The 55,015-nt window shown below is 68.4% G+C and carries 58 protein-coding genes (2 of these 58 only partly in view); 33 read left to right on the top strand and 25 right to left on the bottom strand.

Annotation, left to right across the window (positions count from 1 at the left end):
- The 3 genes from lpdA to DU484_RS02000 form a co-directional block, all read left to right on the top strand.
- Positions 1-1,322: the 3' portion of a dihydrolipoyl dehydrogenase gene (lpdA, locus tag DU484_RS02010; RefSeq protein ID WP_114584526.1), read on the top strand. 103 nt of this gene lie to the left of the window's left edge; only the last 1,322 of its 1,425 coding nucleotides appear in the window; its start codon lies beyond the left edge, outside the window; it ends in the stop codon at positions 1,320-1,322.
- A 232-nt stretch (positions 1,323-1,554) separates the two neighbouring features.
- Positions 1,555-1,944, top strand: a complete 390-nt coding sequence (gene fer / locus DU484_RS02005; protein ID WP_114584525.1) for a ferredoxin Fer — start codon at positions 1,555-1,557, stop codon at positions 1,942-1,944.
- Between the two features lie 101 nt (positions 1,945-2,045).
- Entirely contained in the window at positions 2,046-3,038 is a 993-nt protein-coding gene (locus tag DU484_RS02000; RefSeq protein WP_114584524.1) for an A24 family peptidase, read from the top strand.
- Between the two features lie 6 nt (positions 3,039-3,044).
- Here the strand turns inward: DU484_RS02000 and DU484_RS01995 are convergent, their stop codons facing one another.
- Both DU484_RS01995 and DU484_RS01990 read right to left on the bottom strand, forming a co-directional pair.
- Positions 3,045-3,659, bottom strand: coding sequence for a DUF7344 domain-containing protein (locus DU484_RS01995; protein WP_449405118.1), 615 nt, complete (start codon positions 3,657-3,659; stop codon positions 3,045-3,047).
- Positions 3,660-3,710: 51 nt separating this feature from the next.
- Positions 3,711-6,290 carry a bacterio-opsin activator domain-containing protein gene (locus tag DU484_RS01990; protein ID WP_114604978.1) on the bottom strand — a complete coding sequence of 860 codons (2,580 nt, stop codon included), beginning with the start codon at positions 6,288-6,290 and terminating at the stop codon, positions 3,711-3,713.
- A gap of 113 nt (positions 6,291-6,403) precedes the next feature.
- Here DU484_RS01990 and hisI point away from each other — a divergent pair, with 113 nt between their 5' ends.
- Positions 6,404-6,769, top strand: coding sequence for a phosphoribosyl-AMP cyclohydrolase (gene hisI, locus DU484_RS01985; RefSeq protein ID WP_114584521.1), 366 nt, complete (start codon positions 6,404-6,406; stop codon positions 6,767-6,769).
- Positions 6,766-7,887, top strand: a complete 1,122-nt coding sequence (locus DU484_RS01980) for a DUF7118 family protein (RefSeq protein WP_114604977.1) — start codon at positions 6,766-6,768, stop codon at positions 7,885-7,887. Before hisI ends, DU484_RS01980 begins: the two co-directional genes overlap by 4 nt.
- On the opposite strand, the gene glmM is transcribed toward DU484_RS01980, so the two are convergent.
- A complete protein-coding gene (glmM, locus tag DU484_RS01975) occupies positions 7,884-9,245 on the bottom strand; it encodes a phosphoglucosamine mutase (RefSeq protein WP_114604976.1) in 1,362 nt (453 codons plus the stop codon). The genes DU484_RS01980 and glmM overlap by 4 nt on opposite strands.
- 179 nt (positions 9,246-9,424) lie before the next feature.
- Here glmM and hisA point away from each other — a divergent pair, with 179 nt between their 5' ends.
- The 4 genes from hisA (at position 9,425) to DU484_RS01955 (ending at position 12,075) form a co-directional block, all read left to right on the top strand.
- Positions 9,425-10,147 (top strand): 1-(5-phosphoribosyl)-5-[(5-phosphoribosylamino)methylideneamino]imidazole-4-carboxamide isomerase, encoded by a 723-nt coding sequence (gene hisA / locus DU484_RS01970; RefSeq protein WP_114604975.1) that lies wholly within the window; start codon positions 9,425-9,427, stop codon positions 10,145-10,147.
- A gap of 59 nt (positions 10,148-10,206) precedes the next feature.
- Positions 10,207-11,079 carry a serine O-acetyltransferase EpsC gene (gene epsC / locus DU484_RS01965; RefSeq protein ID WP_114604974.1) on the top strand — a complete coding sequence of 291 codons (873 nt, stop codon included), beginning with the start codon at positions 10,207-10,209 and terminating at the stop codon, positions 11,077-11,079.
- A 95-nt stretch (positions 11,080-11,174) separates the two neighbouring features.
- Positions 11,175-11,759 (top strand): imidazoleglycerol-phosphate dehydratase HisB, encoded by a 585-nt coding sequence (gene hisB, locus DU484_RS01960; RefSeq protein ID WP_114584516.1) that lies wholly within the window; start codon positions 11,175-11,177, stop codon positions 11,757-11,759.
- Between the two features lie 46 nt (positions 11,760-11,805).
- The gene (locus tag DU484_RS01955) at positions 11,806-12,075 is read left to right on the top strand and encodes a hypothetical protein (protein ID WP_187347747.1); all 270 of its coding nucleotides are present in this window, start codon (positions 11,806-11,808) and stop codon (positions 12,073-12,075) included.
- Here the strand turns inward: DU484_RS01955 and DU484_RS01950 are convergent.
- Entirely contained in the window at positions 12,072-13,043 is a 972-nt protein-coding gene (locus tag DU484_RS01950) for a C-terminal binding protein (RefSeq protein ID WP_114604972.1), read from the bottom strand. The two genes, DU484_RS01955 and DU484_RS01950, sit on opposite strands and share 4 nt — an antisense overlap.
- Positions 13,044-13,469: 426 nt before the next feature.
- Between DU484_RS01950 and DU484_RS01945 the strand changes: the two genes are divergently transcribed.
- Complete coding sequence (locus tag DU484_RS01945) at positions 13,470-14,294, top strand: hypothetical protein (RefSeq protein WP_187347746.1); 825 nt, start codon at positions 13,470-13,472, stop codon at positions 14,292-14,294.
- 173 nt (positions 14,295-14,467) lie between these two features.
- Here DU484_RS01945 and DU484_RS01940 read toward each other — a convergent pair whose 3' ends face one another.
- Complete coding sequence (locus DU484_RS01940) at positions 14,468-15,274, bottom strand: N-acyl homoserine lactonase family protein (protein ID WP_114604970.1); 807 nt, start codon at positions 15,272-15,274, stop codon at positions 14,468-14,470.
- Between the two features lie 127 nt (positions 15,275-15,401).
- On the opposite strand from DU484_RS01940, the gene DU484_RS01935 reads away from it, so the two are divergent.
- Both DU484_RS01935 and DU484_RS19370 read left to right on the top strand, forming a co-directional pair.
- Positions 15,402-16,358: a 3-hydroxyacyl-CoA dehydrogenase family protein gene (locus DU484_RS01935; protein WP_114604969.1), complete on the top strand. Its 957-nt coding sequence runs from the start codon at positions 15,402-15,404 to the stop codon at positions 16,356-16,358.
- Positions 16,359-16,403: 45 nt separating this feature from the next.
- Positions 16,404-16,571, top strand: coding sequence for a hypothetical protein (locus tag DU484_RS19370; protein ID WP_157969231.1), 168 nt, complete (start codon positions 16,404-16,406; stop codon positions 16,569-16,571).
- A gap of 16 nt (positions 16,572-16,587) precedes the next feature.
- Here DU484_RS19370 and DU484_RS01930 read toward each other — a convergent pair whose 3' ends face one another.
- On the bottom strand, positions 16,588-17,442 hold the full coding sequence (locus tag DU484_RS01930; protein WP_114584510.1) for an SDR family NAD(P)-dependent oxidoreductase: 855 nt from the start codon (positions 17,440-17,442) through the stop codon (positions 16,588-16,590).
- A 216-nt stretch (positions 17,443-17,658) separates the two neighbouring features.
- Here DU484_RS01930 and DU484_RS01925 point away from each other — a divergent pair, with 216 nt between their 5' ends.
- Together DU484_RS01925 and DU484_RS01920 are read left to right on the top strand one after the other, a co-directional pair.
- Positions 17,659-18,159, top strand: a complete 501-nt coding sequence (locus tag DU484_RS01925; protein WP_114604968.1) for an amino acid-binding protein — start codon at positions 17,659-17,661, stop codon at positions 18,157-18,159.
- A complete protein-coding gene (locus tag DU484_RS01920) occupies positions 18,159-18,773 on the top strand; it encodes an IMPACT family protein (RefSeq protein WP_114604967.1) in 615 nt (204 codons plus the stop codon). The genes DU484_RS01925 and DU484_RS01920 overlap by 1 nt, the downstream gene beginning before the upstream one ends.
- Positions 18,774-18,874: 101 nt before the next feature.
- Here the strand turns inward: DU484_RS01920 and upp are convergent, their stop codons facing one another.
- Both upp and DU484_RS19870 read right to left on the bottom strand, forming a co-directional pair.
- Entirely contained in the window at positions 18,875-19,549 is a 675-nt protein-coding gene (gene upp / locus DU484_RS01915; protein ID WP_114584507.1) for a uracil phosphoribosyltransferase, read from the bottom strand.
- Between the two features lie 76 nt (positions 19,550-19,625).
- On the bottom strand, positions 19,626-19,802 hold the full coding sequence (locus tag DU484_RS19870; protein WP_187347745.1) for a hypothetical protein: 177 nt from the start codon (positions 19,800-19,802) through the stop codon (positions 19,626-19,628).
- A gap of 79 nt (positions 19,803-19,881) precedes the next feature.
- Here DU484_RS19870 and DU484_RS20675 point away from each other — a divergent pair, with 79 nt between their 5' ends.
- Entirely contained in the window at positions 19,882-24,237 is a 4,356-nt protein-coding gene (locus DU484_RS20675; protein ID WP_394338750.1) for an LAGLIDADG family homing endonuclease, read from the top strand.
- 10 nt (positions 24,238-24,247) lie between these two features.
- Here DU484_RS20675 and DU484_RS01900 read toward each other — a convergent pair whose 3' ends face one another.
- Positions 24,248-24,967 carry a DUF429 domain-containing protein gene (locus DU484_RS01900; RefSeq protein ID WP_114604966.1) on the bottom strand — a complete coding sequence of 240 codons (720 nt, stop codon included), beginning with the start codon at positions 24,965-24,967 and terminating at the stop codon, positions 24,248-24,250.
- 144 nt (positions 24,968-25,111) lie between these two features.
- Here DU484_RS01900 and alaS point away from each other — a divergent pair, with 144 nt between their 5' ends.
- From alaS to DU484_RS01860, 8 genes are all read left to right on the top strand, one after another.
- Positions 25,112-27,880 carry an alanine--tRNA ligase gene (alaS, locus tag DU484_RS01895; RefSeq protein ID WP_114604965.1) on the top strand — a complete coding sequence of 923 codons (2,769 nt, stop codon included), beginning with the start codon at positions 25,112-25,114 and terminating at the stop codon, positions 27,878-27,880.
- Positions 27,881-27,981: 101 nt separating this feature from the next.
- Positions 27,982-28,230 (top strand): hypothetical protein, encoded by a 249-nt coding sequence (locus tag DU484_RS01890; RefSeq protein WP_114584503.1) that lies wholly within the window; start codon positions 27,982-27,984, stop codon positions 28,228-28,230.
- A 52-nt stretch (positions 28,231-28,282) separates the two neighbouring features.
- Positions 28,283-29,095 (top strand): alpha/beta fold hydrolase, encoded by an 813-nt coding sequence (locus DU484_RS01885; protein WP_114604964.1) that lies wholly within the window; start codon positions 28,283-28,285, stop codon positions 29,093-29,095.
- A 33-nt stretch (positions 29,096-29,128) separates the two neighbouring features.
- Positions 29,129-29,824 carry a type 1 glutamine amidotransferase gene (locus tag DU484_RS01880; RefSeq protein WP_114604963.1) on the top strand — a complete coding sequence of 232 codons (696 nt, stop codon included), beginning with the start codon at positions 29,129-29,131 and terminating at the stop codon, positions 29,822-29,824.
- A 42-nt stretch (positions 29,825-29,866) separates the two neighbouring features.
- Positions 29,867-30,661, top strand: coding sequence for an HVO_0234 family beta-propeller protein (locus DU484_RS01875; RefSeq protein ID WP_114604962.1), 795 nt, complete (start codon positions 29,867-29,869; stop codon positions 30,659-30,661).
- A gap of 37 nt (positions 30,662-30,698) precedes the next feature.
- Positions 30,699-31,550: a ribose-phosphate diphosphokinase gene (gene prs, locus DU484_RS01870; protein ID WP_114604961.1), complete on the top strand. Its 852-nt coding sequence runs from the start codon at positions 30,699-30,701 to the stop codon at positions 31,548-31,550.
- Entirely contained in the window at positions 31,550-32,242 is a 693-nt protein-coding gene (locus DU484_RS01865; protein ID WP_114584498.1) for a uracil-DNA glycosylase, read from the top strand. Before prs ends, DU484_RS01865 begins: the two co-directional genes overlap by 1 nt.
- Positions 32,243-32,292: 50 nt before the next feature.
- A complete protein-coding gene (locus DU484_RS01860) occupies positions 32,293-32,712 on the top strand; it encodes an HIT domain-containing protein (protein WP_114584497.1) in 420 nt (139 codons plus the stop codon).
- Between the two features lie 470 nt (positions 32,713-33,182).
- On the opposite strand, the gene DU484_RS01855 is transcribed toward DU484_RS01860, so the two are convergent.
- The 4 genes from DU484_RS01855 to DU484_RS01840 form a co-directional block, all read right to left on the bottom strand.
- Positions 33,183-33,428, bottom strand: coding sequence for a helix-turn-helix domain-containing protein (locus tag DU484_RS01855; RefSeq protein ID WP_114584496.1), 246 nt, complete (start codon positions 33,426-33,428; stop codon positions 33,183-33,185).
- A gap of 252 nt (positions 33,429-33,680) precedes the next feature.
- Positions 33,681-34,451 carry a hypothetical protein gene (locus DU484_RS01850; RefSeq protein ID WP_157969488.1) on the bottom strand — a complete coding sequence of 257 codons (771 nt, stop codon included), beginning with the start codon at positions 34,449-34,451 and terminating at the stop codon, positions 33,681-33,683.
- Positions 34,448-35,173, bottom strand: coding sequence for a cytochrome c biogenesis CcdA family protein (locus tag DU484_RS01845; RefSeq protein WP_114604959.1), 726 nt, complete (start codon positions 35,171-35,173; stop codon positions 34,448-34,450). The genes DU484_RS01850 and DU484_RS01845 overlap by 4 nt, the downstream gene beginning before the upstream one ends.
- Before the next feature lie 2 nt (positions 35,174-35,175).
- Complete coding sequence (locus tag DU484_RS01840) at positions 35,176-35,730, bottom strand: TlpA family protein disulfide reductase (protein WP_114584493.1); 555 nt, start codon at positions 35,728-35,730, stop codon at positions 35,176-35,178.
- Between the two features lie 99 nt (positions 35,731-35,829).
- Here DU484_RS01840 and DU484_RS01835 point away from each other — a divergent pair, with 99 nt between their 5' ends.
- On the top strand, positions 35,830-36,573 hold the full coding sequence (locus DU484_RS01835) for a ParA family protein (protein WP_114604958.1): 744 nt from the start codon (positions 35,830-35,832) through the stop codon (positions 36,571-36,573).
- 335 nt (positions 36,574-36,908) lie between these two features.
- On the top strand, positions 36,909-37,103 hold the full coding sequence (locus DU484_RS01830; protein ID WP_114584491.1) for a hypothetical protein: 195 nt from the start codon (positions 36,909-36,911) through the stop codon (positions 37,101-37,103).
- Between the two features lie 5 nt (positions 37,104-37,108).
- Here the strand turns inward: DU484_RS01830 and DU484_RS01825 are convergent, their stop codons facing one another.
- Both DU484_RS01825 and DU484_RS01820 read right to left on the bottom strand, forming a co-directional pair.
- Positions 37,109-37,558, bottom strand: coding sequence for a peroxiredoxin (locus DU484_RS01825; RefSeq protein WP_114584490.1), 450 nt, complete (start codon positions 37,556-37,558; stop codon positions 37,109-37,111).
- Between the two features lie 89 nt (positions 37,559-37,647).
- The gene (locus DU484_RS01820; RefSeq protein WP_114606691.1) at positions 37,648-38,571 is read right to left on the bottom strand and encodes an LLM class oxidoreductase; all 924 of its coding nucleotides are present in this window, start codon (positions 38,569-38,571) and stop codon (positions 37,648-37,650) included.
- Between the two features lie 154 nt (positions 38,572-38,725).
- Between DU484_RS01820 and DU484_RS01815 the strand changes: the two genes are divergently transcribed.
- The 5 genes from DU484_RS01815 (at position 38,726) to DU484_RS01795 (ending at position 43,036) form a co-directional block, all read left to right on the top strand.
- Positions 38,726-39,565, top strand: a complete 840-nt coding sequence (locus DU484_RS01815; protein ID WP_157969487.1) for a DsbA family protein — start codon at positions 38,726-38,728, stop codon at positions 39,563-39,565.
- Positions 39,565-40,524: a glutathione S-transferase family protein gene (locus tag DU484_RS01810; RefSeq protein WP_114604956.1), complete on the top strand. Its 960-nt coding sequence runs from the start codon at positions 39,565-39,567 to the stop codon at positions 40,522-40,524. The genes DU484_RS01815 and DU484_RS01810 overlap by 1 nt, the downstream gene beginning before the upstream one ends.
- A gap of 333 nt (positions 40,525-40,857) precedes the next feature.
- Positions 40,858-41,271, top strand: a complete 414-nt coding sequence (locus DU484_RS01805) for a DoxX family protein (RefSeq protein ID WP_114604955.1) — start codon at positions 40,858-40,860, stop codon at positions 41,269-41,271.
- Positions 41,272-41,273: 2 nt separating this feature from the next.
- The gene (locus DU484_RS01800) at positions 41,274-42,512 is read left to right on the top strand and encodes an MFS transporter (RefSeq protein WP_114604954.1); all 1,239 of its coding nucleotides are present in this window, start codon (positions 41,274-41,276) and stop codon (positions 42,510-42,512) included.
- A gap of 146 nt (positions 42,513-42,658) precedes the next feature.
- Entirely contained in the window at positions 42,659-43,036 is a 378-nt protein-coding gene (locus DU484_RS01795; protein ID WP_114584485.1) for a winged helix-turn-helix transcriptional regulator, read from the top strand.
- 22 nt (positions 43,037-43,058) lie between these two features.
- Here the strand turns inward: DU484_RS01795 and DU484_RS01790 are convergent, their stop codons facing one another.
- Both DU484_RS01790 and DU484_RS01785 read right to left on the bottom strand, forming a co-directional pair.
- Complete coding sequence (locus DU484_RS01790) at positions 43,059-44,057, bottom strand: Acg family FMN-binding oxidoreductase (RefSeq protein ID WP_114604953.1); 999 nt, start codon at positions 44,055-44,057, stop codon at positions 43,059-43,061.
- Positions 44,058-44,105: 48 nt separating this feature from the next.
- Entirely contained in the window at positions 44,106-44,621 is a 516-nt protein-coding gene (locus tag DU484_RS01785) for a DUF7858 family protein (protein WP_114604952.1), read from the bottom strand.
- A 161-nt stretch (positions 44,622-44,782) separates the two neighbouring features.
- On the opposite strand from DU484_RS01785, the gene DU484_RS01780 reads away from it, so the two are divergent.
- Entirely contained in the window at positions 44,783-45,643 is an 861-nt protein-coding gene (locus DU484_RS01780) for a transcription initiation factor IIB (RefSeq protein ID WP_114604951.1), read from the top strand.
- Positions 45,644-45,676: 33 nt separating this feature from the next.
- Here the strand turns inward: DU484_RS01780 and DU484_RS01775 are convergent, their stop codons facing one another.
- The 8 genes from DU484_RS01775 to DU484_RS01745 all read right to left on the bottom strand — a co-directional run bounded on the left by DU484_RS01775 (position 45,677) and on the right by DU484_RS01745 (position 54,036).
- Positions 45,677-46,354, bottom strand: coding sequence for a nucleotide-binding protein (locus DU484_RS01775; RefSeq protein ID WP_114604950.1), 678 nt, complete (start codon positions 46,352-46,354; stop codon positions 45,677-45,679).
- On the bottom strand, positions 46,351-47,025 hold the full coding sequence (locus tag DU484_RS01770) for a DUF7857 domain-containing protein (RefSeq protein ID WP_114604949.1): 675 nt from the start codon (positions 47,023-47,025) through the stop codon (positions 46,351-46,353). Before DU484_RS01770 ends, DU484_RS01775 begins: the two co-directional genes overlap by 4 nt.
- Positions 47,026-47,042: 17 nt before the next feature.
- The gene (locus DU484_RS01765; protein WP_114604948.1) at positions 47,043-47,873 is read right to left on the bottom strand and encodes a DUF7856 family protein; all 831 of its coding nucleotides are present in this window, start codon (positions 47,871-47,873) and stop codon (positions 47,043-47,045) included.
- A gap of 12 nt (positions 47,874-47,885) precedes the next feature.
- A complete protein-coding gene (locus tag DU484_RS01760; protein ID WP_114604947.1) occupies positions 47,886-48,224 on the bottom strand; it encodes a DUF7855 family protein in 339 nt (112 codons plus the stop codon).
- Positions 48,225-48,273: 49 nt separating this feature from the next.
- Entirely contained in the window at positions 48,274-48,555 is a 282-nt protein-coding gene (locus tag DU484_RS01755) for a DUF7854 family protein (RefSeq protein ID WP_114604946.1), read from the bottom strand.
- Entirely contained in the window at positions 48,555-53,174 is a 4,620-nt protein-coding gene (locus tag DU484_RS01750) for an LAGLIDADG family homing endonuclease (protein WP_114604945.1), read from the bottom strand. The genes DU484_RS01755 and DU484_RS01750 overlap by 1 nt, the downstream gene beginning before the upstream one ends.
- A 114-nt stretch (positions 53,175-53,288) precedes the next feature.
- Positions 53,289-53,462: a hypothetical protein gene (locus DU484_RS19865; protein WP_187347744.1), complete on the bottom strand. Its 174-nt coding sequence runs from the start codon at positions 53,460-53,462 to the stop codon at positions 53,289-53,291.
- A 67-nt stretch (positions 53,463-53,529) separates the two neighbouring features.
- Entirely contained in the window at positions 53,530-54,036 is a 507-nt protein-coding gene (locus tag DU484_RS01745; RefSeq protein WP_114604944.1) for a conditioned medium-induced protein 4, read from the bottom strand.
- Between the two features lie 94 nt (positions 54,037-54,130).
- Between DU484_RS01745 and DU484_RS01740 the strand changes: the two genes are divergently transcribed.
- Both DU484_RS01740 and DU484_RS01735 read left to right on the top strand, forming a co-directional pair.
- Entirely contained in the window at positions 54,131-54,715 is a 585-nt protein-coding gene (locus tag DU484_RS01740; RefSeq protein ID WP_114584476.1) for a biotin transporter BioY, read from the top strand.
- Positions 54,712-55,015 carry the 5' portion of an energy-coupling factor ABC transporter ATP-binding protein gene (locus DU484_RS01735; RefSeq protein ID WP_114584475.1) on the top strand. It continues 398 nt past the right edge of the window, so the window shows 304 of its 702 coding nt (coding positions 1-304); the start codon lies at positions 54,712-54,714; its stop codon lies off the right edge, out of view. Before DU484_RS01740 ends, DU484_RS01735 begins: the two co-directional genes overlap by 4 nt.

The following is a 55,015-nucleotide window of genomic DNA, read 5'->3' as shown; positions in this document are numbered from 1 at the left end:
TCACGCTGGTCGAACGCGACGCCTACGGTGGCGTCTGCCTGAACCGGGGCTGTATCCCCTCGAAGGCGTACATCACGGCGACGGGTGTCGCTCACGACGCCGCGACCGCCGAGGAGATGGGCGTCTACGCCGATCCCGCCGTCGATCTCGCCACCATGCGCGAGTGGAAAGAGGGGGTCGTCGACCGCCTCACCGGCGGCGTCGAGAAGCTCTGTAAGGCAAACGGCGTCTCCCTGATGGAGGGCACCGCGAAGTTCGTCGACGACGGGACGGTCCGGGTCGAACACGACGGGGAGGGGCAGGGCGCCGAAACCGTCAGCTTCGAGCACTGCATCGTCGCGACGGGAAGCCGCCCGATCGAACTCCCGGGCTTCGATTTCGCCGACGAGCCGATCCTCGACTCGGCGGCGCTGCTCGACCTCGACTCCGTCCCCGACCGCCTCGTCGTCGTCGGCGCGGGCTACATCGGGATGGAACTTTCCACCGTCTTCGCCGAACTCGGCAGCGACGTGACCGTCGTGGAGATGCTGGACGACGTGCTCCCGGGCTACGAGGACGACGTGGCGCGGGTGGTTCGGAAGCGCGCCGAGTCGAAAGGCGTCGACTTCCACTTCGGCGAGGGGGCGACCGGGTGGCGCGACGCCGCGGACGGGGGTATCGTCGTCACCACCGAAACCGAGGACGGCGAGGAGTCCACCTACGGCGCCGACCGGGTGCTCGTCGCGGTGGGTCGGGAACCGATCACGGACACGCTCGACGCCGAGGAGGCGGGGCTGGAGCCGACCGACGACGGCTTCTTCGAGACGGACGAGCGCTGTGCGACCGACGTGGACGGCATCTACGCCGTCGGCGACGTGGCGGGCGAGCCGATGCTCGCACACACGGCGTCGGCGGAGGGGGTCGTCGCCGCGGAGGCCATCGCGGGCGAACCGGCGGCGTTCGACACGCGGGCCATCCCCGCCGCGGTGTTCACGGATCCCGAAATCGCGACGGTGGGGCTGACCGAGAGCGAGGCGGAAGCGGAGGGATTCGACCCCGTCGTCGGCGAGATGCCCTTTAACGCCAGCGGGCGGGCGCTGACAGTGGGTGAGACGGAGGGGTTCGTCCGGATCGTCGCCAGTGCCGACGGGTTCGTCCTCGGCGCACAGATCGTCGGTCCCGAGGCGTCGGAACTGATCGCCGAACCCACGTTGGCCATCGAGATGGGGGCGACGCTGGAGGACGTGGCGGCGACGATTCACACCCACCCGACGCTGTCGGAGGCGGTGATGGAGGCCGCGGAGAACGCACTCGGGCAGGCGATCCATACCCTCAACCGGTAGTCGTTACGGGAGCGCCGGCGACGGCGGGTCGTCACGTTCGCTAAACTGATTGCGGTTACGTCGTGTCGGTCGACCGCCGCCAGCTCTCGCCGTGCTGTCACATACTACATCTGTCAAGACGGGCGTCGAGGTCGTCGTAATCCCCGAAATCGAATACGTTCGGCGGCCGTGACGGTGGCGAGGCGTTGCCGAACAGCAAAGTCTAATGGGGTGGCCGCTCAACACTCAGCCGATGCCCACGGTAGAATACCTCAATTACGAAGTACTGGACGATCACGGCTGGGAGATGGACGACGACGACCTCTTCGAGAAGGCGGCCGACGCCGGTCTCGAAGACGTGGACTACGGCTCGCTGGAGGTCAACGAGGGCGAGTACGTCCTCGAAGCGGCCGAGGCCCAGGGCTACGACTGGCCCTTCTCGTGCCGTGCCGGCGCCTGTGCGAACTGCGCGGCCATCGTCATGGAGGGCGATCTGGACATGGACATGCAGCAGATCCTCTCCGACGAGGAAGTCGAGGAGAAGGACGTCCGGCTGACCTGCATCGGCAGCCCGGCGGCCGACGAGGTGAAGCTCGTCTACAACGCGAAGCACCTCGACTACCTCCAGAACCGCGTCATCTAACGCCGGATTCCCGGCCGTTCCGATTTTTTCGCGCTCAGTGTCCCGAGCGACTGCCCCGCCGATCCGGAAACCCCAATACCCTGCCGCGTGGGTACCCGACAATGCTCGCGGCGACGACGGATCTGTTGCGGCTGATCGCGGTGCCGGCGCTCGGGTGGGCGGCGTGGCGCGACGTTCGCACCCGTCGGCTCCCGAACCGACTGTGGTACCCTCTCCTCGTCGTCGGCGTGTTCGCCCTCCTCGTCGACGCCGGCGGCCACCTCCCGATGGCGACCGTCGTCGACCGCCTCTTTTTCGTCCGCGTCGGCGTCAGCCTCCTCATCCTCGTCCCCCTCGCGTACGGTCTCTGGTGGTTCGGCGGGTTCGGCGGCGCCGACGCCAAGGCGCTGATGACACTCGCTGTCCTCTTTCCGACCTACCCCGTCTTCTATCTCGCGACCGACGCGTATCCGCTCGTCGCGACCACGCTCGGCGTCTTCTCGCTGACCATCTTGACGAACGCGGTGCTCGTCGGGGTCGCCTATCCGCTGTATCTCGGCGTCCGCAACGCTCTCCGTGGCGATCGCTCGCTCGTCATGTTCGTCGGTCGGCGGACCGACGTGGCGGCGCTCCCCCGCGAACACGGCCGCCTGTTCGAGGACGGCGAGGGCTTTACGCGGCACGGCCTCGATATCGACGCCCTGCGGATGTACCTCCGCTGGCGCGGGACGACGCTCCCGGCGCTCCGGGCCGCCCCCGAGCGACACCGCGACCCCGAGAGCGTCGACGAGACGGGTGATCCGACGGACGGCGCCGTCGACGCCGGCGACGACGGGCGGTCGACCGATCAGACGCCGGCCGACCTCGACGCCGACTTCGATGCCGACTTCGACGACCCCTGGGCCGCCGAGCGCTTCCTCGACGACATCGAGGGGAGCGCCTACGGCACGACGCCCGAGAAACTCCGCGAGGGACTGCGCGTCGTGACGACCCGCGAGACGGTGTGGCTCTCGCCGGGCGTCCCGTTCATCGTCCCCGTCTTCCTCGGCCTCGTGGTCGCCCTCACCTACGGCGACCTGCTCTTTGGCCTGTTGCGGGCGCTCGGCGTGGCGTGACGGCGGCTACGCGTCGAGTTCCAGTCGATCGAGATACGTCGGCAGCCGGTCGGACGGCTCGGCCGCTCGCCCGTCCCGGTCGTACTCGATTGCCCCGAGCGCGTCCAGTTTCGGCAGGTCGATATGGTGGAGGCTGGTCGGGAGCGTCCGCTCGTCGTCGACTACCCCCCGCAGTTCGACCGCGAGTTCCTCGACGGTGAGAGGCCCGTCGCACTCCGCGACGGCCACCAGGACGTGCCGCCGGTACGGCCGGGCGAGGAGTGCGCTGACGACGTCCCAGACGGTGTCGTCGGGGTCCCGCAGCGACGGTGTCGAGAACGGCACCGAGTCGGCGAACAGCGGGTCGTCGAGGCGAATCCCGTCCGGTCGTCGTTCGATCCAGCCGGCGGTCTCCAGCCCCGGGAGACAGCGGTGTCGGAGGTCGATTCGAATCGATTCGAGGGTCGATCCGGCCGTGTCGTCGTCGCGCGCGGCGAGTCGGTGGCAGAGTTCGTCGACGGTCACTGGCTGCGACACCGACGCCAACTCCGAGAGAACCCGTCGCTGCCGTCGGTCAGCGAGTATCGACGACCGTTCGTGCCGGCCCCTCCCCCCCGGGAGCGGTCGCGGTTCCCCGTCCATACGTATCGTCATGCCGTGAAGCCGCATAGTTTCGGCACCCAAAATATGTGATCACAGTTCGGCGAACACCACGTCGAGGAGTTTTTGCTCGGCCTTGCGGACGTGTTGGTGGAACGTCGACGCGCCGACGCCGATCGACTCGGCCACCTCCTCCCCGGAGCGATGTCGTGGCCACTCGAAGAAGCCCCCGAAGTACCCCGCTTCGAGCGCCACCCGCTGGCGCTCGGTCAGGTCCTCTGCGAGTGCGCTCAGGACGTGTCGGGACGACGGGCGCTCCCGTCCCACCTGTCGCTGGCTGACGACCTGGAGGGGCGGATACGCCTCCCGTAGTCCCTCGACGACTCCCCGGACGTCCGTCCCCGGCGGGAACTGGATGCTCGCCTCGTAGTTCCCGTCCTCGATCACCCCGCGTTTGACGCTGCCGCCGAAGTCCGCGACGATGGAGGCGACGGACGGGTCCGCGATGTGCTGTTCGAACCGCACCTCGCCGTCCCGTTCGTCGAACGTCCGCAGTTCCGTCCACCCCGACCGGTCCTCCCCGAGCGCACGCACCGTCTCCATGCCGTCGCCCATCGCCGTGCCGTACACGAGATACTCGTCGCCACCCATCGGCGTCACGCGGTCGATGCTGACCGTGTCGTCGGCCGTGTGTTCGCCGTCCAGCAGTTCGGGAATCCGAATCTCGAGTTCGACGACTTCGTCGCTCATGAGCGCCCGCTTGCGGTCGACCGCGGCGATGGCGTGTCCGATCACGTCGCCCAACTGGCCGAGCATCTCCCGCTCCTTCTCCGCGAACGCGTCGGGCCGCTTCGAACACACTCCGAGTACGTCGTACACCATGCCCTGATGGACGACCGGAATCACCGCCGCCGACCGGTAGCCGACCGCCCGGGCGTCCTCGCTCATTCGGTCGGTGCGGCCGTCCTCCCGGACGTTTCGGACGAGTTGCATCTCGCCCGTCCGGACGGCGTCCCCGATCAATCCCTCCTCGGGCACTCCCCCGTCGTCGGCGAACGGGAGGGCGTCGAGGTAGCCGTCGACGCCTGCCTCCGCCCGTGGCTCCAGCCCCGCCCCCGAATCGACCGTGGCGATCCAGGCCCCGCGGTACGAGTCCGAGTCCGCCAGCCGGTCACACACCACCTGCTCGATCTCCTCGCGGGTGGACTGTTCGACGACGGCCTCGGTGATCCCGCGAACCACGTCGTTGAGTTCGTCGAGCGCCGCCAACTGCTCGCGCTGTCGCTCCAGTTCCCGTTCGTACTGCCGGCGTTCGGAGATGTCGGTGGCCATGAGGATGGCGCCGTCGAACTCGTCGTCGCGGTAGACGGGGACCGCTCGGCCGGTGAAGTAGGCCTCCTTGCCGTAGATGGATTCGAAGGGGAACTCGAACTCGATGGTCTCGCCCTCCTGGAGACGGGAAAAGAGGTCGGCTTGCCCCGTCTCGACGATGGGTGGGAGTTTCCGGATGTCGACGCCGATGGCGTCCGAGGACTCCTCTCCGTGGGGGAGGCCGATGATCTCCTCGGCCCGCGGGTTCTCGTAGGTGATTCGGAGGTCCTCGTCGAGGCGGAACATGCCGAACGGGGCGTTCTCCACCAGTTCCTCGTTGAACTGGTTGGCCTCGCGCAGTTCCCGTTCGTACTGCCGGCGTTCGGAGATGTCGGTGGCCATGAGGATGGCGCCGTCGAACTCGTCGTCGCGGTAGACGGGGACGGCGCGACCGGTGAAGTAGGCTTCCTTGCCGTAGATGGATTCGAAAGGGAACTCGAACTCGATGGTTTCGCCGTCCTGCAGGCTAGCGAAGAGGTCGGCTTGCCCCGTCTCGACGATGGGCGGCAGTTTACTGATGTCGGCGCCGATGGCGTCGGAGGACTCCTCTCCGTCGGGGAGGCCGATGATTTCCTCGGCCCGCGGGTTCTCGTAGGTGATCCGGAGCTCCTCGTCGAGACGGAACGTGCCGAACGGGGCGTTCTCCACCAGTTCCTCGTTGAACCGGCGTGCGTCGTGGAGTCGACGCTCCTGTGCCCTACGCTCCGTAACGTCGCGCACGACACAGATGATGCCGCCGTCGTCGGCGACGGTCAGGGAGAGGTCCTGTGGGAACGTCGTGCCGTCCTTCCGTTGCCCCGTCACTTCACCGCGCCACGCGCCCTCCTCGTACAGGGCCGGGATGATCTCCGCCTCGAACCGGTCGAGTTCGGACTCGGGGTAACACAGCTCCCAGTGTTCGCCGAGAAACGCCTCGTCGTCGTCGTAGCCGTACACGTCGACGTGGCTCTCGTTGACGTAGACGTACTCGCCGTCGTCGTCGGTGATGGCGATGCCGTCGATGGCGGACTCCATCATCCGTGACCGTCGCTCCAGTTCCCGTTCGTGCACCTCGTCCTGCGACGCCTGCCCGGACGATCCGTCGTCGGGTCGGCGCCACCAGACCCGCGCGTTCGACCCCACTTCCTTCGTCTCCACCGCCCCGCGGTCCACGAGTGTCCGCAACCGCTTGTAGACCGTCCGGCGGTTCGCGTCCAGTTCGGCCGCCACTTCGGGCGTCGTGAGCGGTTCGTACCGATCCTCGCGCCGGTCGAAGACAGCCAAGGTCTCCGCGTAGATATCCCGTGACTGACTCGTGTCCATGTGCGTTCCTCGGTACCGCGACACATAGTTCCGTCGACGGAACCTCCCTGCGCCCGCGGCGCCGCCGAACCGAACGACACAAGACCTATCGGTGGAGCCACCCTGTCTCGCCTATGACCGTCGACGTGGACTTCGGTTCGGACGGCCTCGTCCCCGCCGTCGCACAGGACGCCGACTCCGGCGAGGTGTTGATGCTGGCGTACGCCTCACCCGAGGCGCTCGAACGCACCCGCGAAACGGGACGGGCGCACTACTACTCCCGGAGCCGGGACGAACTCTGGGCCAAAGGCGCCACGAGCGGTCACGTCCAGTCCGTCCGGGAGGTTCGGGTGGATTGTGACGGCGACGCCCTCCTCTATCTCGTCGACCAGGAGGGCGGCGCCTGCCACACCGGCTACCGCTCCTGTTTCTACCGGACCGTCGAGGGGGAGACGGTCGGCGAACGCGTCTTCGACCCCGACGACGTGTACGAAGAATGAGCGACGCGGGGAATCACGTCGACCGGCTCCGGTCGGCCCGGGCCGAACTGGCCGACGCTCGGGACGCCGTCGCGGACCACGGCGAGGGCCGACTGGAGACGGTCCGGGACGCCCACCGCGAGGCGACGAGCCTCCTCGACCGCTACGAGGGCAAGGCGACCGGCACCGGCGACTTCCGTGCGTTCGTCCAGTTTCAGGAGTCGTTCGTCGAACTCGTCGAGGGCCTCCCCGAGGACCTGCCGGCCCGCGAGGCGTTCGAGGAGGCGAACGACCTGCTCGACCAGCGCCGCCTCGACGAGGACGACTTCGCACGGGCGCGTGACCTCCTGGAACCGGCGGCCGACCGCGCCGCCCTGCTCGACGCGCGGGCGACCGCCAAGGAGCGCTACGAAACGGCCCGCCGCGACGCCCGGAAACGGCTTCGGGAACTCGACGACCGGGTCGACCGGCTGGAACGCCTCCAGCGGCTCGGCGAGGCCGACCTCGACGCCCCCGTCGAGCGCCTGCGCGATCCGATCGAATCCTACGACGAGTCGGTGCGGGCGGCGTGGACTGACTTCCGGCGCGAGGCGAGCGCCCGCGAGGTCCTCCGCGTCGTCGAGGCGAGCGAGGCGTACCCGCTCGCGGCCTTCCCCCAACCGCCCGACGACCTCCGGGAGTACGTCGAGACGTATCCGGCGGGCGAGGAGTCCATCCCCACGCTCCTGAAGTACGCCGACTACTCGTCCTCGAAGCTCTCGCACTACGTCGACGACCCCGGTGCGCTCCGGACGCGCGTCGCCACCCACCGCACGTATCTCGAACGGCTGGACGCCGACCCACTGACGGTGTCGTGGCCGCCGCCGTCGGCCGACCGGCTCCGGTATCGGGCGGCCGAACTCGTCTCGGTCGTCGCCCGCTTCGCGCCCGAAGAGGTGGTCGCGAAGGCGCGTCGACTCCGCCGTCTCCCCGACGAGGTGGACTACGAACGCCTGCGCGAGACGGCGCTCGCCCGCGACGAACTCGACGACGAGGAGCGCGACCGACTCGAACGCGGGGCGGTCGAGGCGGAACTGACCGCCGCCCGCGACGAACGCGAGCGGATCGAGGCGGCGCTCGCGGACACCGAGGCCGACTAGCGCGCCGATTCGAGGTGGTCACGCAGGTTCCGGGCGAGCGTCCGCGCTCGCTCGGGGTCCCGTGCCTCGGCGTAGATCCGAACCTTGGGCTCGGTGCCGCTAGGACGGACGAGGAGCCACGCGTCGCCGTAGTCGAGGCGGTAGCCGTCGGTCGTATCGAGGTCGGCGTCCGCCGCGACGGCGTACGCCTCGGCCGCGTCGAGGAGTCGGGCGCGTTCGTCGCCGTCGTCGTACGCGAGGTTCTCCCGGACGAAGTGGTAGTCGGTGTAGGGGGCGACCACCTCGCTCGCCGGCCGGTCGGCGTCGGCGAGCAGTTCGAGGAACTTCGCGCCGACGTAGGCGCCGTCGCGGGTCAGGCGGTGCTCGGGGAAGAACACCCCGCCGTTGCCCTCGCCGGCGACGGGCACCCGGTCGCCCGCGCGGCGACGCTCCCGCACCCGCGTGACGATGTACGTCGAGCCGATGGGCGTCAGATCGAGGTCAGCGTCCGCCGCGGCGACGGCGTCGACCAGCCGCTGGGAGACGTTGACCGCGGCCACGACGACGTCGCCGTCGCCGAGTTCGGCGGCCGCGAGCGCCGCGAGGGAGGTGTCGCCGTCGATCATCTCGCCGCGCTCGTCGACGAAGATGGCCCGGTCGGCGTCGCCGTCGTGGGCGATCCCCACGTCGGCGTCCGTCGAGCGGACGAGCCGTCGGAGGGCGGTCAGGTTCTCGGCGACCGGTTCGGGATCGCGACCGGGGAAGTGGCCGTCCGGGTCAGCGTTGACCGTCCGGACCGTACAGCCGAGTTCGCCGAAGAAGGCGGGCGATATCGTACAGCCGGCGCCGTGGCCCGGATCGACCGCCACGGTCAGGTCGGCGGCCGCGACGGCCTCGCGGTCGACGCCCGTTAGCAGGTCCGCGCGGTAGTCGTCGCCGACGCCGTCGATCCGGCGGGTCGTGCCCACGCCGTCCCAGTGGGCGAGTGGGGGATCGGCGTCCACCACCGCCCGTTCCACCCGTTCGTACGCGTCCACGGAGAGTTCGGTCCCGTCGGTTCCGAGGAGTTTGATGCCGTTGTACTCGGGCGGGTTGTGCGAGGCGGTGAGGACGAGGGCGGGGACGTCCTCGGTCGCGCAGTAGTACGCGACGCCGGGGGTGGGAAGGACTCCCAGTCGGTCCACGTCGGCGCCGGCGGCGGCGAGGGTACCCGCGGCGACGTCGGCGAAGGGCGCCCCCGAGAGACGGGTGTCGCGGCCAACGGCGATGCGGTCCGCGTCCCAGACGGCGGCCGCGGCCGCGGCCACCCGCCGGACGCGTTCGGGTGTGAACTCCTCGCCGACGACGCCGCGGGTACCGCTCGAACCGAACAGTTCCATCGAGAGAGGGTCGTCGGGCGGGGCACAAATCCGTTGCGTCTGCGGCGGTCCCGCGAGGGGTCCGTGGGAGCGAGTGGACGAGCGGAGTGAGTCCGGGGTGGTCCCGCGAGGGGCCCGTGAACGGCCATGGAGGTCACGGGGATCGGTCGGTCTTTACGCCACCACGCCCTCTCCCCGGTATGACGCAGTTTCCGGCCTTCGAGGTGATCCCCGCCGTCGACATGCAGGACGGCGAGGTGGTGCAACTGGTGCAAGGGGAGCGCGGCACGGAGAAACGCTACGGCGACCCCGTCGAGGCCGCCGAGCGGTGGGTCGCGGCGGGCGCCCGGACGCTCCACCTCGTCGACCTCGACGGCGCCTTCGAGGGCGAACGCGAAAACGCCGCGGCGGTCGAGGCCATCGTCGACGCGGTGGACGTGCCGGTCCAACTCGGCGGCGGCATCCGGACGGCCGAGGACGCCCTCTCCCTGCTGGACCGGGGCGTCGACCGCGTAATCCTCGGGACGGCGGCCGTCGAAAACCCCGACATCGTTCGCGAGATCAGCGACCGGCGACCGGGGAGCGTCGTCGTCAGCCTCGACGCCAAGGGCGACGAGGTGGTCGTCTCCGGGTGGACCGAGGGGACCGGACTCGACCCCGTCGAGGCCGCGGGGCGGTACGAGGACCTGGGTGCCGGCGGCATCCTGTTTACCGACGTGGACGTGGAGGGACGGCTGGCGGGCGTGCGGGCCGACCGGATCGAACGTCTCGCCGATGCGGTGGGGATTCCGGTGATCGCCAGCGGCGGCGTCGCCACGCTGGCCGACGTGCGGGCGTGCCGGGCGGCCGGCGCCGCGGCCGTCGTCGTCGGCACCGCGCTGTACGAGGGGGCCTTCACCCTCGCCGACGCGATGGACGCCTGATCCCGGCCGACGCCAACGCAGGGGAACGACTTTACTCGCCAGCGACAACAATCAGGTAAATGGACTACGATCACACCGGCGACACCCACCGGGAACTCGTCGACGCCTACCGAGCGGACGAATCGCCGTTCCCAACGGACGACTCGCGGGAGTATCCGCGCCGCGACTTCCTGCGCGACGAACCACTCCACCTCAGACGGCTCCTGTTTCCCCGCTGCTGGAACGGGACGGAACTGCTGGACGACCCCGCCGAGACTCGCGACCGTCTGAACCGGCTCGGAACGTGCATCCTGAAAGGCACCGCGGCCTATTCGGATCGTGACGCGCCCGACATGACCGGTCTCGTCGACGAGACGCTCGACCGCTTGCCTGCGATCCGGGAGACCCTCAAGCGGGACGTCGAGGCCGCGTACAAGGGCGACCCCGCCGCGAAGAGCTACTGCGAGATCATCCGGTCGTACCCCGGATTTCAGGCCATCCTGACCCACCGGGTCGCACACGCCCTCTACGAGGACGGACAGTTCCAGTACGCACGCGAACTCGCCGAGTACGCGAAAAGCGAGACGGGCATCGACATCCACCCCGGGGCGGAGATCGGCGATCACTTCTTCGTCGACCACGGGACCGGGGTCGTCATCGGCGAGACGGCCACCGTCGGCGACTGGGTCCGCATCTACCAGAACGTGACCCTCGGCGCCCTCCACTTCGAGGAGGAGGAGGGCGAGGAACACATGCTTGCGAAGGGGTACAAGCGCCACCCAGACATCGGCGACCACGTCGTCATCGGGGCGGGGAGCAACGTCCTCGGGCCGGTCGACATCGGCGATCACGTGAGCATCGGCGCGAACTCCTGGGTGACCGACGACGTTCCGCCCAACACGAGCGTCTTCATCTCCGACCACCCCGATCAGGAGCGGAAGCCGAACGGATAGCCGGCGACCGAACGCGGCGGCCGTGCCGTGTCGTCACGGCGATGTCGGGACGCCCCGCCCAAAACCGACTTACGCGCGCCCCGCGAGGGTCGCGTATGGACCGCACGGCCGCCCGCACCCGCGAAACCGCGGAGACGACCATCGATCTGACCCTCGACGTCGACGGCGAGGGCGACGCCCGCGTCGACACCGGCGTCGGCTTCTTCGATCACATGCTGGAGTCGTTCGCCAAACACGGCCTCTTCGATCTGACCGTCGACTGCGACGGCGACCTGGAGATCGACGACCACCACACCGTCGAGGACGTGGCCCTCGTCCTCGGCGCGGCGTTCGACGAGGCCCTCGGCGACAAGCGCGGCATCCGCCGCTTCGCCGACCGGCGCGTCCCCCTCGACGAGGCCGTCGCCTCGGTGGTGGTGGACGTGAGCGGCCGCCCGCTCTTCCGCTTCGACGGCACGTTCTCCGAGGAACGCGTCGGGGACTTCACGAGCGTCATGGCACGGCACTTCGCGCGCTCGCTGGCGATGCAGGCGGGGCTGACGCTTCACGTCGAAGTGAGTGGGGACAACGCCCACCACGAGGTGGAGGCGCTGTTCAAGGCACTCGCGCGCACCCTCGACGACGCCACCCGGATCGACGACCGACGCTCGGACACGCCGAGTACGAAGGGCGAACTCTAAAGTTCAACTACTGTCGTACTCCCTTTCGACGCCCGTCGTTACTTATTTGAACGCCGCCGCCGAGGAAGCGAGCATGCAGGCGTTCGACAGGCTCGACAGCGACACCTCGAAGCTCGTGGTGCTGTACCTCCAGCGCGTCGGCGACGCGACGCCGGCCAGCATCGCAGACCGGCTCCGACTGCCGCTGCTGACGACCCTCGCGACCGTCCGCTATCTGGCCGAGGAGGGGCTGGTTCGTCGACTGGACGGCTCGGACCGGGTCGTCTTGGCGGAGGCCGCGCGGGCGCGGCGTGACCGCCAGCCGCGGATCGCCTAGTCCAGTACGGCCTCGTTCACGACGTACGGCGGCACCTCGCCCGCGAGCGCCGCCGCGACGTTCCGGGCCGCCTTCTCTCGGAGTTCGACGACGCTCTCCGCGGAGTTGTAGGCGGCGTGGGGCGTGAGGATCACGTCGTCGAGGCCGAGCAGCGGCGAATCCTCGTCCGGCGGCTCCTCCGCGAGCACGTCGAGGCCGGCGCCTGCGATCTCGCCCACCCGGATCGCGTCGGCGAGCGCGTCCTCGTCGATAATGCCGCCACGGGCGGTGTTGAGCAGGAACGCCGTCTCCTTCATCCGCGCCAGTTCGTCGGCGCCGATCAGCCCCTCGGTCGCGGGCGTGAGGGGCGCGTGGATCGAGACGGCGTCGGATTCGGCGAGCAGCTCCGCGCGGTCGTCGACGAGCGTCACCGAGTCCGGCACGTCGTCCGGGTCGACGTAGGGATCGTTGGCGATCACGTCCATGCCGAGCGCCGCTGCCTTCTCGCCGACCGCGCGTGCGATGTCGCCGTAGGCGATCAGGCCGAGCGTCGACCCGTCGAGGCGACGCATCGTCCGCCCGGCGGTCACGTCCCACTCGCCCGCCCGCACCCGGTCGTTGTAGTCGACGACCTTGCGCGCCAGCGCGAGCAGGAGGGCGATGGTGTGATCCGACACCTCGGGGATGCAGTAGTCGGGCACGTTCGTCACGTAGACGCCGCGTTCGGTGGCTGCGTCGAGGTCGACGGTGTCGAAGCCGATGCCGGTGCGGGAGACGACCCGACAGTTCGGGATCGAGTCGAGGAGGTCCGCGTCCACGTCGGCGTACATCGCGATGATCCCGTCGGGATCGGCGTCGGCGAGGACGGCTTCGAGCGATTCGTCGCTCGCCTCGGCGTCGATCAACTCGGCGTCCACCTCGGCGAGAACCTCGCGCTCGATGTCGAGGTCGCCGAAAGTGTGGTCGGTGAAGACGACGGTGTGGGCCATGGTCGCGGGCACGGGCGAGTGGGTGGTAAAGGGTTCGGACGGTACCGTAGTCCCTGCAGAAACACTTAGTAGCCCCGACCTGTAGGAAAAATAACTGTTGGGGCAGGTATGATCGGGAGCTGGACCACGGACCGGTGGGCTCGCCGTCGGTTCGAAGCCGAGTTGATTTCGTTTCGAGCCGAATTCAAGACGGCCGCGAGTGAGGTCGAGAGCGACACCACCCCGGAGTGGGTTCGACGTGGTCGGAGTCTGCTCGGGAGGGCGAGTATCGCACTCGATGAGGGCGATATCGAACGGGGCTGGGCGTACCTGCATGCGGCCAAGCGACTCAAACTCCAGAGTACTGATACGAACGCTATCGAGGGGGAAGCGAACGAACTCGTCGAGGAAGCGAAGGGCTCCGGGTTGGGCTGGCGAGCGAGGGCGGTGCAGCGCCGACTCACGACTGACGACGGCTCGATACGGAACACAATCGAAATCCCCGATCTGCAGTCGGCCACCGAACTCCTCCACAAGGGGTACGAGGATGTCCATCTGAAGCGACGCCATCTGCAGACACAGATCAACTACCTGGCAATCGGTGGACTCGCCGTCGTCCTCCTCATGATCATTGTGTCGATCTTCAGTATCGGTGTCGCGGGCCTGCCCTCGCCGTTTGCCGATGTGACTGCCGCGGCCGCGGGTGACGCTGTCGACGGCGGGGGCGCTGGGAACGTGACGGCGACCCCCACAGCCACGCCGTCCCCCACGTCGACGCCGCAATCCGGGCCGACTGGCAATGCAACGGCCAATGCGACGCCGTCACCGACACCGACCGGATCGCCACCCGCAACATCGACCCCGTCACAGAACGAGACGGCTTCCGGTCCCCCGGGCGACGACTCCGGTAGCAGTCAGCGGGCTCCCGCCGGCTTCCTGCTGTATATCGTCCTGTTCGGAATGCTGGGTGCCGTGTTGTTCGGGATCCGGTCGATCAAGAATCGGTCGACCTCGACGACTACGCCCCAGTATCTCTCCGGTCGGCAGGCCGCGTTGATCCGGATGATCGTCGGCGCGATCTCCGCGCTCGCCGTCTTCTTTTTCGTGTTGTCCGGGTTCCTGGATATCTCCGTCGGCGTCGACGACAGCAGCGGCCCCCTATACATCACGCTCGCGTTCGTGGCGGGCTATTCGGAGCGGCTCGTCCACGACACCGTCGAGTTCGTTTCGAGCACGGCCGTCCCTGAGACGTCCGAGAACGGCGGGGCATGAGTAGCGGCGTCATCCCCGAGTCGGTCGTTGCCGGGTGTCCGTAGCGTGGTCGCGCACGGTCCAGATGCGGCCGAAAGATCCTCTTCCTTGAGTCGTGGGTGTGACTCGAATGCCTCGTCTGCGGCGACGCGGACGCCGCCGCCAGCCACTGGCGACGGATCCCTTCGGTTCAGTCAGGTGATACGACCTTCGAGTCGCTGGAACTGGTCCATGTCGTGGCCGCAGATAACGTGTGTCGCGTCGTACGTTCGTTCGAGTTCCTTCAGTTCGCGGACGCTCTCGAACCACGCGCGCTTATCGTCGATCAGCGCCCCGCCGATCGGATGTTCGTTCTCGTAGTTGAACTCCAAGTGGGCAGCATCGCCGGCGATGATGACCGTCCCCGGGTCGTCACAGTGGACGATCGTCGCCATCATCCCTGGTGTGTGTCCCGGACACCGCACGAACTCGATGCCCTCGAATGGCATCGTCCGGTCACGATGGATGACCCGCCAGTTGAGATCCCGATGGAAATCCTCGATCACGTACGGGTTGTGATCCTCGCCGGTTGCGCCGTTGTAGTAGGCGTATTTGAGTTCCCGTTCGTGGACGAAGATCGGGGTGTCCGTCCCCTCGAAATAGGTGAGCCCACCAGCGTGGTCGTGGTGGAGATGCGACTGGATCACGAAGTCGATATCTGCCACGTCATAGCCCAACGCCGCGAGGTCGGCGTCGAGTTCGTGGTCCGCGGCGTCGTCCTGTTCGACGAGATTGTACAGCGCGGCCGGCCAGTAGCCGTCGGCGGCGTCCGGATGGGAGCCCGTATCCCACAGAAACGTCCCCGCCGGATGCTCGATGATGGCGTTGTGAATCGAGGCATCCAACCGTTCGAGAGTCGGATTCGGATTCTCCATCGACGCCAACACCGCCCCCTCTTTCATGAAGTGTGGGTCGAGTTGCATGCGCCCCCGACTGAACAGGTCTATGGTAGCTTCTACCATGGGTTGGCGTTGCGACGGGACGAACTAAATGTTTCCTACGGAACCATTTGGCCACACAGTTCGTGTGGTGTGTTACGCATCCACAACCGTTTAGCCATCTGACACAGAAGGCCCACTCGATCCGCGCATGGAGTCGAGTTCATTCACCACGATCGCCATCGTCGGGGCGGGGACGATGGGCTATGGCATCGGGACGGTCTACGCTGCAGATGGACGGACTGTGCGACTGTACGATGCGTCGACGGAGGCACTCGAGCAAGCACGCACGAATATCGACACCGCGCTTGCGACCCTCGCCGACGCGGGGCGCCTGTCGGCCGACGACCGATCGGCCATCACCGAGCGCATTTCGTACCACGAGACGATCGAGGAGGCCGTAAGCGACGCCGATCTCGTGACCGAGGCGGTGACCGAAGACCTGGAGATCAAACACGAGGTGTTCACCCGCTTGAATCGGTACGCGCCCGCGAACGCGATTCTCGCAACGAACACCTCCGGCCTCTCCATCACGGACATCGCCAGTGTTGTCGACGATCCCGGTCGGGTCGTCGGGACCCACTGGTTCAACCCGCCACATATCGTCCCGCTCGTCGAGGTCGTGCGGGGTGATCAGACGAATGACACGACGGTCTCGCGGACGTACGACCTCCTGGAAGCCGTCGGAAAGGAACCCGTCGAGGTGAAAAAGGATATCCCTGGGTTCATCGGGAACCGCATCCAGATGGCGATGGACTTCGAGGCGTGGTCGCTCCTGCAGAAAGGCGTGGCGAGCGCCGAGGATATCGACCGCGCCGTCAGAGCCGGATTCGGATTCCGCGTGCCGGTCCTCGGCGTGTTCAAGAAATCCGATTTCACCGGCTTGGACGTGTACGAAGAGGTCATGTCCTACTTGCTCAAAGAGATCGATCGCGGCACCGAGCCGACGGAGTCACTCCGGTCACTCGTCGAAGACGGCCACTACGGCGTGAAAACCGGGCACGGCGTCTACGATTGGGAGGGCGCGGACTTCGACCAACTCGCCGACGAACGCGATCAACAACTGCTCGCGATGCTTGATGCGTACGAGGAGGCATTTGCCGAGTGAGTCCCGGTGATAGAGCCACGTTCTCGCTCACGAATCTTCACGCCGATGGCAGAACCCGAGCCAAGCCCCGTCGTCCGTCACGCCGCGGCCGTCGACTACGAGACGGTCGACCTTGCTGCTGGACTCCACAAGGGCGTCGTACTGGGCGACGACCAGGGCTCGTTCCTCTGTCTCGTGCCGAACACGGCCGACGAGATCACGGTGACCGAATGAACGGGTCGGCGAGCCCTCAGTAGGTCAGCGTCATCCCGCCGTCCCACCTGAGATCGGCGCCGTTCAGATGCTGCCCGTGGTGGGAGAGCCCGAACGTGAACAGGTTGGCCACCTCGATCGGCTCCATCATCTCCGTCGAGCGTGATTCGGCGAGCATGACGTCGCTCACGACTTCTTCCGGCGTGAGTCCCCGCTGTTCGGCGGTGTCCGGAATCTGGTCGGTGACCAGCGGTGTCTTGACGTACTCCGTGCTCACGGAGAAGGATCTGATCGCCCCGTCGCCTTCCGCCGCGATCGATTGGGTCAAGCCACGAATCCCGAATTTGGAGATGTTGTACGCGACCTTGTCCGCGGTCACATAGTGGCCGTGTGCGGAACACATGTTCCCGATACAGCCTCGCCCATCGGCCGACTCCTGCATCTCGGGGAGACACAATTTTGTGAGATAGAGCGGCGCTCTGAGCATAATCGCGTGGAGTCGATCGTAGGCGTCCATCGGGAACTCCGAAATCGGACTGATGTGCTGTGCGCCCGCGATGTTCAGCAGATATTTGATCGTCCCGAGGTCCGCCGCGTCCGCGACGATCTCCTCGATGTCCGTATCGCTGGTCAGATCACCGGGAATCGTCGTAATCCGTCCGCTGGGCGCCTGTTCCTCGCTCCGGGCTTTCGTCTCCGCCAACCCGTCCTCGTCGATGTCCGTCGCCGCGACCGTCAGGCCATTGGCCGCTAAGGCGATGGCCGTCGCTCGCCCGATCCCGCTCGCTGCACCCGTCACGACCGCGACGTTGTCACTGCAGAATGCCGGCTCATCCAGGATCAAGATGTCCTCGGCGTGAATCTCCGGCGGTTGTATTCGTTCATCTGACATGATGTGTAAACACGTTTCCCACTCTCGCAAATAAGCATACGGGCCGTGTCTGCGGACCGTCGCCGCTGGGACGGGACGTATCGAGTGCTGGCCAGGACTGACCGAGACGACGGTCACCGAATCCCGCTGCCCCGGGAGGCCGCCATCCTGTTCCGTTCGTTGCTTTCCATCGGAGCCGAGACTATATCAACCGTCCCGGTCAACTTCCGACGACGAATGTTCGACGAGATCATGGGGAAATTCGAGGGGAGTCCGAGCCAGCAGGCGGTGATCCGACTCCTGCTCGAACGGGGCTTCTCCGTCAACGACGAGGGACGGGTCGTCTCCGGCGGCATCGAGATTCCCAACACGGGCATCGCCCGCGAAATCGACGTGGACCGCCGCGTCGTCGACTCGACGACCGACGCCATCCTCGACGACCCCGAACTCCGTCGCATCTTTCAGAACATCACCGCCATCCCCAGCCTGATGGACCTCGCGCCCGTCCTCCACCTCTCCGTGCTGACGGTCTGGGTCGACGACGAGACGGAATCGGGCATCGTCGCCGACGTGACGACCGCCATCGCGGACCGGGACATCTCCATCCGGCAGGTGATCAGCGAGGACCCCGAGTTCGTCGACGACCCCAAACTGTACGTCATCACCGACGCTGCCCTCCCCGGCGACCTGCTGGTCGAGATTCGCGACCTGCCGTACGTCCGCCGGGTCGAGTTCTGATGGCCGAGACGTACCGCACCGTCGCCGGCGAGGGGGAGTGTCGGGTCGAGGTGAACGGCTCGACGTTTCTCGGCTTCGCCGGCCCGGCGCGGTCCGTCGCGGACGCGGAGGCGTTCGTCGCGTCCGTGAACGACGCGTATCCCGACGCTCGCCACGTCGTCCCCGCGTACCGCGTCCCCGAGGACGAGGGCGACGCGGACGGCCTGCTGCGGGAGTGGTGCAGCGACGACGGCGAGCCGTCCGGCTCGTCGGGCGATCCGGCGCTGAACGTCCTCGTCCAGCGTGACCTCCGGAACGTCGTCGCCGCCGTCGTGCGCTACAAGAACGGTCCGAACCTCGGCGTCGGCGGGCTGGCGCGGTCGTACTCGCGGGCCGTCGCCGACGCCGTCGACGACGCGGGCGTCGTCGAGGAACGGCCCCACGAGCGGTTCACGGCCACCGTCGACTACGACGACTCCGGTACCGTCCGCGGCATCCTCGAAAGCGTGGGCGTCGAGTTCGACGCCGCCTACGAGGCCCGGGTGACCTTCGAGGTGCGCGTCCCCGTCGCCGACGCGGACGGCCTCCGTGACCGCCTGCGGAGCGCGACCGGTGGCCGGGTCGAGTTGTCATGACTACCGAGCGCTATAGAGCGGTCCCCGGGTCGGTTTCGATGGAGATTTTTCGACGCTCGAACTGGACGTTGTCGGCCGATCTTCGACGCGAAAGGAAGGGGTTACTTCGTCCGGAAGGCGCGGTCACCCGCGTCACCCAGTCCGGGGACGATGAAGCCGTTCTCGTCGAGGTGGTCGTCGATGGCGACGGTCAGCAGGTCGGCCTCGGGGACGGCCTCGCCGACCCGGAGGAGGCCGTCGGGGGCGCTGACCGCCGAGAGGACGAAGAGGTTCTCGGGGTCGGCGTCCGCCAGCACGTAGTCGAGGACGGCACACATCGTCGACCCGGTGGCGAGCATCGGGTCGGCGACGATGACCGTGTCCGTCTCCCGAATCTCGGGGAGTTTCACGTAGTCGACGGTGATGGGGAACTCGCCGTCCTCGTTCATGCCGGCCTCCTCGTCGCGGCCGGCGCTGATGACGCCCTGTTTGGCGCGGGGGAAGGCCTTCAACAGCCCCTCGACGAACGGCGTCGCCGCGCGGAGGACGTTGATGATCACCACGTCGTCTAACCCCTTCACCCGCTCGCCGGTGGTTTCGGCCATCGGCGTCTCGATGGCGACGTACTCCGTGTCCATCGCGCCGTCGATGATCTCGTAGCCACAGATGCGGCCGAGTTTCACCAGCCCCTTCCGGAAGGCCACCTGTTCCGTCTCCACGTCGCGAATCTTCGAGAGCGTGTCCTTGGCGAGCGCGTGCGTGACGAGATACGCCTCCTCTCGATCCTCGATGGTCATACACGCTACTCCGCGAGTCGAGGCTAATAAAACGCGCTATCGTCGCGCTCGGAACGCGGTCGGTGACGCGCCCGCCTCACCGCGTCACCACGTACGTCACCGCCATCAACAGGAGCGCGAGCGAGGCGACGTTCCAGACGGTGAAGCCGACGAGGCCGACGAAGTCGAGCCCCCAGACGATGCCGACCGCGAATATCGAGGAGAGGACGAGGTTCATCACGAAGAGCACGCGCGGATCGCCCTGCGAGGCCATGTCATCCGGTGGTCCGGGCGCGTACTTAACGTTCCCCGTCTCGGGGAGTTTATGTGCGAACCGGCCCCTCCGTACTGGTATGAGCGATGCCGAGGGGGCGACGGGCCGGGAAATCTGGATCGAGAAGTACCGTCCGGAGACCCTCGACGACGTGAAGGGACAGGACGACATCGTCGACCGCCTGCGGAGCTACATCGCACAGGACGACCTTCCGCACCTCCTGTTTTCGGGTCCGGCCGGGGTTGGCAAGTGCGTAACCGGCGAGACGCCGGTCCTGACGAACCGTGGCGTCGAGCGAATCGGTGACGTCGTCGGGGAGGTGGACGGGTTCGAAGAGCCGGACGCGGGGGTGGAAGTGTTGACGTTCCGCGACGACGGGTCGTTCGAATTCACGACGCCGTCGCACGTCTTCGGAAAGACGACGGACGACCTCGTCCGTGTCACGACGCGAGACGGAAACGACCTGACCGTAACGCCGGAACACAGACTCCTGGCCGTGACTCACGACGGACTGGAGTGGGTGCGTGCCGGCAACCTCTCCGCCGGGACCCGCGTCGTCCGTCCCCGCCGAACGCCGCTGCCCGAGGGCGACGGTCACCTCGACTGGATGGACGCGATGGACGGTGACCGAACCGTCGTTCACGTCACGGAGTCGTTCGCCGCCGACCACGACATCCCGGTCGAGGAGAACTACGTCGGCAAAAAGAAGCGCGCGGTCGCCGGCTTCCGACGTGGGGAATCGGACGCCACTATCGCGGCCGCCGCCGGCACTACGACGAAGACTGTCCGATCGTACCGCCGGAATCTCGACACCGCGCTGGACGAACCGAGCACCGTCTGCTCGCTGTCGTACCTCCGCGGCCTCGACGTTTCCCGCGACGAACTACGCACGCACGTCACCGCCGTCCAGTACGTCACCCGGAACAACCAGCGTTCCGAGCCGATCACGCCGCCGTGGGAACTCACGCCTGCGCTGGCGTCTTTCGTCGGACTGGCCGTGAGCGAGGCCCAAATCGACGGCGGTCGGGTGAAGTTCTACAACACGGACGACGACCTGCTCGACCGGTTCGAGACCGTCGCCGAGTCGGTGTTCGGTCTCGAACCACGTGAGGGAGCACAGGACGACGTTCCGTACCGCGAGCTTCACACGCGGACGCTGACGCACTTCCTCGGCGCCTGTTTCGACGTCGGCGGCGGGACGGTCGGCATCGGTTCCACGCTCGTCCGCGCCGACGAGGCGAGTCGGGCGGCGTTCCTCCGTGCCGTCTTCGACGCCGAGGCCCACGTTACCGAACACGGGATTATCGAGTTGACACAGAAGGACGAACACCTCGTCACGCTCCTCTCGTACTTGCTCTCGGGATTCGGCATCCCGAGTCGACGCAAGCGCGAGCGGAAGGCGCCGACGAACGGTTCGGGGACTGCACGCGAGTATCACACGCTGTACGTCTCCAGCGCCCGCCATCTCGAACGGTTCGCGGAACACGTCGGCTTCACGCTCGACGAGAAGGCGGAACGGCTCGCCACCAACGCTGCCCGCGACCCGAATCCGAACGACGATACGGTACCGACACAGGCCGCCGTCGACACGCTCTGTGAGCAGCTCTACCTGACGAAAGGCGACTACGTCCCCGACAGTCTGAACCCCGACACCCCCGGTCGAGAGCAGTATCTCGACTGCGTCGACGAACTCGTCGACGCGGCGACGGCGCGTCTCGACGACGCACAGCGGACGCTCGAACGGATCGACGAACTCGCCGCGGACCTCGATGCAGTCGCTGCGATTCCCGCGACGTGGATCGGCACGCGCGGCGAACTGGAGCCAATCGAGACGCGACGAACCCTCGCCGCGCAGGTCGGCGTCCGATCCGACCGACTACTGGAGTACGCAGACGGTCGCCGAACGCCCAGCACCGACCGAACGGTCGAACTGCTCGATCAGCTTCACGAGGATGGCGTCGACGTCGAGCACGTTCGAGCGACGCTCCGGAACGCCATCGAGACGCTGGACGTTCCCTACGCACACGTCGCGGACGGAACGGACATGCACGGGACGGACGTACAGAGCCTCCTCGACGGTGGCAACGATCTCGGGTCGCTGACGCGGTTCCGAACCATCGCGGATCGCGTTCGGTCGATCGCGTCCGGCCTCCCGTCCGCGGCGGTCCTCGACGCACTCACGACGTTACACACGCTCACCAGCGGCGACCTCTATTTCGACGAGGTCGAATCCGTCGAGTCGGTCGACGAACCCCGGCGCGTCTACGATCTCACCGTCCCCGAGACCCGCAACTACGTCGCCGGTGGCGTGCCGTCGGTGATGCACAACACCACCTGCGCCACGGCCATCGCCCGCGAGGTGTACGGCGACGACTGGCGGGGCAACTTCCTCGAACTCAACGCCTCCGACCAGCGCGGCATCGACGTGGTGCGCGACCGGATCAAGAACTTCGCGCGGTCGAGTTTCGGCGGGTTCGACTATCGGGTGATCTTCCTCGACGAGGCGGACTCGTTGTGCGTGCCGCCCGGGACCGAAGTCGTAACCGGATATCCGTCAAGTCCGGAGGTAAAACCGATAGAGGAGGTGGCTGACGACGGTGAGCCGATCCAGTCAGTCGATTTCGAGACGAACGAGATCCAGTCCGACAAAGGGACACTCGTCGACTCCGGCGTCGCGGATTTCTTCGAAATCGAACTGGAAGATGGCCGGACGATACTGGCGAGTCTGACTCACCCCTTCTTCGTCGTCGGCGAGGACGGCCGCCTCGTCGAGAAGGAGCTTCGGGACCTGTCTCCGGGCGACGAAATCGCCGATTTCAAAGACGACATCGGCGTGTCGCAGTGTGAAATCTGTGACGCATGGACTGCGGGCCGGTTCTGCTCGGTCGACTGCAAGGACGAGGGGCACAGCCGAGACATGCGCGGCGAAAAGAATCCGATGCACGGGACGACGTGGTCGGACGAGCGCCGACGAGAGATCGTCGAGAAACTCTCGGATGGACGACTTGCGGGCGAAAACAACCCGAACTACGGCGGAGAGTTCCACGGGGTCCACGTCTGGGAGATGGACAACGAGACGGTCGAGTGGGTCCGAAAAACGATCAGTGAGATGCGCTCGGGGACTCCGTGGGAGGAGTGGGTTGTCGACGCCGACGCGGAACGGGTAAAGGAGGGCATTGGGAATTCTTCCGCGGAGTGGTGGGCGAGTCTGGACGACGACGAGAGAGCCGCGATCATTCAGAAGAGCGTCGAAAACTGTGATTACCCGGTCTGTGACATCAGCGGCGACAACAACCCGATGCGTGATCCCGAGGTCGCACAGAAGGTCTCGGACGCACTGCAGGGACACGAGCCGACTGGTGGGAACGTCAGACACAGCGACGAACTCGGACACCTCGTCCGGTCCGACTGGGAGTACGAGGTCGGAAAGGCGCTGCAGGACGCGGGCATCGACTACGAGTACGAACCGTCGTTCGAACTGTCCGAATCGGTGTACCATCCCGACTTCTTGGTCGGCGATACGATAATCGAGGTCAAAGGGGTCGCCGAACTGTGGGGACAGACGGAGAAGGTGGAGGAGTTCCTCGACATCTACGGCGACGAATACACGTTCGTCGTCGTCGGCGACGGCGATCTTCCCCATCACGAACACTACGAACGAGCGGAGTTCGAGCCTGCGGTCCTTTCGGACGGCGGGCTACGTGCGGTTCAAACTGCAGAAATCAGCCGCATCGACTACAGTCACCGTGGCGAAGCCTACAACATCAGCATGGAGGGAACGCCGAACTTCATGCTCGCCAACGGGGTTCTGACCCACAACACCTCCGACGCCCAGTCAGCCCTCCGCCGCACGATGGAGCAGTTCGCCGACAACACCCGCTTCATCCTCTCGTGTAACTACTCCAGCCGGATCATCGACCCCATCCAGTCCCGGTGTGCGGTCTTCCGGTTCTCGCCGCTCCCGGACGAGGCCATCGCGGCGCAGGCCCGGGAAATCGCGGAGGCCGAAGGCATCGAGATGACCGAAGACGGTCTCGACGCCCTCGTCTACGCCGCCGGCGGCGACATGCGGCGGGTGATCAACACGCTCCAGGCGGCGGCGACGACGGGCGACGTCGTCGACGACGAAGCGGTGTATCTGGTGACGAGTACCGCCCGGCCCGAGGAGATCGAGTCCATGGTCGAGGCCGCCATCGAGGGTGACTTCCCGCGGGCGCGCTCCACCCTGGAGACCCTCCTCGTCGACTCCGGGATGGCCGGCGGCGACGTGATCGATCAACTGCACCGGTCGGCGTGGGAGTTCGACCTCGACGACCGCCGGACCGTCCAGTTGATGGAACGGCTCGGCGAGGCCGACTACCGCATCACCGAGGGGGCGAACGAGCGGGTGCAGTTGGAGGCGATGCTGGCGGCGCTGGCGCTCGAAGACGAGTGAGCCATCACCGTCACGCCCCGTCGTCCGGGTAGACGATCACCTGCCGGTCGTCGGCGTCCCGACCTGCGGGCAGGACGCCGAACGATCCCCCTCTCGCCGTGAGCGCGAGTACGGCCGCGTCGAGGACGTCGTCGAGGCGTCCGGACTGGATGCGGTGGTGCCACTGCGGGCCGGTGCGCCGGTCCTCGACGAAGGCACGCACCGCGGCGCCGAACGCCTCGTCGACGGCGTCGAGGATCGCCAGCCGCGCGTCCAGTCCCTCGGTCTCTCGCTTCGAGCCGGGGTCGTCGGCGTCCGTCCGGGCGGCGAACGCCGCGTAACACACCTCGGGGTGGCTCTCGTAGACGTGCGCCTCGGCCGCGGGGTGGGCGTCGAGAAAGCAGTCGACCTCGCGGATTCGTGGGACGAGGCCCCAGCTCTGACTCCCGAGACGGCCGCCGTTCTCGGCTCGCGCCGCCTCGTAGCCGCCGGCGTCGACGGCCGCGCGACAGGGCACGTCGAAGACCGAACTGTGTCGCTCGCCGAGCAGGGAGGCGGCCGCCCGGTCGCAGGCGCGGGGGGCCGTCTCCGGCAGGCCGATGGGGATGTCGACGAGGACGGCGTCGGCCCCGCGGCCGTGCTCGCGCCACACGTTGAGCATGGCCGGTTCGGTCGTGATGGTCGCGTCGTCTCCCTCGTGGACGACGACGACCCAGCACCCACTCGCCCAGTCGACGCCGACGGCTGTCATGGGCAGGGGAGGGGCGTGACGGACATATATTCGCCGGGGCCGCCGTCGTCGACGATCGATGAGCGCCTCGTCGCCATCGGTCGATCACGCCCGAGTCAGCGGTCCCGGAACTGTTTTACGCGGAGACGGGCCAATGAGGTGGTAATGAGCGAACTCGAAGACGCCTATCGCCTCGATTACTTCGAGGAGGAGGGGTTCACTCGACAGGAGTGTGCCTCCTGTGGCGCACACTTCTGGTCGCGCGTCGAGCGCGACACCTGCGGCGAGCCGCCCTGTGACGACTACGCGTTCATCGGCAATCCGGGCTTCGACGAGGCGTACACGCTGGAGGAGATGCGCGAGGCGTTCCTCTCGTTTTTCGAGGACAACGGCCACGAGCGCATCGATCCCTACCCCGTCGCGGCGAACCGCTGGCGTGACGACGTCCTCCTGACGCAGGCGTCCATCTACGACTTCCAGCCGCTGGTCACGTCGGGCGAGACGCCGCCGCCCGCGAACCCCCTGACGATCAGTCAGCCCTGCATCCGGATGCAGGACATCGACAACGTGGGCAAGACCGGCCGGCACACGATGGCCTTCGAGATGATGGCCCACCACGCGTTCAACACCCGCGAGGACGCCGCCGACGACTACGCTTACGAGGGCGAGGTGTACTGGAAAGACGAGACGGTCGAGTACTGCGACCGCTTCTTCGAGCACATGGGCGTCGACCCCGCGGACGTCACCTACATCGAGGATCCGTGGGTGGGCGGGGGCAACGCCGGCCCGGCGTTCGAGGTGATCTACCGCGGCCTCGAACTCGCCACGCTCGTTTTCATGTCGATGGAGCAGGACCCCGACGGCGAGTACGAGATGAAAGACGGCAACCGCTACAGCCCGATGGACACCTACATCGTCGACACGGGCTACGGGCTGGAGCGGTGGACGTGGATGAGTCAGGGGACCCCCACCGTCTACGAGGCCATCTACCCCGAGATGATCGACTTCCTCACGGACCACGCGGGGATCGATCACTCCGCGGAGGAGGAGGAACTCATCCGCGAGGCCGCCCGCCTCTCGGGCTATCTCGACATCGACGAAGTCGAGGACCTCGCGTCGGCGCGTTCCCAGGTGGCCGAGGAACTCGGCGTCGACGCCGCGCGTCTCTCGGCCCTGCTCGAACCCCTCGAGGATATCTACGCCATCGCTGATCACTGTCGAACCCTCGCCTATATGCTCGGCGACGGCATCGTCCCCTCGAACGTCGGGACGGGCTATCTGGCGCGGATGGTGCTCCGGCGGACCAAGCGCCTCGTCGACGGGTTGGGTATCGACGCGCCGCTCGACGAACTCGTCGACATGCAGGCCGAACGGCTGGGCTACACCAACCGCGACACCATCCGCGACATGGTGCGGACCGAGGAGGGCAAGTACCGGAAGACGCTCGAACGCGGCTCCCGCAAGGTCGAGAGCATCGCGGAGGAGTACGCCGCCCGCGACGAACCCATCCCCCGCGAGACGCTGATCGAACTCTACGACTCCCACGGCATCCAGCCGGACATGGTCGCCGACATCGCGCGGGACCACGGCGCTAGGGTCGACGTGCCCGACGACTTCTACGGGCTGGTCGCGGCGCGACACGAGGGCGAAGGGGCGTCGGAGGCGGCCGCCGACCGCGACGACCGCCTCGCGGACCTGCCCGAGACCGACCGCCTGTTCTACGACGACCAGGAGCGCACGGAGTTCGAAGCGGTCGTTCTCGACGTGTTCGAGCGCGAGGACGGCTACGACGTCGTGCTCGATCAGACGATGTTCTACCCCGAAGGCGGGGGGCAACCGGCCGACACGGGCACCCTCTCGACCGACGAGACGACGGTCGAGGTGACAGACGTACAGCGCCGCGACGGCGTGGTCCTTCACCGCACGGACGGCAATCCGGGCAAAGGCGAGTTCGCCCGCGGTCGGGTCGACGCCGAGCGCCGCTACAGCCTGATGCGCCACCACACGGCGACCCACGTCATCGGCTACGCCGCGCGGCAGGTCCTCGGCGACCACGTCCGACAGGCCGGCGCCCAGAAGGGGACCGACCAGTCCCGCCTCGACGTGCGACACTTCCGGCGCATCAGCCGCGAGGAGGTGAAAGAAATCGAGCGCGTCGCCAACGAGGTGGTGACGGACAACCGCCCGGTCACCCAGGAGTGGCCGGATCGCCACGAGGCGGAGGCGAAACACGGCTTCGACCTGTATCAGGGGGGTGTCCCCCCCGGCCAGCAGATCCGCCTCATCCACGTCGACGACGACGTGCAGGCGTGTGCCGGCACGCACGTCTCACAGACGGGTGACATCGGCGCCATCAAGATCCTCAAAACGGAGCCGATCCAAGACGGCGTCGAGCGCATCGTCTTCGCGGCGGGCGAGGCGGCCATCGAGGCGACCCAGCGCACGGAGGACGCCCTCTACGAGGCGGCAGAGGTCCTCGACGTGTCGCCCGAGGAGGTGCCCGACACGGCCGAACGCTTCTTCGAGGAGTGGAAAGAGCGGGGCAAGCAGATCGACCGCCTGAAGGAGGAACTCGCGGAGGTGCGCGCGGCCGCGGCCGACGCCGACGAGGTCGACGTCGGCGGCGTGAGCGCCGTGATCCGGCGGATGGACGCCGACGCCGACGAACTCCGGGCCACCGCGAACGCCATCGTCGACGAGGGGGCGGTGGCCGTCCTCGGGAGTGCCCAGGGTGGGAGCGCCCAGTTCGTCGTCGGCGTCCCCGACGACGTGGACATCAACGCCGGCGACGTCGTGGGACGCCTCGCGGCACAGGTCGGCGGCGGCGGCGGCGGCCCCCCCGACTTCGCGCAGGGCGGCGGCCCCGAGGTGGACGCCCTCGACGACGCCCTCGACGACGCTCCCGACGTGCTCCGGGCGATCCGGAACGCGTAATCTCGCCCCCGCCGAGCGTCGATCCGTTCCGCCATCGCGCGACTATCAGCGCTGAATTTTCCGGACGAAGGTTCATATGCGGAACCGCGAACATCACCGGTGTGAAGTCGTCGTCCGCTTCCCGAGTGTCGATCCTGACCGTCGCCGGTCTCCTCGCTCTCGGCGTCGCGGCGCTCACGAGCGTCTCCCTCCCCGGGGGATCGCTGTTCCGCGAGCTGACGCTGCTCGACCTCCTGAGCGGGGCTTCTCCGGTAGATCTGCCGTCGCTGGCCTACGGCGGCGGCCTGCTGCTCATCGGCTTCGGGGCCGTCGTGATCGGACTGGTGCTTCTCGTCGCCCGCGTCTACTGATCCGCCGTCGCACTCCGATACGCCCTACTGTCTCGCCGTCGTACGGTCACCCATGCCCACCGCATCGAACGGGGCCGTGTCGCTGTACTACGAGACCGACGACGACGGCGTGGAACACCGTTCCACGAGCAGTCGGCCACGGGCCGACGACGGCGAGACGGTCGTCTTCCTCGGCGACGTGGGGTACGGCGCCTGGCAGTGGGGGTGGCAACACGCCGGCCTGACCGGGCCGTTCGAGACGCTGGTGACCGACCTCCGGGGCGCCGGCCGCTCCGACGCCCCGCCGGGTCCCTACGCAGTCGACGACTTCGTCGCCGACGTGCAGGCCGTCCTCGACGACCACGGCGCCCGGCGCGTCCACGTCGTCGGCGCGGGACTCGGGGGGATGGTCGCGCTCGAACTCGCCCGACTCTCGACGCGCCCCCGGTCGCTCGCCCTCCTCGGCACCGCGCCCGTCGGCGCCGACCTGACGCTCGACCCCCTGTTCGGGGCACCCGACGACCCCGACGCACTCGAATCGTCGCTCGCGGCCGCGCTCTCGCGGGACTTTCTGGACGCCCATCCCGACGCCATCGAGCAAATCGTCGAGTGGCGGGCCGCCGAGGACGCCCCCCGCGAGGCGTGGGCGGCCCAGGCCGCCGCCGTCGAGGCCTTCGACGTCACCGATCGGCTGTACGAAATCGACACCCCGGCGCTCGTCCTGCACGGCCGCGACGACGCGGTGTGGCCGGTCGAGTACGGCCGCCGCCTCGCCGAGAATCTGCCGCGCGGGGAGTTCGTCGGCCTCGACGGCGGGCACCTGATCGGGGTCGAGCGCTCCCGCGCGGTGAACGACCGACTGTTCGGCTTCTTCGAATCAGCGTAAGAGACTAACCCCTCGCTGGCCTCGATACGCCCAATGACCCTGCGGCTCGCCCTCCTCGACGCCTCGCACGGCTCCGAACACACGCGCCCGAACTTCCGCCGGGAGCTCGACGCCGCCCTCGCCGAGTTCGACGTGACGGCCGGCGAGTTGCCGTCCGACTTCGCGTTCGACGGCGTCGTCGTCACCGGGTCGAGTTCCTCGGTCTACTGGGACGAGCCGTGGATCGACGGCCTCGTGAACTGGGTGGCCGAGGCGGCCGACCGCGGGCTGCCGATCCTCGGCGTCTGTTACGGCCACCAAGTGTTGGCCGAGGCGCTCGGCGGCCGCGTCGAGGCGATGGCCGACATCGAGTTGGGATATCGACTGATCGACCGGGTCGACGACGGCGACCCCCTCCTCGATGGCCTCGACGACCCTTTCACCGCCTTCGAGACCCACTCGGACCGCGTGGTCGAGTTGCCGACCGGCGCGACGCTCCTCGCCGAGAACGACCGCGGGGTGCAGGCGTTCCGCCGCGGCGACTGCTGGGGCGTGCAGTTCCATCCCGAGTACGACGAGGAGAGCGCCGAACGCGTCACGCGAGGGAAGGACCTCCCCGCGGAGCGCATCGAGGCCGTCGTCGACGACATCGACGCCGACAACTACGCGGCGGCCTGCCGGACCAAGCGGCTGTTCGACAACTTCACCGACCACGTTCGGGCACGGCGGGCGACGTCGCCGGAGGCGTAGCCGTCCACTACCGTTTTTGCGTCCCGCCCCCGGAGTGGCCGTATGGACCACGACCTGACCATCGACGAGAAGCGCGTCTACGCCGACCGGACGGGGGCCGACGAGGTGCTGATCGCCGCCGACCAGGGCGTCGTGGCCGTGTCGCTCTCCGACGACCGAGTGGGGGAGTTCGGCCTCGACCACCGGGCGGCCGCCCGCGACGTGGCCGCCGCCGGGGACCGGCGCGCCGTCGCCACCGACGCGGACGTACTGGTCGGCGACTACGACCCGACCGACTTCGGTCCCGCCGTCGCCGTCGGCTTCGACGGCGACGCCCTCCTCGCAGCCGGCCCGGACGGTCGGATCGCCCGCCTCGGCGACGGGTGGACGACGCTCGGCGACGTGGAGGCGCCCCGCGCCGTCGACGGCGGGATGATCGCCGCCGAGAGCGGCGTCCACCAGGTCGTCGGCGACGACCTCCGGAACGTCGGCCTCGACGGCGTCCACGACGTTCACGGGCGGGGGATGCCCCTCGCGGCGACCGACGACGGCCTGTACCGACTGGGCAACGGCTGGATGGTCGAACGCGACGGTGCGTTCGGCGTCGTGAGCGCGGATTCGGCCGACGACCGGGCCCACGCCGCCGGCGAGGGAGGGCTGTTCGTCCGCGAGGCGGTCGGCGAGTGGGTGCCCGTCGACGTGCCCGTCCCCGTCGACGGCCTCGTCGACGTGGGCTACACCGACGCGGCGACGGTAGCGGTGACCGAGACGGGGACGTTACTGGCCGACGCGGGCGACGGCTGGCGGAGCCGCGAACTGGGCGTGACCGGCGTTCGACGGCTGGCGGTCCAGACGTAAGGAAACGGTTTTCGGGGCGGCCGTCGAGCCACTCCACATGATCGTACCCGGGACAGCCTCGCAAGCCCTCGGCGCGGCCCTCGCCGCCGAGACGGGCCACGAACTCGCCGCCGTGGACTACGAACGGTTCCCCGACGGCGAACGCATGGCGTCGGTGACGGTCGGTGACGACACCGACCGGGCGGTGGTCGTCGCGTCGACGACCACCGACGCGGCCCACGTCGAACTCCTGCAGTTGCAGGACGCCGTCCGCGAGGCGGGCGTCGACGAGGTGGTGACCGTCCTGCCGTACATGGGTTACGGCCGACAGGAACGCGCGTTCGAGGCGGGCCAACCCGTCTCGGCGCGGGCCGTCGCACGCGCCGTCTCGACGGGGACGGATCGGGTGATTCTGGTCGACCCACACGAGGCGTCGGTGACGGACTTCTTCGACGTGCCCTGTGACGTGGTCGGCGCCGCGGCGCGGTTGGCCGACCCCCTCCCCGCCGACCTGACCGATCCGCTCTTTCTCTCGCCCGACGCCGGCGCCATCGGCCTCGCCGAATCGGTGCGCGACGCCTACGGTCGGGGCGCCGTCGACTTCTTCGAGAAGGTCCGCCACTCCGGGACGGACGTGGAGATCACGCCCAGCGACGCCGCCGTCGAGGGCCGGGACGTGGTCGTCGTCGACGACATCGTCGCCACCGGGTCGACGATGAGCGAGTCCATCGGCGTCCTCGACGCCCGCGCGGCCGCCGACGTGTACGTCGCCTGCGTCCACCCACTCTTCGCCCGGAACGCGCGCACCAAACTCGAACGCGCGGGCGTGACCGCCATCTACGCCACCGACACCATCGAGCGCGACGTGACCGCCACCTCCGTCGCGCCCGTCGTCGCCGACGCGCTGTAATGGCCCCCGACCCGTCGCCCGTCCCGCCCGAACCCGACGACGCCCTCGTTCTCGACCCGGACTGCCGGCGCTGTCCCGCCCTCGCCGAGGCGCGCGACCGCATCGCGTGGGGCAACGGTCCGCGGGACGCCGCCGTGATGGTCGTGGGCGAGGCGCCCGCCGCCGGCGACCCCGACGACCCCGAGTGGCCCGGCGGCAACCGCTCGGGGCTGGCCTACACGTCCCGACACTCCGGCCGCCGCATCCGATCACTCCTCGCGAGCGTCGGCGTCGTCGGCCGCCGGCCGACTGCTCGCGGAACGTCGTTCCGCGCCGTCGACGACGCGTTCTACACGAACGCCGTGAAATGCTTCCCATCCGACGGCGACGGCTCGAACCGCGAACCGACGCCGACGGAGCGGTCGAACTGCCGGAATCACCTCCGCGCCGAAATCGAGACTATCGACCCCGCCGTCGTGCTCCCGACCGGCAAGCACGCGACGACGAGCCTCCTCGCCGCCGAGGATCGGACGCTCGACGGCTTTCTGGAGTCAGTTCTCGATCCGATCGACTGCCCGTCGCTCGGCGTCACCGCGATACCCCTCCTGCACCCCTCCTACGCCGACGTGTGGCGCGCGCGACTCGGCTACGACCGCGAGTCGTACCGCGAGGCGCTGGCGGCGGCGTTGCGCTCCTGCGGCGTCACGCCGTAGACTTCGCCGTCTCCGGGACGTTTTTGAGACCTGACGCCAACCTCACAGGTATGGCCGACTGCATCTTCTGTTCCATCGTCGACGGCGACATCCCCAGTTACACCGTGTACGAGGACGACGACGTGATGGCCTTCCTCGACGCCAATCCGCTGGCCCGAGGACATACGCTCGTCATCCCGAAGGCGCATCACGAACGCGTCAACGACCTGCCCGCCGACCTGTCGACGGCCGTCTTCGACGCAGTGCACGACCTCACCCCCCACATCGAGGCCGCCGTCGACGCCGAGGCGACGACCATCGCCGTCAACAACGGCGCCGCCGCCGGACAGGAAGTACCGCACGTCCACGTCCACGTCGTCCCCCGATCCGAGGCGGACGGCGGGCGCCCCATCCACGCCCTGATCGAGGACCGACCCGACGTGGCCGACGCCGAACTCGAGGACGTGGCCGCCGCCATCCGCGGCGACTGATAGGAGTATCGGAAGTCCTCTCTGGACCGTTACGATCACCCCGACGAGCGGCGCCGCTCGACCCTGCCGATCAAGTTCTTCGACGAAAACTAGATTCTCTCCGGATATATGGGGACTATCGGACAAAAATATGGTAAAATACCTTTAGGACCATTGCCTCAAAGCATATATACTACCGTCACGTCCAGTTCGATGAACGAGGTGATCGAGGTACGAGCACACCAGACGACGACCGATCAATCGGTCCCCGACCCAACACCGTCGCCACAGCCACAAGCCGGTCAGTCTCCCCGGTACGACATCCGGGACATGCTACCCTATTCATCCATGGCCGACGCCCCCGTCCAATCCCGCGGGGGCGTCAGCTGAGTTTCACGACACGCCAGTTCGGCGAGCTGTGACACGCTCCCCGATCAGGAGTACGAGTGTCGCAGAATCGTCGGCGCGAACGCGCCACGTCCGTCGTCACTTTACGACGCGCTCGGTACGTACGCCGATCCGTCGCGGGCGACGACGCCCCGCTCGGTCAGCGTCCGCAGGACCGGGAAGAGTGAGATTTTGCTGATGTCGAGGGCCGCGTTGAGTTCCTCGACCGTCGCCCCGTCCGAGGCGGCGAGGAACACGTAGACGAGTTTCGACTCGGCGGCGGTCAGCCCTTCCGGCACGTCGATGGCGATGCGGTCCGTCTCGGTCGTGTCGAACGTCGTGGCGCTCATTACGATTGGTATGTCAACCGCCGAACGGATAAATGTTTCTGCGATATGATATGTCGTGATCGATCGGGAACGACTGTCGTTGGGGCGTTCCTACGCGTGTGAAAATACCACTATAAGCGTCTAAGAGTGGCTGACAAGCGATTTTCACGATTCGACATATCGAGTTATTTCGATGATAGTTCATCAACGTTCGACTAGATATACCACAATAGTGATACTAGTTCGAGCGGACGGACGGCACGCCGTCGGCGGTCAGCCGTCCGTCGCCGTCCGAGTCGCCTCGGCCGCCGTCGGGTACCAGTCCGGTCGCTCGACGGTGGTCGTTCCCACGTCTTCGATTCGCACCGTCCGCGTGACGACGCGGTTCCCGGAGCGGTACCGGACGGTCTGATTCGTCCGCATCGTCCGCACGACGCCGCTCGTATCCACGAGAAGCGTCATGGACGCGTTCGTCGTCACGGCGGTGTCGTTCAATCGCGCCTCGATGCGGTACCGGCGGCTCCCGTCCCGCAGCACCGGCGTGACCGTCGCCTCGGTCCGCGTGTTCAGCCGGTACAGCGCCTGCCGCTGGATGGCCGCGCTCAGCTTCACCGACGAGTTGAACAGGTCGACGCGGCGGTACGTGACGTTCTCGCCCCTGTCGACGCGTCGGTAGGTGGTCGTCCCCTCGCGCCACGCCGCCCGCTCGTCCGGCCGGCGCGCGTATCGCTCCGGCGCGTCGCCGACGGTCGCCGAGGTGTCCACGACCGACCCCCGGAGCGTCCCGGTCGGATCGACGCGCCACGTCCGGTTCAGGACGACGCGGTAGTCCGCGTCGGTCGGTCGGCTGGTCGTCGTCACGTGGGCGGTGAACGACCGGGATTCGAGCGCCGTCGTGTGCGCCCGGACGAGCGCGTTCGCGTCCGTCACGGCGTCGTCGTCGAGGCCCGGGGGCGGCGCCGATTGACTCGTCGGCGCCACACAGCCCGCACCGACGAGCAGCAGGGCAACGACGACGGCGATCAGTCGACGGCGCCGCGTCACGGCCACACCTCCGGGAAACCGTAGGCGTAGTAGTAGAGCTCCGCGGCCCCCGAGAGCGCGAGCAGCCCGCCCGCGACCCGATAGATCCGCTCCGCGTGGCCGGCGAGGGCGGAGACGAGCGACGAACTCCCCACCGCCGACACGCCGGTCACGACGACCAGCACCGTGCTCATCCCGGCCGCGTAGGCGGCGGCGATGCCGACGCCGACCAGCGGGCCGGCGGTCAGCCCCCGCGCCACGACGGCGAGAAAGAGCGGCGCCGTACAGCCCGCGGCGGCGCCCGCGTACAGCACGCCGAAGATGAAGAAGCCGACGACCGACCGCCGCCGCTTCGGCAACCGGACGACCGAGCGGGAGACTTTCCACCCCGCGGCCATCGCCGTCCCTGCGACGACGAACAGGCCGCCGACGAGGACTTCGAGTATCGCGATGTCGGCCAGCGCTCGGGCGCCGAGTGCGGCCGTCGTCCCCGCGAGGCCGACGTAGACGAGCGTGATACCGAGACTCGCCACGACGCCGACGAGGCCCGCACGCGCCAGCGGTCCGCGCACGCGGTCGGTGAACGAGCGAGTCGGCGTCTCCGCCGCCGTCGCCGAGACGGTATCCCCCAGAAAGTAGGAGAGATAGCCCGGGAGCAGTGGGAACGCACACGGGGCGAAGAAAGTCGCGGTGCCCGCGGAGAAGGCGAGTGCGAGCAGGGCCGGTGGAGCGAGACCGGCCATCGTCACGCCTCCGCAACCAGCGGTTCGATCAGGGCGTCGAACTCCTCGAAGGTCCGCGCCCGAACCTTCGGGCCGTCGCCCGCTGGCGTCCCGTCCGCGTCGAACAGCAGGTTCGTCGGGTAGCGGTTGGCGTTCCACCGCTCGGTCGCCGTCAGGGCGGGGTCCATGACGACCGGCCACGTCCCCTCGTACTCCGCCCAGAACTCCTCGACGAGCGTCTCCTCTACCTCCGGCGTGATCGACACCATGTGGAGCGCGTCGGCGTCGTACTCGGCCCGGAGCCTCCGAAACTCCGACATCTCGCGCTGACACGGCCGACACCACGTCGTGAAGAAGTTCAACAGGGTGACCGTCCCCGGTGCCACGAGACGGACCCGCCCGTCCGGCAGGTCACCGGTCGTCACCGCCGAGGGGAGGGTGAGCGGGTCGTCCGCCGCCGTCGTCGGCGCGGCATCGTCCGCCGCGCTACCCGTCGACCGGCCCGCACAGCCGCCGATACCGACACTCATCGCTGTACCGATGGCTCTCAGGAAGAGCCGACGCTGTCTGGAGGGCATGCAACTCCGAGGGTTCTTCCCGCCCGCACATAAGTGCCGGTGACTCGTGTTCTCGCGTCGCCCCCGTATTTTAATCAGAGGCCGCCTCCATCCCGGTGTATGGCAGACGCCAGCGACGCCGCCGCGGCCCTCGTCGGTGCGACGGGCGGCGCGGGGACGACGCGGTTGACCGTCGAACTCGGGACGCTCCTCGCGAACGACGGGCGCGACGTCGCCGTCTTCGACGCCGCGTTCGCGACGCAGGGGCTGTCCGACTACCTTCCCGGCCGGATCGACCCCGATCTGACCGCACTGCTCACCGACGCCCGCGACGCGCCGCTCGCGGACGGACTGGTCGAGTTCCCCCTCGGCGACGTGCCGGGGCGGCTGGCGTGTTGTCCCACCGCCGCCCCCTTCGAACGCCTCGCCCGCGCGAAGTCGCCGGACGCCGCGCAGGCGCTGGAATCCCGCATCGCCGCCGCGACGGAGACGTTCGATCACGTCCTCGTCGACACGCCGCCCGTGGCGGCCAACCAGTCGGTCGCCGCGGTGACCGCCACGGCCCGAACCGTCGTCGTCGCCCCCGCGTCGACCCGCGGCCGGGACGCCGTCCAGCGCACGACCGGCCGTCTCGACGACTTAGCCGTCGGCGTCGACGCCGTCGTCACGACCCGGGGGGAACTCTCCGTCGCCGACGTGGCGGTTCCGGAGATGGACGCCGACGTGACGGCACCGACCTGCCTCTCGGACCGGTCGACCGCCACCGCCGTCGCCGCCGTCGCGGACGCCGCCTTCGACGCCGACCCGTCGACCGGCGACGGCGCCGGACTCCTCGACTCCGTCGGCGAGTTCGTCTCCCGCTGACTCCACACCCCGCGGCCGGTCGTTCGCCCACGCCCACGACGCCGTCGTCGATCCGGCGACCCGCGCCTTCCCCGGTGTGTGATTCGGTACCATCACTTGGAAAATAATTAATACGTTCCGCGCGGTCGGGTCGGCTACGATGACCCTCCACAACCACGAGTGAACACGAGCCCAGTCGCGAGGCACGACGTTCGCCCTCCGGCGGGGCTCCCCGATTCGAGACGCACGGTCCCCCGACTGTCCCTCCAACCCCGCCACACATGTCGAGACGACGATCAGATTCGCCGTTTCCCGCCCCCGAGCCGTATCGTCCCCGCCCGGCAACGCGCCGCGACGTGGTCGCCAGCATCCTGCTGACCGCCACCGTCCCGGCCGCAATCTGGGCCCTCAGCTACCCGTTCGTGGCCGCCGTCGCCGTCGCCACGCTCGTCGCCGTCGCCGTCGTGGTCGGCGCCGTCGTCGTCCGCGTCGGCGGCCCGTCGGTGACCCGCCGCGTGGCCGCCGCAGTCGGCCGACTCGGTAGGCCGTAGCCCCCCTACGCGCCGCCGAACTCGTTTCGGGCGTCGTCGAGCACTTCGCGGGCGTGGCCCGCCGGATCGGCGAGCGCCGGGTCGTAGGTAGCGACGACGTCGCCGTCCCCGAGCAGGAAGGTCACGCGACCGGTGTGACCCTCGTCGGTCGGGACGCCGAACGCCGACGCGACCGTTCCGTCCGGGTCGGCCAGTAGGTCGAACAGGACTCCCTCCGCCTCCGCGAAGTCGGCGTGGCTCTCCACGTCGTCCATCGAGACGCCGTAGACGGCGACGCCGAGTTCCTCGAACTCGGGGTAGACGTCCTGAAAGTCGTTGGCCTCGATGGTACAACCCCCGGTGAAGTCCTTCGGATAGAAGTAGACCACCGTCGGGTCCGCGAAGCCGAGGGTGATCGACTCGCCGTCCTGGTTCCGCGCCGTTACCTCCGGGGCCGGATCGCCGGGTTCGAGCATCGGCCGTCGTTGGGACGGGAGCGGGTTAACGGGTTCGGCGCGGCCTCTCGGTGTCGTCGATGCCCCCGTCGCCCGCCGCCGTGTCGCACTCAGACCGCGTCGATAACTTCCGTGGCGAACGTCGTCATCGCCCGCTTCGGCTCCTCGGCCTGCAGACTCACGACGACGTGGTCGAGGCCGTAGTCCTCCAGTCGTCGGAAGTAGTTCCGGAACCACTCGACGCCGGCGCGGTAGCCGAGATGCAGGTGTTCGGGGTCGGCCGTCGGATCGTCCGCGAGCGCGACGCGAACCGCGATCACGAACGGCTTGTCGCCGGCGTGGTCGCGCCACTCCTCGATATAGCTCCGGAGCGTGTCGTCGGGGAGGTGGTAGAACAGCCAGCCGTCGCCGTGGTCGGCGAGCCACTCCATAGACTGGCGCGCGTACCCGGTCGGGAGCAGGGGGAGCGTCTCCGTCGTCGGCTTCGGGAGCACGTCCACCTCGCCGTCGAGGTGGCCCCACGAGCCGTCGAGGGTCGGATACCGCTCCCGCCAGAGCGTCCGGAGCGCGTCGACGCCCTCGCGGACCAGCCGGCCACGCTCGTCCGGGTCCACGCCGAACGCCGGATACTCCGGATCACGGTCGCCCGAGGCGACGCCCAACACGAGGCGACCGCCCGAGAGGCGGTCGACGCTCGCCGCGGCCTTCGCGACGTGGATCGGGTGGCGCAAGGGGAGGACGACACTCGACGTGCCGAGTGCGACGTCCTCCGTCTCCGCGGCCACGTGCGAGAGCAGCGTCCACGGATCGAACGCGCCGCCGGCGTCACCGAACTTCGGCCAGTACGTCGGCACGTCCCGCGCCCAGAGCGCGTCGAAGCCGACTGCCTCCGCGTGGGCCGCGAGTCGAACCTCGGCCGTCGGGTCCGGCGTCGACTCCCGCACGCCCGTGAGCGGGAACCCGGTTCCGAACGAGAGACCGTCGGACTCGAACAGGCGTCGATACCCGGCGTTCGCGTGCGGGGGCTCGGTCATCGTCGTCCCTTGCGGGTCGGGGTACATCTGCCCTCGGATCGGCAGCGGCGCCCCGACGGAGCACGCGGTGGCGCTATCGGCCGGTTTCGCGCGCCACACCTGCTTTCCTGTGCGTTGCCTGACGCATATGTACGTCGACGGGGTCGTCGTCCCCATGGCGACAGCAGACGCGACCGTCACGGTGACGCAGTTCACGGACCCGATGTGTACGTGGTGCTGGGGGTCCGAACCGATCCTTCGACATCTCCGCACGGCGTACGGCGACCGGCTCGACGTTCGGTTCGTCATGGGTGGGCTGATCGAGGACTTCGAGACGTTCTACGACGCCGCCAACGACATCGCCGACCCCGGCGACGTGGCGCCGCACTGGCTGGAGGCGTCCGAACGGCACGGGATGCCGGTCGATACGGCCATCTTCGAGACCGACCCGGCGCAGTCGACGTACCCCGCCAGCGTGGCGTTCGCGGCCGCCCGGCAACAGGACCGCGCCCTCGGCCACCGGTATCTGCGGCGGTTGCGCGAAGCGTACGCGACTGAGGTCCGGAACGTCAACCGGCGGGACGAGCAGATTCGCCTCGCCGAGGCCGTCGGCCTCGACGTGGACGCGTTCACGACGGCCCTCTCCGACGGGAGCGCGCGCGAGGCGTTCGAGGCCGACCTGGCCCGCACCCGACGGGCCGACGTGCGCGCCTTCCCCACCTACCGGATCGCCGGACTGGAGGGCGAGCGACGGCTGGCGGGGTTTCAGCCGTTCGCGGACCTGTCGGACGCCGTCGAGACGGTGGCGCCGTCGCTCTCCCCGTCCTCGCCCCCGCCGATCCGGACGTTCGTCGACCACCACGCTCCGCTGGCGACCCAGGAAGTCGCCGAGGTGTACGGCATGGACCGCGCGGCGGCCCGGCAGGCCCTCGCCACGCTCGCCGACGACGGCGCCGTGCGCCGCGACCCGCGGGGGAACGGCGTCTTCTGGCACGCGACGGGAGGGGCGGACTGATGGGCCTCCTCCACGACGGCGAGTGGGACCCCGACGCGACGCGCGGCCAGTACGACCACGATACCTTCGACGCGGCGGTCGGTCCCGGAACCGACCACCCACCAGCGGCCGGGCGGTACCACCTCTACGTCTCCCGGGCGTGTCCGTGGGCCCACCGGGTGGCGCTCGTCCGCCGCCTGTGCGGGCTCGAAGACGCGGTGAGCGTCGACGTCGTCGATCCCGTGCGCAACGACCGGGGCTGGGAGTTCACCCCCGCCAAGGACGGCTGCACGCCGGAGTCGACCCACGGCTTCGACACGCTGTACGAGGTGTTCCGGTGGGCCGACCCCACCTACACCGGGCGGGTCACCGTCCCGATACTCTACGATACAGCGACCGACGCCGTCGTCCAGGAGGAGTCGGCCGACATCGCCCGCACCCTCGCGACGGCGTTCGACGGGTACGCCACGACCGACCGCGACCTCTACCCCGAGCGGTTGCGCGACGCCATCGACGCCGCCATCGACGACGTGCACACGTCGATCAACACGGCCGTCTACCGCGCCGGCTTCGCCGACTCGCAGGCCGACTACGACGACGCGGTGGCGGAGCTCTTCGACGCGCTGGAACGCTGGGACGACCGACTCGCGGATCGGCGGTACGCCGTCGGCGACCGCCTCACGCTCGCCGACGTCTTCCTGTTCCCGACGCTGTATCGCTTCGACGCCGTGTACCACACCCACTTCATGTGTAACCGCCGCCGCCTCGTCGACTACGACCACCTGTGGCCGTACGCCCGCGACGTGTACGCGACGCCGGGGGTGGCCGCCACCTGCGACATGGACCACGTGACGGCCCACTACTACCGGAGCCACGAGGACCTGCACCCGACCGGCATCGTTCCCGTCGGGCCGGACGCCGACTGGACGGCGTCACAGAATCGGGCGGCGCTTTCGACGGCGGCGCCCGACGCGGCGTAGGTTCGCGTTGGTTCACCGACGGTCCTCCACGACGGCCCGCCTCTCCCCGCCCGGAACGAAAGTGTTTCTCTTCCGATAGCTACTGCCCGTCGAGCGGCGCGTCCACGAACGGACCGTCACGGCCGATACGAACGCCTCGAACTCGGGTTTCTCGACGACTTCCGGTCCCGGTATAGCGCCCGTAACCTGATTTCGTATAACTTGCCTTAGACATTTTACGGATTCCACCGTCGATCCACATGCGATGTTCGATACGAACGCACTCGTGGTTCGCGGTTCGATCCAGCAACGCCTCCTGACCGACCGGCCCGACTGGCAGGGGAGGGCGCCCTGATGTTCGACTCGTCGCTCGCCGCCGTCGGCTTCCTCGCCGGCCGCGCGCTCTTTGCCCTCGTCGTCGGCTACCTCGCGCTCGGCAACCTGCTCGACCTCGAAACGTCCGTCGGCTACGCCGAGCACAAGGGGGTGCCCCTGGCGTCGGTGAGCGTCCCCCTCGGCAGCCTCGGCCTCGTCGCCGGGTCGCTCGCGGTCCTGACCGGTGTCTATCCCGGCGTCGGGGCACTCGCGGTGGCCGTCTTTCTCGTCCCCGTGACCGCCATCATGCACGACTTCTGGACGATGACGGGTGAGGACCGGCAGAACGAGCGGATTCACTTCCTGAAGAACGTCGGCCTCGTCGGCGGGGCGCTGGTCTTCCTCGCGCTCTCGACGGCGGCGTGGCCGCTGGCGGCCGGCGTCGGTCTCTGACGATGCCAGCGACCGAGACGCCGACGGCCGACGGGCGGTCGGGGACCGTTCCCTGGCGGTCGCCGACCCTCGTCGCGGTGCTCGCCGCGACGCTCGTGACGCCGATGGACGTGCCGCTGGTCAGCCCGGCGCTCCCCGCCATCGGGGCCGCCTTCGGCGTCTCCCCGCCCCGCGCCGGTCTCTTCGTCACCGGCTACGCCCTCCCCGGCGTCCTGCTGGCGCCGGTCGTCGGCATGCTCGCCGACCGCGTCGGCCGCCGTCCCGTCCTCGTCGGCTGTCTCGCCCTCTTCGGCGCCGCCGGGACGGCCGTCGCGTTCGCCGAGACGTTCGCGGTGGCGCTGGCGCTCCGCGTCCTCCAGGGCGTCGCCGCCGGGAGCGTCCTCTCGGCGCTCGCGATGACCGTCGTCGGCGACCGGTACGACGGCCGCCGGCACGACGCCGCCATGGGCGTCACCGCCGCGGCGCTCTCGGTGGCGACGGCCGTCTACCCCCTCGTCGGCGGCGCGCTCGCCGCCCGCGCCTGGAACGCCCCCTTCCTCGTCTACGCGCTCGCGCTCCCCGCCGCCGGCCTCGTGTGGGTCGGCCTCGCCGGTGTCGACGGCCACGATGCCCGCGACAGCCGCGACAGCCACGACGGCGACGCCCGCGACCCGGACCGTGGCTACCTCCGTTCGGCCCTTCGCGCCGTCCCGTTCGGTCGCGTCGCCGTGCTCTACGGCGTCATGTTCGTCTCCTTCTCGCTCCTGTTCGGCGGTATCTACACCGCTCTGCCCTTCCACCTCGCTGACGTGTACGCCCTCTCACCCACCACCGTCGGCCTCGTCACCAGCGGCGTCCTCCTGGTGACCGCCGTGGTCTCGACGCAAAACGGCCGGCTCTCCGCTCGTGCGTCGACGACGACGCTGCTCGCTCTCGGCTTCGCGCTCTTCGCGACGGGCTTTCTCGGCGTCGCCCTCGCGGAGACACTTCCCGTCCTCGTCGCTGCCCTCCTGCCGTTCGGCGTCGGCAGCGGCCTCGTCACGCCGACGCTGTTCGCGGGGCTCAGCGCCCTCGCCCCCGACCACGTACGCGCCGGCGTGATGAGCCTCCAGACGACGACCATCGGCGCGGGGCAGGCCGCCGGCCCGGCCTGCTTTACCTTCCTCGGCGGTCTCGTCGGCTACCGCCCGACATTCCTCGGCGCCGCCGGCGTCGCCGCCGTCTGTGTCGCCGCCCTCGCTGTCCTCCCGCTCGATCCCTGACATATACGAATTCTTACTGGAATGCGATCCACCGAGCGCTTAACTGGATTTCGTGCGTGGGTTTCGACAGCGATGAACCTACTCGATACCAGATACGTTCCCGCAACGACGCCGCCCCGCCGCGCCCGCTCGGGGGGTGGTGCCCGATGACGACCGACTCCCGACAGGAGTCCGTCGAGACGCACAACGCCTCGGCCTGTCCCGTCGTCAGCGCCCTCTCACAGGTCGGGACGCCGTGGCGTCTCAACGTCGTCTACGCCCTGCAGGACGGCGAACACCGCTTCAACGAACTCAAGCGCGCCACCGACGCCCGCTCGAAGACGCTCTCGGAGGCGCTCGACGAACTCGTCGACGCCGACGTGGTCGCCCGGCGAATGGAGGAAGACGCCCCGGTCGCCGTCTACTACGGTCTCACCGAGAAGGGCCGGGAGCTCACCCGGGTGCTCGACGAACTCGACGCGTGGGCGCGGCGCTGGGGGGAGGAAGTCCCCGCAGGACCGAACCCGCGGCTGCGCGACGACTGATCGGCGCGACCCGGCGCCCGCCTCACTCCCCGTCGAGCACCGACTCGACCGGCCACCGTGGGGTGTGCTCGGCCGCCTCGTCCGCGTAGCCGAGTCGAAAGAGGTGCTGTGGCGTCGCCCCGTCGAAGTCGAGTTCCGACGCGAGTCGCCTCCGAAGGGCCGGTCGCTCCAGAATCTGACTCATCGGGTGGACGGCCACGCCCGCGGCGCTGGCACGGAGGGCGACGCGCTCGAACGCCCGTCCCGTCTCGACGCGGGCGGCCGGGTCGTCGGACGCCGTCGTCAACACGCCGACGACGGGCGCGCTCTCGACGAGCGCCGAGTTCTTCGCGGCCTCCCGGTCGCCGATATCGAGGTGCGCAACGACGGCCTGCCCGACGCGGGCCAGCAACCACGAGTGGCCGAGCGCACCCAGGCCGATCCAGTGCCCGAGTTCCTCCCGGTACGCCCGATCTTTCATCTGCAGGCGGTCCGCCTCCGCCTGCAACTCGCCGACCGCGCGTTTCGCATCGCCGTTGACGAGATGGAGGGCGACGGGAGCGCCCTCGACGGCCGCCACCAAGCGGTTCCGCGTCGCCGAATCCAGTGGCGTCCCGTCGAATCGCTCGTGACTCGTGTACCGGGCGGTGAGTTCGTCGAACGGCGCCGCGGGTCGGCGCTCCGACGCACCGTCGTCCATCGTCACCGTCGCGATGCGCTCCGTCCCCCCGTCGGGATACGACACTGCCGGATCGAAGCCGAAGTGTTCGGCGGCGACGACGAGGTTCTCCACCGCACAGCCGAGACTCACGAACAGTTCGCGCCGGTCCGGGTCCGCGGCCCGAAGCCACCGCGACTCGTCGGCGGCGACGTGGACCGCGCGCCCCTCGATCCGGAACCGCCACGGCTGCGAGTTGTGGCTCGACGGCGCCAGGATCGCGTACCGCAGGAGGAACCGTAGCCGCTCGCCGAACGGCGCGTCCGCGGGGTAGTCGTCGGCGTTCACGTCCCAGACCGACCGCGTGAGCTCCGCAGCGGACATGTACGTCTCTCGTCACGAACCGACATAACTCCCGCGGGCGTTCGCCGCCTACCGCAGGTCGCCGACCGAACTCATCGTCTCCGCCAGCGCGTCCCGCTTTTCGACCGTCGCGTTCGCGTCCGGTTCGAGGACGCCCGCCACCGCGTCGGCGAGTTCGGGGACGGCGTCGTGGGTCTCGACGTACGTCGCTAGCGCCACGTCCGCCTCGTCGGCGCCGACGAGTTCGACCGCCTCGGTTCGGGAGAGGTCGCCGTCGAGCCAGTCGCGGAGGATGTCCCGGGCCGTTGGGCCGAGCGGCGACAGCCCCGCGACCCCACACCGATGCAGGAGTTTGGCGGCCGTCATCGGCGCGATGCCCGCCTCGCGTGCGCAGTCACCGACGCTCGTTCCGGCGGCGTACGCCTCCAAGACGCTCGTCGCCGCCGCCGGCGTACACGGGAGTGTGTCCTCGTGCGCGTCGAGCCGAGCGATCAGGTCGTCACCCGTCGCGTCCACCGTCGGGACACCCCGATCACGCTGGCGTTCGTGTACCTCGATCCCCGCGGCGATGTCCGACAGTCCCATCGACCGCAAGTCGCGAGCCGATCACTGTAAAAGCTAGCCCGAATCGATGGACGCCGGCACGAACGTACCGGTTACCGGTAGGCTTACGCCGATCCGAGACGCCGATTCGGCCCGGCGCCGCCCGTGTTTAAATACTCCATCGGGACCAAGTTTCGACTGTGATGAGCCAGGCACGGATGGAGTGTCCGGAGTGCAGCGGTCGACTGAACACCGAGGGAACCGAGACGGTCTGTGGCCAATGTGGCCTCGTCGTCGACGAGTACCGGATCGATCACGGTCCCGAGTGGCGGTCCTTCGCGGACGACGACACGAACCCCGAGCGGACGGGCGCGCCGCTCGTCCAGTCGCGTCACGACCGCGGCCTCTCGACCGACATCGGACGGTCGACGCGGGTGAAAGGCCGGAAGCGCCGGCGACTCTCCCGCATGCGGACCCAGCACAATCGGGCACAGATTTCCACGAAGCGCGAGCGTAACCAGGTGTACGCGTTTACCGAAATTCGGCGGCTCGTCGGCGCGCTGTCGCTCCCGACACACGTCCGGGAGTCGGCGTGTTCGCTCTTTCGCTCGGCACAGGAGGCCGACTTACTCCGCGGCCGGTCGCTGGAGGGCTTCGCCTCCGCGACGGTGTACGCCACCTGTCGGGTGTGTTCGGTCTCTCGCACCGTCGAGGAAGTCGTCGACGCCGCCAAGGCCACCGAGGACGAACACCGGGCGGCCTACCGTGCGCTGAACCGCGAACTCGACGTCGCGACCGGCCCGATCCACCCCGTCGAGTACGTCCCGCGGTACGCGAGCGAACTCGACGTGAGCGAATCCGTGCGCCGGCGGGCCGAGGAACACGCCCGTCGACTCCGCGAGTCGGGCGACGCCGCCGGCCGGAATCCGAGCGGCGTCGCCGCCGCCTGCCTCTACACCGCCGCCCGCGAGGCCGGCGCGTCGCTCACCCAACAGGCCGCCGCCGACGTGGCCGACGTGACGCCCGTCACCGTCCGCAACACCTACCGACTGCTGCAGGACTGATTCGTCCCGGTCCGTTCCGTTCGGTCCCGGTTCTCAGTGCCGCGCCCGCCGACACTCACGTATCGACGCCGCGAGCGACCGGATCGCCGCCGCCGCAACCGACTCCGGCGCCGCCCGCTCCACGGGCCGCTCCGCCTCGACCGACCGCCCCACGCGCGGGTCGGCCGGCACCGTCGCAATCGGCGCCCCGAGCACCCGCCGAAACACGTCCGTCGGCGGGTCGTCGGCGTCGGTCGTCCGGTTGAGAGCGACCCCCGCCAGCCCGGCGTCGAGTTCGCGTGCCAGTTCGCGCGTCCGCACCGCGTCCGCGAGCGCGAACCGGCGCGGCGAGACGACGAGGGCGCAGGCGTCGGCGACGGCGAGCGGGACGCCAACGTCCGCACGCAGGCCGGCCGGACAGTCGACCACCACGTCGTCACCCCACTCGCCCTCGACCCGCCGGAGGACCGCGGCGAGTTCGCGCACGTCCGCCGCGCGGGCGCCGGCGAGCGACCGCCCACACGGCAGGAGCGACACGGGACCGCCGCGAATTGCCTCGGCAACGTCGGCCTGCCCCGCGAGCACGTCGTGGAGGTCCGGCCCGCGACCGCGGGGCAGGTCCGCCATCCCCAGGTCGGCGTCGACGACGACGGCGTCGAGCGCCGCGCCGAGGTTGTACGCGACCGTCGTCTTCCCGACCCCGCCTTTCCCGCCCGCGACGGCGACGATCACGGGAGCCTCCGGAGCGCCTCGGCCGGCACGTCCACCACCGACGCCCGTTCCGCGAGCGCCGCCGCCCGCTCCGCCACCGCTTCGAGCGCGGCGGCGTCCGCCGACACCTGCTCCGCCAGTTCGGACGCGTCGTCGATTTCGCCGAGCGCCGCCGTCGCCGACTCGACCGACGCGTCCGTCAACCGCTCCCCGCGGTCGACCCGCGCTTCGACCGCCGTCAGCCACGACTCGACCGCGGGGGGAACCCCCGCTTCGGCGTCCGTCGGGACCGGCGGCTCGTCCCCCGTACCGTCGTCCTCGGCTTCCTCCACGCCCGGTATCGCGTCGCCGGGTGGCCGTGGATCGCCCAGTTCCCGGACCGCGACTGCCGTCGAGTCGGCGGCTTCCGCGTCGGCACGCCCCTCGTCGACGACCGACACCGGCGGTCGTCTCGCCGGCGCCGGGCAGGCGTAGCCGAGCGTTCGCCGCCCCGATGCCGGCACGACGCCGTCGAACCCCTCCTCGTCCCACCCGGATTCGGAGACACCGGCGCGTTTCGGCGGCAGCACGGGACCGTCGAGGCGGTTCGAGACGCGAACGCGGCGGTCGACCGGCGACGGGTTCCGCAGGTCGACCGTCACGAGCGTCACGTCGTGGCCGTCGAGCGGCGTGACCGACCAGTTGGAGTCCATGCCCGGGAGTGGCCGCGTCACCCGATATAAATCACCGGCGCCTCCAGAATCGATGCGGCCGCCTCGGCGCCGTCGATCCGGTCGAGGCCGTCGACGACGACCGGCGCGTCGAGCGGGGCGAGGCGGGCCACCGCGAGTGCGGCCGTCACCCGGTCGCCGTCGTACGTCCCCGGTGCCGCCCCCACCGTCGCCGTCCCCGGGACGGATCGGATCGCCGCCCGGAACCGATCCCACACTGCGGCCGCCAGGTCCCGCCGGATCTCGCGTTCGCGGTTCGCCACGCGGTCCTCGAGTTCGAGGCGCCGCTCGCGGCTGTCGCGTGCGTCCCGGGCCACCGCCTCCGCGCGCTCGAGCGCCTGTTCGGCCGCGATTCGCTCGGTTTCTGCCTCCGCCAACCGGCTCGTCGCCTCGTTCAACTGCGCTTCGACCGCCGTCGTGTCCGCGTCGATTTCCCGGCGGGCCTGCAGTCGCCCCCGTAGTTCGGCGACGCGCTCGCGGAGGCGTTCCTCCTTCTCGCCCGTCTCGGCGACGCGGCGCCGCGCCGCGTCCACATCGACCGACGGCGCCGACAGGTCGGCTAGTTCGGACCGGGCCTCGTCGAGCGCCGACCGCGCCGGCGACGCGTGGCCCAGCGCCCGCGCCGCCGCGGCGAGTGCTGCCCGCCGGTCGAACGTCTCCGGGGGGAGGCGCCGCACGTGTTCGTGGGCGTCTCCCGGTACGGGGCAGTCGACGTGAATCGGCGGGTCCGTAGCGCCGACCGACTCCACGGCGGTCGCCGCCGACACGTCCGTTCCCGTCAGATCGATCACCCGTCCTTCGTAGCTCCGCCCGTCGACGATCACTCGCATCCCCGGTCCCCCTTACAGGTCGGTCCCGCGCATCGAGTCCGGATCGGGGTGATCGGTTCCCGCGGCGAACTTGACGTACGGCGTGCTCGCCGCCTCCCGATCCTCGTACGCCTCGGCGGCGTCCCGCACCGCCTCCCGGACGGCGGCGAACTCGTTGAACGGTTGCGTCCGCTCGATCTGTACGTCGTCGCCGTGTTTCGCCCTGAGACGGAGCGCCAGAAACGCGCCCAACTCCGTCTCCTCGAACAGCGCCGCCCGCCCCAGCTCCCGAACGACCGCCGACTCGTGCGTTCGACGGACGTTCCGGAGCGTCGTTCGGGCGGCCCGCGAGTACGTGACGACGAGTAGCAACGTCTCGGCATGTCTGCAGTGATCACCTAACGCTGTCGGTACCGGCAGCCTACGTCACCTGCTCGATGTCGAACGTCTCCGGCGCGCCCGACGCGTGCTCGGCGATCCGGTCCCGGGCCTCGGCGCGTGACGACGCCACCACGACCACGCCCTCGACGGCCTCGTCGCCGCGGCCGACGTACGCCGCCAGCCCCGTCTCGTCGTCGAACTCGGTCGCGTACGTCCGCAGTGCCGCCAGGACGCGTTCCTCGGTCGCCGCGAGGTCGGCCTCGCCGGCCTCGAACTCCCGAAGCGCCTGCTCGACGTTTCGGATCGCGGAGATGCGGTCCATCACACCACCTTGTACTGATCCGTCTTCGGGCTGTACAGGTCGCCTTTCCGGCGCAACTGCTCGATCTGATCCATCACCTTCGACTCCTCGATGCCCTCCGCCTCGGCGCGTTCGACGATGGCCTCGAGCGGCGCCCCCGCTTCCCTCTCGTACTCGGCGTCGACCGTCTCGATCACGTCCTTGATGCTCTTGATGCGGTCGCGCTGGCTCTTCGAGGTCCCCGTCTCGATCACGTCGGCGTCGAACTCGCCGGTCTCGGGGTCGACGCCGATGTCCTGCAGGCAGGAGCGGACGATGTCGGTCGCGCGGGTGGCGTCCTCGCTCTCCACGGTATCGGAGAGGCGCACCCGGGCGCTCGCCTCGGCCAGTCGGACCAGCGCCTCCAGCTTTCGCGCCGTCACCGGCACCGGCGCGTCCTCGTCGGCCCCCTTCGCGCGCAGGTCGACGTAGAAGTCCCGAATCGCTTCCTTCGCCGCGTCGGTCATCGTCGGGAAGCAGGTGCGCTTGGCGTACGCGATGTACTTCCGCAGGAGGTCGGGGTTGATGGCGGGTTCGACCGTGTCGGTGACCGAGGCCACTTCCTCGGCGCTGTGATTCGAGTTCGCCACCTTCGTCCGCTGGGTTTCGAGTTCGCCGGCGTAGTTGGTCCGCAGGATGTGCTCCGCGAGGGCGGCGTCCTCGTCCGGGTCCGGTTGGTCCGTCACGGTGAAGATCAGGTCGAACCGAGAGATGAGCGCGGGTTCGAGGTCGATCTGTTCGCCGATTGGTTCGTACTGGTCGAACCGGCCGTACTTGGGGTTCGCGGCACCGAGCAGGGAACAGCGGGATTTGAGGGTGGCATTTATTCCAGCTTTACTTATACTAATTTCTTGCTGTTCCAATGCTTGATGCATTGCAGATCGATCTTCGGAATTATGCACCACCATCCCGTTCGCGACGAAGTTGTGGGTGCCGTCGACGGTGAGGTCGTAGACGCGTGGTGGTGCTTCCCGTTCGGTAATTTCCCCGATGATCTCCCGCAAGTCGCGTCGCACGCCCTCGATCCGATCGAGCGCGACGGTTCGTACGTCGTCGAACCGACCCGTCTCGACGACGCCCCGAGTCCAGCGTGAGAGCGTTGATGCATCGACGTCAAGGTCGTCGGCGAGCAAAGTCAACGAGATACCGTACTGCGCCGCGAGTTCTCGAATCTCGCTCCACGTTTCGGGATCGGGATCGGCGGCGAGGAGTCGCCTGGCGTGTTCGACTGCTTCGTCCTTGTCGCAGCCGAGTTCGTCGGCCAGTTCGTGTTCGAGTCGTTCGATCCGATCGTCGTCCTCGTCTCCGACAGTCGTCGCCACGTCGGCGACGCGACGCCATTTCACGTCCCCTTCGAGCAGTTCTCTGAATGGTGTGAGGTCCGTCCGTGCTACGTTCCGCAATACATCTCGAAGCGCGTCGGCGATCCTCGGCCGGAGTGACGTGTCCGTCTGCCAGTTGCTGGAAATTACTTGCTGCGTGACGCCGTCCATCCGCGACGCGAGTTCCGACTGTGAGACGTGGTATCGATCCTGCAACGCTGAGAGGGTTTCCCACTCCGGGTTCGAATCCAATTCAGCCAGATCTTCCGAGGCCATTGCTCGTCGCTGTTCGAACGCGTCGAGTATCTTCCACCCGAGTCGAAGTGAGACGTTCGCGTTGCCGTTCTCAAAGTCACAGTACGTGGGACTCTCGATACCGCATTCGCTTTGATACAGACGGAGCGTGTCGCGTAATTCGGCGAGCAGACCGCCACACGACGGAATCACGTCCAGTATCGTTCGGTTGCCCACCGCGCTCTCTCGAACGGTTTCGAGTGCCGACGCCTTCCGATCGAGGACGAAGCCGATATGACGAGCGAACGCCTCAAGCGAGTCGGCAGCGGTGATGGCAAGGACGTACACGTCGCGGCTGTCGTCGCGCTCACGTGTTTGAATTTGGCTCGACACGCCGAACTCCAACAAGAGTTGTTTCGTTCCGAGGAGCAGTTCATAGCTCGCCGAAAAGATCCGTACGTTCCCCGTCTCTGTGTCGACGTTTCCTTCGCTGTCAGCGAGTGCGCGAACGAAAGTGGCTTTGCTCCGTCTCGAAGCGCCCGAGACCCCGTCGGGGAAGGCTTTCCGGTCGTACGTCTTCAGATTCATGCCTGCATCGAGTACGGCGTCGGCGTACTCCCGTCCGCAGAGTCGAATCGTCTCGACGCCGTCGGCGCGCTGTTCGCTGGGGGCTCGAATCGGGTCCGCGTCGAACGCCTCCCCACACACGCGCTCGAAGTCGGAGAGTAGTTCCTCTTCGGCGTTCGTAAATCGGATCCCGTAACTGCCGTGGTCGCGATCGTAGAAGACGTTCCCGTCGCCGGAAAGATAGCCGAGAATCGCTCCCAACGCGGGGCTGATCGATTCCTCGTGTTCGGCGATCGGATCTTCTCCCGACTCTGGACGACTAGTCAGACTACCGCCGTCCGTCGCCGACTGTGGCACCTCCCGTGGCACGTACACCCAGTCTCCGGACGATAGATCACTGGCCGCCCGTTCCACCCGTTTCCCGTCTTCGAAGACGAAGAACGGATGATCCGCCGTCGAGGTGAGCCGTTCGCCCGTCTCCAGTCGCACTTCGGTCAGTTGCTCCGGTGCCACGTACTCGTGGATGGCTGTCACGGGCCGAGAGACGATCCGGCCGTCGTCGGTCATGGTCCACGCGTCGACGTCGACGTCCCTGATTGTCCGGCCGTTGTCGAGTTCTTCGATCGTTCCCGTGGCGGCGGCGTCGCGTGCTACTTCCTCGATACGCTGGACCGTGCCGTCGGCCAAGTGGACCAGCGTGTCGCCAGTCACACACCGCATCTTGTCGAGTTCGTCGACGGCGGCGATCCCCTGATCGGCCAGCACGAGCGCCCCGGCCTCTAGGCTCCACTGCTGGCCTTCCCCGAAGTCGTCGCGGACGGCGGCGGCCGTGAGGCCAGCCGAGGACGAGCCTTTCCCCGAGGTGTAGACCGAGCGTGGGGCGATGTTGCGGATGTACGAGAGCATCTGCGAGTTGTGCGAGACGATTCCGTTGCCGAGATACGTATGCGTGCCCGCGACTTCGAGGTCGTACACCCAGTCGTAGTCGGGGGCGACCGGTTCGATGGATTCGATGTGGTCCCAGCGGATGTCGTCGTGAATCTCCATCCCGTCGGCGGCAGTTGAACCACCATCTGGGACGGGAGAAGTCGGCGTCGTCGATTCGTTCCCCACGCCGTCGATTACGCCGCTTCGACGCGCTGCGATACGATCGCCGACTTCGAGTTTGTCGGCTCTCGTTGCGTCCATGCGCCCGTCTCCGGGAACGAACAGGGGGTGTGACGGCGTTACTTCCACCTCCCGACCGAATTTGGTGCGAATGCGGTACATCCGATCGGGTGCGTCCCGCTTCCAGACTTTTGTCGCCTGTCCACGGGTAATTTTCCCGCTGGCCGTCACCGTCCGGACGGGGAAGTCGACCGACTGATAGACCCCGTCGTCGACCGGCACAGGATTTTCCAACCGTGATTCGACCAGTTCTCCGAGTTGCCGTTCAGTTCCGTCGCCGAGAACGACGTTTGTATCGAATTTCTGGCACTTCCCAGTCCCCGGATCCCCGATCAACAGCATATGCAGGTCACCCCGAATCCGCGAGCCGTCGGGGAGCGTCTTGGTCACGCCCGCGAACAACTGCAGGATCATCGCGAGTTTCTCCTCGTCGTAGCCGTAGATGGAGGGGGCGACGGAGGCGACCATCTCCCCGTAGATGTCGGGGTGGTTCGACAGTTCGATGATCTCCCGCTTGTCCGCCTCGCTGATCTCCATGTCCTCGAACTGCTCGTCCTCGATTTCGACGCTGACGCCGTCCATGTAGAGGTCGAACAGCTGGGACTTCTCGTTGCCCTCGGTCACCTGGTCGATGTGGAGGACGCCCGTGACGGTGACGTGGTCGCCGGCGGTCACTTTGCCGGTGATGTCGTCCTCGATGTCGATGTCGATGCTCTGGGGCGTCTCGCCGCCGCGGAGTCCCTCCGGCGACTCCTGTACGCGGAGCTTCTGGGAGTCGACGAACTCGCTCTGGTCGAAGTTGACGCGGAAGGGGCCCTGTCGCTCACAGCCCTGACACTCGTGGGGTTCCTGAAAGCCCCCGTCGGACTGGGGGATGTACGTCATGGTGCCACAGCGCTGGCACTCGAAGGCCGCCTCGGTGATCTTCGGCCGCACGTCGGTCGCCTTGCGGACGATGCCCGAGACGGCGATCATCCGCCCGACGTGGTTGTCGTGGACGCGGATCGACCGGATGTCGACGTTGTCGGGGAGGTTCCGCAGGCGGACGTGGGCCTGGCCGAGCGACACGTCGGCGGGGAGATCGTACACCCGGAGGGCTTCCTCCGCGAAGTCGCCGATCTGGTCGGGCTGGGAGAGGTAGTCGTCGGCGAGGTCCTGATCGAACTGATAGAGGTCGTCGTAGTCGACGTGGAGAGAGCGTTGCTCGTTGGGGTACCGCTGGGCGAGCTGGCTGATCGCGTCGCGGTAGTAGTTCCGGTAGAACCGGACGAAGCGGTCGACCAGTTCCTGATTCGGCGACGACTGCGCCATTGAATCTCCCTTGCGCGGGATGCCCTAAGAGTCTTCGCTACCGCGACGTTCGCGGATTCCTTGCCCCGACGACAGGGGCGTATTCGGACGCTAACGGCTTGCTATGGGCCGTTCTCAGCCACCGCCGCCGGCGACCCCGCTTCCGATGGCGGTGCCGCAGTCGTTGCACGCGACGACGTAGAAGCGTTTGGACGACCGGAACAGCCCGGCCATCTTCGAGTCCATGTCGACGAACTCGACGTCCGATTCCTCGGCGATATCTGCGTCACACTCGGGACAGTGTACCATGCACCGACCGTGACGCCGCGTCCGGGTAAGTGCCTTCTCGACGCTCAAATGCGCGTTGCACACACCGTCAGAGCGACACGTTCGTCTCGATGTCCTCGGTCGCCTCCCGCAACCCGTCCTCGCGGGAGTCGCTCGCGAGACGACCGGACAGGTCGTCGTCCGTCAGGAGTTCGACGAAGGCGTCGCGGAAGCGGCCGTTGGCGCGGGTTGCTCGTCCTCGACTCGCCTCGACGGCGGGCGTGTCGCCGTCGCTCTCGCGGACGAGATGGCAGTCGAGTCGGGCCCGGACCACGGCCTTCTGGTCGACACCGAGTGCCTCGGCTAGCGCCGCGTCGTCGTCGCCGTCGTAGAACCCGCGAATCAGGCGGACGTAGGCGTCGGGGTCGAGGTCGGTTTCGAAGTCGTAGCGCTCGCGCATGGTCGCGACCAGTTCGCGCAGTCGGTCGTCGACCACCTCGGGGTCGTCGACGTCGACGAGTGACCCGCGGCGCTCGGCCTGTCGCTCCGTCACCGTTCCCTCGCCGTCCGTCGCGTCGAGGAAGATGTCGCGTAGCTCCGCGGTCTTGTCGTCCATACTACGTGTAGACAGTTCGTTCCCGGTCAAAAACCCATCGGCGGGCAGTTCGTCAACCCTGACAAATTAAGTGGTTTACCGACGAGGCGCCGGTATGGCGACTCCAACGGACTCCGTCGAACTGGTCGGCGACGAGGTGACGGGTAACGTCGCCCGCGCGGTGCTGTTCGCGGCGGCGACCAGCGCCACGGCCCCCGTGGACATGGTTCACCCTCTCGCGCCGAACGTCCCGATCACGCTCCAGACGCTCTGGGTCTACCTCGCCGGCCTCGTCCTCGGTCCCCTGTGGGCGGGCGTCGCGTTCACCCTCTACCTGCTCGCCGGCCTGATCGGCCTGCCGGTCTTCGCCGGCGGTAACGCCGGTCTCGGCGTCATCCTCGGCCCGACCGGCGGCTTTCTGATCGGCTTCCCCCTCGGGGCCATGGCCATCGGCGCGGTTGCCCACGGCACCGACGGGCTGACGGCCCCCGGCGAGATTCCGGTCCCGCGCGTCGTCGCCGCGCTGATCGCGGGATCGGCCGTCGTCTACGCCGGCGGCGCCGTCGGCTACGCCCTCGTCCAGGCCATCGGCCTCGTCGCCTCCGTCTCCGCCGTCGTCGTCCCCTTCCTGCCCGTCGCGGGGCTGAAAGTCGCCGCGACGGTGGCCATCGTCCGGAGCGAGGGTCTGGTCGCGCGATGACGATCACGGCCGCGGACTACACGTACCGCTACGGCGAGGGGGCGCCGGCCGTCGACGGCGTCTCCCTCACCGTCGCCGACGGCGAGTTCCTCGTCCTCGCCGGCCCCAACGGATCGGGGAAGACGACGCTCGTCCGCGGCTTCAACGGCCTCCTGACGCCCGACGCCGGCGACATCAGCGTGAACGGCCGCCCCGTCGCCGACGACCTCGTCGCCGCCCGCACCGCCGTCGGCATGGTGTTTCAGGACCCCCGCGACGGCTTCGTCGCGGCGACGGTCGGCGCCGACGTGGCCTTCGGCC

It is taken from the genome of Haloplanus rubicundus, assembly GCF_003342675.1.
Classification (GTDB): domain Archaea; phylum Halobacteriota; class Halobacteria; order Halobacteriales; family Haloferacaceae; genus Haloplanus; species Haloplanus rubicundus.
This window is presented reverse-complemented; position numbering and strand designations above follow the sequence as displayed.

What these genes read in the sequence shown, in the direction of transcription:
- DU484_RS01940 (WP_114604970.1), bottom strand. Translation starts at nt 15,274, where the DNA reads ATGGTAGAAGCTACCATAGACCTGTTCAGTCGGGGGCGCATGCAACTC.
- hisB (WP_114584516.1), top strand. Translation starts at nt 11,175, where the DNA reads ATGGACCGCACGGCCGCCCGCACCCGCGAAACCGCGGAGACGACCATC.
- DU484_RS01745 (WP_114604944.1), bottom strand. Translation starts at nt 54,036, where the DNA reads ATGGACGACAAGACCGCGGAGCTACGCGACATCTTCCTCGACGCGACG.
- hisA (WP_114604975.1), top strand. Translation starts at nt 9,425, where the DNA reads ATGACGCAGTTTCCGGCCTTCGAGGTGATCCCCGCCGTCGACATGCAG.
- DU484_RS01865 (WP_114584498.1), top strand. Translation starts at nt 31,550, where the DNA reads ATGGCCCCCGACCCGTCGCCCGTCCCGCCCGAACCCGACGACGCCCTC.
- DU484_RS01800 (WP_114604954.1), top strand. Translation starts at nt 41,274, where the DNA reads ATGCCAGCGACCGAGACGCCGACGGCCGACGGGCGGTCGGGGACCGTT.
- DU484_RS01875 (WP_114604962.1), top strand. Translation starts at nt 29,867, where the DNA reads ATGGACCACGACCTGACCATCGACGAGAAGCGCGTCTACGCCGACCGG.
- DU484_RS01860 (WP_114584497.1), top strand. Translation starts at nt 32,293, where the DNA reads ATGGCCGACTGCATCTTCTGTTCCATCGTCGACGGCGACATCCCCAGT.
- DU484_RS20675 (WP_394338750.1), top strand. Translation starts at nt 19,882, where the DNA reads ATGAGCGATGCCGAGGGGGCGACGGGCCGGGAAATCTGGATCGAGAAG.
- DU484_RS19370 (WP_157969231.1), top strand. Translation starts at nt 16,404, where the DNA reads ATGGCAGAACCCGAGCCAAGCCCCGTCGTCCGTCACGCCGCGGCCGTC.
- DU484_RS01795 (WP_114584485.1), top strand. Translation starts at nt 42,659, where the DNA reads ATGACGACCGACTCCCGACAGGAGTCCGTCGAGACGCACAACGCCTCG.
- DU484_RS01785 (WP_114604952.1), bottom strand. Translation starts at nt 44,621, where the DNA reads ATGGGACTGTCGGACATCGCCGCGGGGATCGAGGTACACGAACGCCAG.
- DU484_RS01980 (WP_114604977.1), top strand. Translation starts at nt 6,766, where the DNA reads ATGAGCGACGCGGGGAATCACGTCGACCGGCTCCGGTCGGCCCGGGCC.
- alaS (WP_114604965.1), top strand. Translation starts at nt 25,112, where the DNA reads ATGAGCGAACTCGAAGACGCCTATCGCCTCGATTACTTCGAGGAGGAG.
- DU484_RS01755 (WP_114604946.1), bottom strand. Translation starts at nt 48,555, where the DNA reads ATGGACCGCATCTCCGCGATCCGAAACGTCGAGCAGGCGCTTCGGGAG.
- upp (WP_114584507.1), bottom strand. Translation starts at nt 19,549, where the DNA reads ATGACCATCGAGGATCGAGAGGAGGCGTATCTCGTCACGCACGCGCTC.
- DU484_RS01750 (WP_114604945.1), bottom strand. Translation starts at nt 53,174, where the DNA reads ATGGCGCAGTCGTCGCCGAATCAGGAACTGGTCGACCGCTTCGTCCGG.
- DU484_RS01920 (WP_114604967.1), top strand. Translation starts at nt 18,159, where the DNA reads ATGGCCGAGACGTACCGCACCGTCGCCGGCGAGGGGGAGTGTCGGGTC.
- DU484_RS01780 (WP_114604951.1), top strand. Translation starts at nt 44,783, where the DNA reads ATGAGCCAGGCACGGATGGAGTGTCCGGAGTGCAGCGGTCGACTGAAC.
- DU484_RS01840 (WP_114584493.1), bottom strand. Translation starts at nt 35,730, where the DNA reads ATGCCCTCCAGACAGCGTCGGCTCTTCCTGAGAGCCATCGGTACAGCG.
- prs (WP_114604961.1), top strand. Translation starts at nt 30,699, where the DNA reads ATGATCGTACCCGGGACAGCCTCGCAAGCCCTCGGCGCGGCCCTCGCC.
- epsC (WP_114604974.1), top strand. Translation starts at nt 10,207, where the DNA reads ATGGACTACGATCACACCGGCGACACCCACCGGGAACTCGTCGACGCC.
- hisI (WP_114584521.1), top strand. Translation starts at nt 6,404, where the DNA reads ATGACCGTCGACGTGGACTTCGGTTCGGACGGCCTCGTCCCCGCCGTC.
- DU484_RS01765 (WP_114604948.1), bottom strand. Translation starts at nt 47,873, where the DNA reads ATGCGAGTGATCGTCGACGGGCGGAGCTACGAAGGACGGGTGATCGAT.
- DU484_RS01880 (WP_114604963.1), top strand. Translation starts at nt 29,129, where the DNA reads ATGACCCTGCGGCTCGCCCTCCTCGACGCCTCGCACGGCTCCGAACAC.
- DU484_RS01790 (WP_114604953.1), bottom strand. Translation starts at nt 44,057, where the DNA reads ATGTCCGCTGCGGAGCTCACGCGGTCGGTCTGGGACGTGAACGCCGAC.
- DU484_RS01815 (WP_157969487.1), top strand. Translation starts at nt 38,726, where the DNA reads ATGGCGACAGCAGACGCGACCGTCACGGTGACGCAGTTCACGGACCCG.
- glmM (WP_114604976.1), bottom strand. Translation starts at nt 9,245, where the DNA reads ATGGAACTGTTCGGTTCGAGCGGTACCCGCGGCGTCGTCGGCGAGGAG.
- DU484_RS01770 (WP_114604949.1), bottom strand. Translation starts at nt 47,025, where the DNA reads ATGGACTCCAACTGGTCGGTCACGCCGCTCGACGGCCACGACGTGACG.
- DU484_RS01810 (WP_114604956.1), top strand. Translation starts at nt 39,565, where the DNA reads ATGGGCCTCCTCCACGACGGCGAGTGGGACCCCGACGCGACGCGCGGC.
- DU484_RS01900 (WP_114604966.1), bottom strand. Translation starts at nt 24,967, where the DNA reads ATGACAGCCGTCGGCGTCGACTGGGCGAGTGGGTGCTGGGTCGTCGTC.
- DU484_RS01825 (WP_114584490.1), bottom strand. Translation starts at nt 37,558, where the DNA reads ATGCTCGAACCCGGCGATCCGGCCCCGGAGGTAACGGCGCGGAACCAG.
- DU484_RS01950 (WP_114604972.1), bottom strand. Translation starts at nt 13,043, where the DNA reads ATGGCCCACACCGTCGTCTTCACCGACCACACTTTCGGCGACCTCGAC.
- DU484_RS01925 (WP_114604968.1), top strand. Translation starts at nt 17,659, where the DNA reads ATGTTCGACGAGATCATGGGGAAATTCGAGGGGAGTCCGAGCCAGCAG.
- DU484_RS01845 (WP_114604959.1), bottom strand. Translation starts at nt 35,173, where the DNA reads ATGGCCGGTCTCGCTCCACCGGCCCTGCTCGCACTCGCCTTCTCCGCG.
- DU484_RS01935 (WP_114604969.1), top strand. Translation starts at nt 15,402, where the DNA reads ATGGAGTCGAGTTCATTCACCACGATCGCCATCGTCGGGGCGGGGACG.
- DU484_RS01995 (WP_449405118.1), bottom strand. Translation starts at nt 3,659, where the DNA reads ATGGACGGGGAACCGCGACCGCTCCCGGGGGGGAGGGGCCGGCACGAA.
- DU484_RS02000 (WP_114584524.1), top strand. Translation starts at nt 2,046, where the DNA reads ATGCTCGCGGCGACGACGGATCTGTTGCGGCTGATCGCGGTGCCGGCG.
- DU484_RS01835 (WP_114604958.1), top strand. Translation starts at nt 35,830, where the DNA reads ATGGCAGACGCCAGCGACGCCGCCGCGGCCCTCGTCGGTGCGACGGGC.
- DU484_RS01740 (WP_114584476.1), top strand. Translation starts at nt 54,131, where the DNA reads ATGGCGACTCCAACGGACTCCGTCGAACTGGTCGGCGACGAGGTGACG.
- DU484_RS01855 (WP_114584496.1), bottom strand. Translation starts at nt 33,428, where the DNA reads ATGAGCGCCACGACGTTCGACACGACCGAGACGGACCGCATCGCCATC.
- fer (WP_114584525.1), top strand. Translation starts at nt 1,555, where the DNA reads ATGCCCACGGTAGAATACCTCAATTACGAAGTACTGGACGATCACGGC.
- DU484_RS19865 (WP_187347744.1), bottom strand. Translation starts at nt 53,462, where the DNA reads ATGGTACACTGTCCCGAGTGTGACGCAGATATCGCCGAGGAATCGGAC.
- DU484_RS01930 (WP_114584510.1), bottom strand. Translation starts at nt 17,442, where the DNA reads ATGTCAGATGAACGAATACAACCGCCGGAGATTCACGCCGAGGACATC.
- DU484_RS01820 (WP_114606691.1), bottom strand. Translation starts at nt 38,571, where the DNA reads ATGACCGAGCCCCCGCACGCGAACGCCGGGTATCGACGCCTGTTCGAG.
- DU484_RS19870 (WP_187347745.1), bottom strand. Translation starts at nt 19,802, where the DNA reads ATGGCCTCGCAGGGCGATCCGCGCGTGCTCTTCGTGATGAACCTCGTC.
- DU484_RS01885 (WP_114604964.1), top strand. Translation starts at nt 28,283, where the DNA reads ATGCCCACCGCATCGAACGGGGCCGTGTCGCTGTACTACGAGACCGAC.
- DU484_RS01805 (WP_114604955.1), top strand. Translation starts at nt 40,858, where the DNA reads ATGTTCGACTCGTCGCTCGCCGCCGTCGGCTTCCTCGCCGGCCGCGCG.
- DU484_RS01990 (WP_114604978.1), bottom strand. Translation starts at nt 6,290, where the DNA reads ATGGACACGAGTCAGTCACGGGATATCTACGCGGAGACCTTGGCTGTC.